Genomic DNA, 57671 nt, shown 5'->3' with positions numbered 1-57671 from the left:
ATACGGCCTCCACACAGCTGGCTGAAGGCGTTTATGAAGTCGTATTGCGCGTTACTGTAACGGCTTCTCTTGGTGAAGAAACCGGCTTCCTGTGCGAAGTGCAGCAGGGCGGTATCTTCTCCATCGACGGTATCGAAGGAACGCAGATGGCGCATTGCCTGGGTGCATACTGCCCGAACATTCTGTTCCCGTATGCCCGCGAATGCATCACCAGCTTGGTATCCCGCGGTACATTCCCGCAACTGAACCTTGCGCCGGTTAACTTTGATGCGCTGTTCATGAACTACCTGCAACAGCAGACTGGCGAAGGTGCTGAACAACATCAGGATGCCTGATGAACGCACTTAATGCTGCAATGACTGTGATCGGTGCCGGTTCTTACGGCACCGCTCTTGCCATCACGCTGGCAAGAAATGGCCATCAGGTTGTGCTGTGGGGTCATGACCCGAAACATATCGCGACCCTGCAACACGATCGTTGCAATGCCGCATTTCTTCCCGATGTGCCTTTTCCTGATTCGCTGCAATTAGAAAGCGACCTTGCGCGCGCGCTGGCTGCCAGCCGCAATATTCTGGTGGTCGTACCTAGCCATGTTTTTGGCGATGTGCTGTCGCAGATAAAGCCGCTGATGCGTGATGATGCACGTATTGTGTGGGCCACGAAAGGTCTGGAAGCGGAAACCGGACGGCTACTACAGGACGTGGCACGTGAAGTTTTAGGTTCGGCGATCCCGCTGGCGGTGATTTCCGGTCCGACATTTGCTAAAGAACTGGCTGCAGGTTTGCCGACGGCTATCTCCCTGGCTTCTACCGATCCGCAATTTTCTGAAGATCTTCAGCAGCTTCTCCACTGTGGCAAAAGCTTCCGTGTTTACAGCAACCCGGATTTCATCGGCGTGCAGCTTGGCGGCGCGGTGAAAAACGTGATTGCGATCGGCGCGGGGATGTCTGATGGCATTGGTTTCGGCGCGAATGCTCGTACGGCGCTGATCACTCGCGGTCTGACGGAAATGTCACGTCTTGGTGCAGCTCTGGGGGCCGATCCCTCCACCTTTATGGGCATGGCGGGTTTAGGCGATCTGGTGCTGACCTGTACCGACAACCAGTCGCGTAACCGCCGCTTCGGCATGATGCTTGGCCAGGGAATGGATGTGCAAAGCGCGCAGGACAAAATTGGCCAGGTGGTGGAAGGTTATCGCAATACTAAAGAAGTTCGTGCGCTGGCGCACCGGTTTGGCGTTGAAATGCCAATAACCGAGGAAATTTATCAGGTATTGTATTGCGGAAAGAATGCGCGCGAGGCAGCATTGACCCTATTGGGTCGTGCTCGCAAAGACGAACGCAGCAATCACTAAATATACTTCTCCTTGTTGCCTCTTTGTTAGCTGAGCCCGTGCACCTGTTGCTTATACAAGCAACGAGTGCACGGGCTTGCTGCTTAGATGCATCAATACTTTTGTTTATGGAAACGCAGATATTACTGGAGTAAGCAATGCCGTGTGAAGAACTGGATCTGGTCTGGAACAATATCAAAGCCGAAGCCCGGGCGCTGGCGGAGTGTGAGCCGATGCTGGCCAGTTTTTATCATGCAACGCTACTCAAGCACGAGAATCTGGGCAGCGCCCTGAGTTATATGCTGGCGAACAAACTGGCGTCGCCGATTATGCCAGCGATTGCCATTCGCGAAGTGGTGGAAGAAGCCTACGCGGCTGACCCGGAAATGATCGCCTCCGCAGCCTGCGATATTCAGGCCGTGCGTACTCGCGACCCGGCGGTGGATAAATACTCCACACCATTGCTCTATCTGAAAGGTTTTCACGCCTTACAGGCCTATCGCATTGGTCACTGGCTGTGGTCGCAGGGCCGCCAGGCGCTGGCAATTTTCCTGCAAAATCAGGTATCGGTGAGCTTCCAGGTTGATATCCACCCGGCGGCGAAAATCGGCCGCGGCATTATGCTCGATCATGCCACCGGCATTGTGGTTGGTGAAACCGCCATCATTGAAGACGACGTCTCAATTCTCCAGTCGGTCACCCTCGGCGGCACCGGAAAAACCAGCGGCGATCGTCATCCGAAGATCCGCGAAGGGGTGATGATTGGTGCCGGAGCGAAAATCCTCGGTAATATTGAAGTCGGGCGCGGCGCGAAAATCGGCGCCGGTTCGGTGGTACTACAACCCGTACCGCCGCACACCACTGCGGCTGGTGTCCCGGCGCGCATCGTGGGCAAACCCGAAAGTGATAAACCGTCGATGGATATGGATCAGCATTTTAATGGCATCAACCACGGGTTCGAGTACGGCGACGGCATCTAACTTTCTGGCTATTTTACTCGCCAGCTTGGACCAGGGCAGTGCTCAAAATCCTCACGTACTTTCTGTACGTTCCGGTTTTTCCGCGCTGTCCGACAATCCGTTAACTACGTAGCACCGCGCCGGGATAGCCCAACTGGCGCCAGGCTTCATACACCACCACGGATACAGCATTCGACAGGTTCATGCTGCGGCTGTCCGGCATCATCGGAATACGGATTTTTTGCTGTGGCGGCAGCGCATCAAGGATCGTGGCGGGCAGGCCGCGCGTTTCCGGGCCAAACATCAGATAATCCCCGTCCTGAAAACTGACCGCGCTGTGTGCGGGGGTGCCTTTAGTGGTGAGCGCAAACAGGCGTTGTGGCTGCTGAGCTTCAAAAAACGCAGCATAATCCGCGTGGCGCTTCACGGCAGCGAACTCATGGTAATCGAGCCCTGCGCGGCGCAGGCGTTTATCGTCCCAGGTAAACCCCATCGGTTCGATAATGTGCAGGCTGAAACCGGTATTGGCGCACAGGCGAATAATGTTCCCGGTATTGGGTGGGATTTCTGGTTCAAATAATACGATGTTTAACATACTGCCCCCTTAATAGCGGGGGCAGGATAGCACTCTCTAAGCCGCATCGCCACGCGTCAGCGGCGCCAGCGCAGCAGGTAGCTGTTGGAGCGTCTGCACCAGAGATTCTTTGCTGATTTCGCGAATCGATTTCGCGCCAGTCAGCGTCATTGCCACTTTCATCTCTTTCTCGATCAGATCCAGCAAGTTCGCCACACCCTTGCGGCCATGCGTTGCCAGCGCATACAGATACGCACGGCCCAGCAGCACGGAATCAGCACCGAGCGCAATCATACGCACCACATCAAGACCGTTGCGAATGCCGCTGTCAGCCAGAATGGTGATATCGCCTTTTACCGCATCGGCAATAGCCGGTAATGCGCGGGCGGAAGAGAGCACACCATCTAACTGGCGGCCACCGTGGTTGGAAACCACAATACCATCCGCGCCGAAACGCACCGCATCGCGGGCATCTTGCGGATCGAGGATCCCTTTGATCACCATCGGGCCGTCCCAGAATTCGCGGATCCACTCCAGGTCTTTCCAGGAAATAGAGGGATCAAAGTTCTTCGCCAGCCAGCCGATATAGTCTTCCAGCCCGGTTGGTTTACCGAGATAGGCGGAAATATTACCCAAATCATGCGGACGGCCATTCACCCCCACATCCCACGCCCATTGTGGATGTAATACCGATTGCACATAGCGGCGCAGGGCAGCATTGGGGCCACTCATTCCGGAATGGGCATCGCGGTAGCGCGCGCCGGGCGTCGGCATATCCACAGTGAAGACCAGCGTCGAGCAGCCTGCGGCTTTTGCCCGCTCCAGCGCGTTACGCATAAAGCCGCGATCGCGCAGCACATAAAGTTGGAACCACATCGGGCGTTTGATGGTTGGCGCCACTTCTTCAATCGGACACACCGAAACGGTGGAGAGCGTAAATGGAATGCCTTTCGCATCGGCAGCGCCTGCGGCTTGCACTTCGCCACGACGGGCATACATACCGCACAGCCCGACCGGCCCCAGCGCCACCGGCATACTGAGTTTCTCATTGAACAGTGTGGTATCGAGGCTGAGTGTGGACATATCCTTCAATACCCGCTGACGTAGCGCCACCTGTGATAAATCCTCCACGTTGCGGCGCAGGGTATATTCGGCATACGCGCCACCGTCGATATAGTGAAACAGGAATGGCGGCAAAATGCGTTTTGCCGCTGCGCGATAGTCGCTGGCTGCGGAAATAATCATGCTTTTTTCTCCCTTGAATGCGAATGCTGCTCGTCGGGCAGGCGGGTGATGCGCGCCTGGCGGGCCTGATCTTCATCAAATTGTCGAATAGTGGTATGTACAAAACCGAGGTGCGCCATCATCGCCTGACGCGCGCCATCAGCATCACCCATGAAAATGGCGTCCATCACCGCGCGGTGCTGTTCGGTCAGACGGGCAAAAACGGGCGGCACGAGATACATGCGCTGGCGGCTCTGCTTTACCGAGGATTGCAGCAGGTCGAAGAAGCCGCGCATGGTTTGTAGCAGCACTACGTTATGCGAGGCTTCCGCAATGGCGAGATGGAAACGCACATCCGCCTGTGACGCGAGATCAGGGTCATCTGACTGCGAGGCGTCAAAGCACAGAGCAATCTTCTCCTTATCCGCTTCGGTGGCGCGCATGGCGGCATGCCAGGCAGTGCTGGCTTCAATGGCGTGACGGGCTTCGAGGATATCAAAGCTGTAATCGGGGTCGTCGTTGAGCAGCGTTTTCAGTGGCTGAACAATATTCTGTTCTGACCAGGTTTCGTGCTGCCAGCGTACAAAAGTACCGCCGCCGCGACGGCTCAGCAGCACGCCTTCGCTGACCAGTTTCGCAAGGGCTTCACGCAACGAATTGCGCGAAATCCCAAGTTGTATGGCCAGTTGGCGCTCGGCGGGCAGTTTCATGCCCGCTTCCAGTTGTTGTTCAGCAATCAGCGCCCGAACGCGGTCTGCAACCTCGTCAGCCAGGCGTCGGGGTAAAACTGTCATGGGATCATCCAGGTTAATACATAAGCCTGAAGTGTGGTGATCACACCCACCAGGCAGGTGAAAATCAGGCTGTGTTTAACGGTAAACCGAAACAGGTCCGACTCTTTACCTACCAGTCCGACCGCTGCGCAGGCAATGGCGATCGACTGTGGCGAGATCATTTTGCCAGTGACGCCGCCAGTGGTGTTGGCGGCCACCATCAGCACATCCGAGACGCCGATCTGCTGAGCAGCGGTCGCCTGTAGCGCGGCAAATAGCGCATTCGATGACGTGTCGGAACCGGTGAGAAATACCCCCAGCCAGCCGAGGAACGGCGAGAAGAAGGTGAAGGCACTACCGGTATGTGCCAGCGCGAGCGCCAGTGTCGACGACAGCCCGGAATAGTTAGAGATAAAGGCGAAGGCCAGCACCATACCGATCGAGTAAATCGGCAGTGCCAGATCTTTCAGCGTACTGACGAAGGTGCTGACTGCTTCTTTTGGCTTCATGCGCAGCCAGACAATCGACAGGAGCGCCGCGAACAAAATGGCGGTGCCAGTGGCGGAGAACCAGTCGAATTTATACACCGCAGCATACGGCGTGGCGGCACTGACAACCGGCGGCATGCGAGCAACAAGTTTGTCGAGATGCGGCACGGAAATATTGAAGACCCAGTCATGCAGCGCACCGCCTGATGCAAACAACGCTTTGAACGGCGGTACGCTCCACAGCGTGACGGTCGCCGTCAGGAACAGGAACGGTGACCAGGCGCGCAGAACCTGCCCGGCACTGTAGTGCGTGCGTTTTAAATCGAGAGCGACCTGCGACGCGCCCATATCGCCAAAGCGGAAGATGCGCACCGGCTGCCAGCGTTTCAGGAACAGCGTCAGACACACCAGTGAAACCAACGACGAAATGATATCCGGCAGTTCCGGGCCGATAAAATTGGAGCTCAGATATTGGGTAACCGCAAACGAACCACCGGCCACCAGCACCGCAGGCCAGGTCTCTTTCACGCCGCGCCAGCCATCCATAATCGCCATGATCCAGAACAGCACGATAATGGTCAGGAACGGCAACTGGCGGCCTACCATCTGGCCAATCTCAAAGCTCTCCAGCCCGGTGACCTGGCCTGCGACCAGAATCGGAATACCCATCGCACCAAACGCCACGGGGGCAGTATTCACAATCAGGCATAAGCCAGCAGCATACAGTGGATTAAAGCCCAGGCCGACCAGCAACGCGGCGGTGATGGCCACCGGCGCGCCGAACCCGGCCGCCCCTTCGAGGAATGCGCCAAACGAGAAGCCAACAATCAACATTTGCAGGCGCTGGTCGTGCGTAATCGAGAGGATTGATGAGCGGATAATGTCGAACTGCCCGGTTTTCACCGAGATCTTGTAGACAAATACCGCCGCCACAATGATCCATGCAATGGGCCACAGGCCATAGAAGAAGCCGTAAACCACCGAAGCAAGGGCGTGATCCACTGGCATATGGTAAAACAGCAGCGCCACCGCAAGGGCGATGACGACCGTCCAGCTCGCGGCCACATAGCCTTTGAGCTTGAGTTTTATCAGAGCAAAAAAGAAAAACAGGATCGGTAGTGATGCGATCAGACTCGATAGCCAGAGGTTCCCGGCGGGGTCGTAATTCTGTTGCCAGAGGCTCATGCAGGTGTCTCCAGAGAACCACAACAAAGCCGGTACGCGGTAAGTCTGAGCTTAACTCTGCGTCACAAGTTTTGTAAAAGTGGTCCTGCCAATGTGATAGTGTAGGGTTGGTGATAACGAATGGTTATCCAGATGTTGCATTTGAGCAATGACTATGTGACGGGATTTAATGGATCTGTGAAGCAGGGAGAAAATCAAAGTGGAATTGGTAGGGCCAATTCAGATCGCCCTCGTGCTCAGCACGTGACGAGGGCGATACTGTTTAGAATTCGCTTTTGGCAAAGCCAGTCATCACGTCGAGAGCCATTTCGCGGCCCAGTGCCGTCATCGGATGCACTACCACCAGCCCACGAACGCTTTTTTTCAGCTTACCGAGATCGGCCTGTTCTTTTTTGCTAATGGCGCGACTGAACGGCATCTTCAGCAGTTTTTGCGCTTCTTTGCTCAGTTTCTGACTGTGCTGCTCGCGCAGGCGGGCAATTTCCGTCTCCAGCGTGGTTTTCTCTTTTTCCAGTTCGGCGTATTTTTCTGCCGCATCGACTAAAGAGAGGTCAGCCTGCTGGTGGTGAATCGCATCGAGGCGGTCGCTCAGGCGCTTGATTTCATTCTTTTCAACGTCTTTCATGGTGCTCAGTTTTGTTGGGGAAAATGCAAGGATACAACATTTGCGGCGGCGCTTACTTATGGAATGCTTTTTTTAAGCTGATGCGGGAGATCAGTTCAGTCAATGAAAGCACCATGGTGGAACGCACCACTTGCTGGTAGCGCTGTTTTTGCATGGCGAACAGATTGGCGTCGCTGGTATCAAATTGCGGGGTTGGTGGCAGGGCTACCACGCAATGCAGTTCGCCAAACGGCCCGAGAATTTCATCGTCGGTAAAGGCGTATTCCGTGCCGTCGTGATTCAGCTCTTCACGTAGTGCCATCAGGAGCTCCGCGTCTTCATACTCCGCCCGGGAAATCACGCCCAGGCCGTAAATCAACTTCAGCCGCACAGATAAATTGCCCAGCGGTCCATCTCCGTCAAGCAGCGGCTCTACAGCATATTTCACCGCGTAGTCATCTTTGCGGAATACCTGCAACACCAGAATATTGATGGCTTCATTGAGCAGTTCAACGGCAGCAATCAAAAAGCTTCGTACGGTTTTGCCCGCATTCAGACGCTCGAGTACACGGTTTTCGAAAGCCTGCGTTTGTTCCATTATTGCCTGCATATCTGACAATTTCGTTAACTGGCGCGGGATTCCCCGCGCCAAAACCGGCATCATGCCTTTGCGTTATATGCGTCGATGGCTTCGATAACTACCGGGCTGTTGGCATCCAGGCCGGAAATTTGCGCCAGCGCTGCCTGCGGGCCTTTCTCTTCGATAAGCTGGGCCAGTTCCTGCGCCTGTGGATCCTGCTCGCTGCGGTAGTGCATCGCGGCGGCGATGCCTTTCACCAGGTTAGCATGTGGCAGGTTGTACTCCAGCGTGCCGAGCAGCGGTTTAATCAGACGGTCACCGGCGCTCAGTTTACGCAGCGGTTGACGCCCAACGCGTTCCACATCGTCTTTCAGCCACGGGTTTTCAAAACGGCCGAGGATTTTCTGAATGTACGCAGCATGCTTTTCGGGATCAAAGCCATAACGCTTGATCAGTACCGCGCCACTCTCTTCCATCGCGCCCTTCACTACGGCGCGGATAGCGTCGTCGAGGATGGCATCACGAATGGTCTGATGGCCGGTCTGTTTTCCAAGGTACGCGGTTATAGCATGCCCGGTATTCAGCGTGAAGAGCTTGCGCTCAACAAATGCCATCAGGTTATCAGTTAACTCCATTCCTGGAATGGCTGGCAGGTCACCTTTGAACTGCGTTTTATCAACAATCCACTCGCTGAAGGTTTCCACGGTTACCTCCAGCGGATCGTTAGTCGCGGATTCTGCCGGCGGAACGATGCGGTCAACGGCTGAGTCAACAAAGCCGACATGCTCTTCCACCCACGCTTTATCGGCATCGGCCAGTGCGGCGATAACATGGCCTTTCAATTGGGTGGTGCCGCGTACCATGTTTTCACAGGCAATGATGTTCAGCGGCGCGTTGATGCCCTGCGCTTTGCGCTTCGCCAGACCTTTGGCAATCGCCGGAGCGATGCGCTCCAGAACAACCGGTCCCACGGCAGTGGTCACAAGGTCAACGTGTGCTATCAGGTCAATCACTTCATCACCGATGCTGCTGACAGCGTTAACGCCGGAAACGGTATCAATCTGCTGTTTTTCTCCCACAACGTGAACCTGATAACTATGACGGGCATTCAGGGCATCAAGCACCACCTGATTTACATCGGCGAATGTCAGTTCAATCCCCGCGTCGGCAAGCAGTTTGCCGATGAAACCACGTCCGATATTACCTGCGCCAAAATGTAATGCTTTCATAAAATTAACCTTCATAAATGTTTTACCCGAGAGGGCCTGGGTGAAGAACACATACCGTTCTCCTCACCCTGACCCTCTCCCCGAAGGGAGAGAACAAAAGCCCGGTAAGCATTTGCCACCGGGCTTTGTGGATTACTTGTTCAGCAACGACAGCACTTCCTCAACGCTGGACGTCTGAGCCAGACGTTCAATGACCGTCTCATCATCCAGTGCGTTGGTCAGGCTGGTGATAACCTGAATATGCTCGTTGTTACGTGCAGCGATACCGATGACCAGGCGGGCTATGTCATCTTCTTCTTCGCCGAAACGTACACCTTGCGGATATTGGCAGAACACCACACCGGTTTTGAGTACGCGGTCTTTGGCTTCCACCGTACCGTGCGGAACGGCGATCGACTCACCCAGATAAGTCGGGGTCAGTTTTTCACGATCCAGCATCGCTTGCACATACTCCGGCTCAACATAGCCGCCTTTCACCAGTTGCTCTCCGGCAAAGCGAATCGCTTCTTCTTTGGTGTTCGCGCTGCGACCAAGGAAGATGTTCTCTGCGCCCAGTTTGAACAGATTACTATTGGCCTCATCAAAGCTGTCTTTCAGGCTGGTCGTCACCTTTGATTCGTTGTCCGTGTGACGCTGCGCTGCAACCAGACGTTCAGTCAGGCTGGTGTACAGGCCGCTGTCCAGGAAGTTAGTCAGCGAAATATGCTGCGCCTGCGGTACCTGACGCATTGCACGTTCGGTCAGATCGCGGTGCGTGATCACCAGGTCGACATCCGGCGGCAGGCTATTAATTGCACTGTTGGTCACCGAGATGTTGGTTAGGCCAGCATCCTGCACTTTCTTACGCAGTACGCCTGCCCCCATGGCGCTGGAACCCATACCGGCATCACAAGCCACGATGATTTTACGGACATGGCTCAGGTCGTTGGTTACATCGCCAGCCGACAGCGGAGTTGCGCCTTTGGACTCGGCTTTCATGTCCTGTACGCGACGGGTAGCGGCTTCGATGTCTTCATCGTCTTCTTTCACTTTGCTGGTTTTCAGCAGGATAGAAGAGATAACGAAGGAGACGGCCAGTGCAGCCAGAATCGCCGTGATGTTAGCGAAGTAAGAGCCTTTCGGTGTCATCGCCAGCACTGCCAGGATGGAACCCGGAGAAGCCGGAGAAACCAGACCACCGTTCAGCACGCTCAGGGTGAACACGCCAGTCATACCACCGAGGATCACCGCCAGCAGCAGACGCGGGTTCATCAGCACATACGGGAAGTAAATTTCGTGGATACCACCCAGGAAGTGGATGATTGCCGCGCCGCCTGCCGACTGTTTCGCGCTGCCGCGACCGAAGAACATATACGCCATCAGCACGCCCATACCTGGACCCGGGTTTGCTTCGATCAGGAAGAAGATGGATTTGCCGAGCTCATGAGACTGCTGAATACCCAGCGGCGAGAAGATACCGTGGTTGATAGCGTTGTTGAGGAACAGGATTTTTGCTGGTTCAACAAAGATGGACGCCAGCGGCAGCATGTCATGAACAACCATGAAGTTAACGCCCGCAGCCAACGCTTTGGACAGCACTTCAACGGCCGGGCCGATGCCAAGGAACGCCAGAATGGCAAGGATCATACCGATGATGCCAGCGGAGAAGTTATTCACCAGCATTTCAAAACCGGATTTGATCTTGCCGTCTACAGAGGCGTCAAATTTCTTGATGCAGTAGCCGCCAAGCGGGCCGACAATCATCGCACCGAGGAACATCGGCATATCCGCACCGACGATAACCCCCATTGTGGTGATAGCACCCACCACGCCGCCACGATCGCCACCAACCAGACGACCACCGGTGAAACCGATGAGCAGCGGCAGCAAATACGTAATCATGGGGCCGACGAGTTTCGCCAGCGTCTCGTTTGGTAACCACCCTGTAGGAATAAACAATGCGGTAATGATACCCCACGCGATAAACGCGCCGATGTTGGGCATCACCATATTGCTGAGAAAACGACCAAAGCTTTGCACCTTGATCTTGATATCGGATGACATAAAACACCCCTTCTTATGTTTACTATCACACAGGCCGGAAGCCCGAGGTTTGTTGTTAACGTGGCGGCAGAGGTAGCCGGACCTGGGTTATCTGTGAGGCGAAATCTCGCACTGAATTGCGTAACTGTCCAGACGATGACCTTTAACGTGATACTAATCACACTAATGTGGGGGATACCCCGTTATTTATCGTGATTTACATCACAAAAAATCAGTGTAAAAAAAGAACAATGGATGAAAAGTGAACGCTTGTGGGGGTTAATTGTGATTACGCTCACAATTAATTGGGGCTACTTTGTTATTTATTTGTGATCTAAATCACAAGATATTTGTGCCGGGCATTTTCCTGGTGTGATCGCCAGCAAACTCTATTTTTTACCATCAGGACAACCTGTAACTTCCTTTCAGGTAGTATGGCGAGGCTTAATTTAGTATTGGAAGTTTTCACGTTGGGGTGAGCGAGAAATCTGCCGGGAGCAGATTTGAACGCTGTAAGCAGCGGCCCCGAAGGGGTAAGGCTCAGGGATGAGCCGAATAAAAAAGCCAACGCACATGCAACTTGAAGTATGACGGGTATAATTAACTTTTTGTTGGCAAAAAAGGATCCCAAAATGAAACTTATCGGCAGCTACACCAGCCCTTTTGTCCGCAAAATCTCCGTGATGCTGCTGGAAAAGGGGATCACCTTTGAATTTATCAACGAGCAGCCCTACAACGCGATCAACGGAGTGGCGCATTACAACCCGCTCGGTAAGGTTCCCACGCTGATTACCGATGAGGGTGAAGTCTGGTTCGACTCGCCGATCATCGCGCAATACATTGAGTTACTGGCTATCGCACCGGCATTATTACCAACGGAGCCTGTAGCTGCGCTGAAAATCCGCCAACTGGAAGCCCTGGCCGACGGCATTATGGATGCTGCGCTGGTCTCGGTGCGTGAACTGGCGCGCCCGGTTGAACAGCAATCGGAAAGTGAGCTGCTGCGCCAGCGGGAGAAAGTTTCGCGGGGCCTGGATACGCTGGAACGCTATCTGCAAGAGGGAACGCTCAGCGTGGATACGCTGAACCTGGCGACCATTGCGATTGCCTGCGCGGTTGGCTATCTCAACTTCCGCCACGTCTCGCCGGGCTGGTGCGTGAATCGCCCGCTGCTGGTGAAGCTGGTTGAGAACCTCTTCCAGCGTGAAAGTTTCGCCCGTACGGAGCCGCCAAAGGCCTGATAAGCATGGTGTCGGCCTGGGCAAAGTCGCTGTACAATCCCCTCACGTCAATCCCCCTGACGGGAGGGGGCAACTCATAGCCAGGCCTTTTCATGACAACTCTTTACAGCCAGATCCCATCCACCGATCGCCTGTTACGTGACGAGGCGTTCGCCACTTTATTAACGCTGTTCGGTCACAGCCGCGTAACGCAGATGCTGCATCAGCTACAGGACGAAGCGCGTGAGCAAATCCGTCAACAACAGACACTACCCGACTGGTGCGATGACTGGGCCCACGAGACGCAAACGCGGCTGGAACAGAGCAGCGCCAGCGCGCTGCGCCCGGTGTTTAACCTGAGCGGCACCGTACTGCATACCAACTTAGGCCGCGCGGTTCAGCCGCAGGCAGCGGTTGATGCCGTCGCGGCGGTGATGGGTTCTGCGGTGACGCTGGAATACGATCTCGACGGCGCCGGACGTGGTCACCGCGATCGCGCGCTGGCTGATTTACTCTGCCAGCTAACCGGCGCGGAAGACGCCTGTATCGTCAATAACAACGCTGCCGCCGTGTTGCTGATGCTGGCAGCCACGGCAGCGGGACGTGAAGTAGTGGTATCGCGCGGCGAGCTGGTGGAGATTGGGGGCGCATTCCGCATTCCGGACGTGATGCGCCAGGCGGGTTGCGAGCTACATGAAGTGGGAACCACTAACCGCACACATGTCAAAGATTACCGCCAGGCGATCAACGACAACACGGCGCTGCTGATGAAGGTGCATACCAGCAATTATCATATTGACGGTTTTACTGCTGCGGTGGACGAAGCGGAGCTGGTGACGCTTGCCGAAGCGGCCAGTTTGCCGGTGATTGTTGATTTGGGTAGCGGTTCGCTGGTGGATTTGAGCCGCTACGGCCTGCCAAAAGAGCCGATGCCGCAGACGCTTATTGCCGCAGGCGTCAGCCTGGTGAGCTTCTCCGGTGATAAGCTGCTCGGCGGCCCACAGGCGGGCATTATCGTCGGTAAAAAAGCGCTGATTGCGCAGTTGCAACAGCACCCGCTGAAACGGGCGCTACGGGCGGACAAAATGACGCTGGCGGCACTGGAAGCTACGCTGCGTCTCTATCTGCATCCGGAAATGCTACCTCAGCGCTTGCCGACGCTGCGTTATCTGAAGCGCCCGGAGCCGGAGATCCGCGAGCAGGCAGGGCGGCTGTGCGCGGCGCTGAATGCCCGATATAGCGAGTTCGACCTGCGTGTCGAAACCTGTCTGTCACAGATTGGCAGCGGCTCTTTGCCGGTCGATCGCCTGCCTGGCGCGGCCGTGACCTTTACACCGCGCGACGGCAGCGGGCGTCGGCTGGAAGCGCTGGCGGCGCAGTGGCGGGCGTTGCCACAGCCGGTGATTGGCCGCATTTACGATGGTCGTCTGTGGCTGGACTGCCGCTGTCTTGATGATGAATCCCGCTTGCTGGAGATATTGCTGAAATGATTATTGCCACTGCCGGGCATGTTGACCACGGTAAAACGACCTTGATTGAGGCGCTGACCGGCGTGAATGCCGATCGTTTGCCGGAAGAGAAAAAACGCGGCATGACTATCGATCTGGGCTACGCCTACTGGCCGCAGCCGGACGGGCGCGTACCGGGGTTTATTGATGTGCCGGGACACGAAAAATTCCTCTCGAATATGCTGGCGGGCGTCGGCGGCATCGATCATGCGCTGCTGGTGGTCGCCTGCGATGATGGCGTGATGGCGCAGACCCGCGAGCATCTGGCCATTTTGCAGCTCACCGGTAACCCGGCGCTGACCGTAGCGCTAACGAAGGCCGATCGCGTGGATGACGCGCGAATTGAACAGGTGCGCGCAGAAGTACAAGAAACGCTGAAAACCTTTGGTTATCCGCAGGCGACAATGTTTATCACCGCCGCAACAGAGATGCATGGCATCGCTGAATTACGTGCGCACCTGTTGCAGTTGCCGGAGCGCGCGCACCCGGAAAACCAACGTTTTCGCCTGGCGCTGGATCGCGCATTTACCGTCAAAGGTGCCGGGTTGGTGGTGACCGGTACGGCACTCTCTGGCGATGTGCGCGTGGGCGATACGTTGTGGTTGAGCGGGGTGAATAAACCGATGCGCGTGCGCGGTCTGCATGCGCAGAACCAGCCAGTCGATCATGCTCACGCCGGGCAGCGTATTGCGCTCAATATTGCCGGTGACGCGGAAAAAGAGGCGCTTAGTCGCGGTGACTGGTTGCTGTCACAGCAACCGCCGGAAGCAACGGAGCGGGTAATTGTCGCGCTGCAAGCGCACACGCCGCTGACCCAGTGGCAACCGGTGCATATCCACCATGCCGCCAGCCATGTTACCGGCCGCGTTTCGCTGCTGGAAAATGGTCTCGCCGAACTGGTGCTGGATACGCCGCTGTGGCTGGCCGATAACGATCGGCTGGTACTACGCGATATCTCTGCGCGCAGTACGCTGGCCGGGGCGCGGGTGGTAACACTCAACTCACCGCGCCGTGGCAAACGTAAAACTGAGTATCTGCAATGGATAACGCAACTGGCGCAGGCGGACGATGATGCGCAGGCGCTGCTGGTGCATTTATCGCGCGGTGCCGTCGATCTGACGGCGTTTGGCTGGGCGCGACAGCTCAGCGCGCGTGGGCTGGAAGCGTTGCTGGATAATCCTGGTTTTATTCGTGCCGGCGATAATCTTTTGAATGCGCCGGTGGCGGCACGCTGGCAGCGTAAGCTACTGGAGACACTGGCAATCTACCATGAGCAGCATCGCGAAGAGCCAGGCCCTGGTCGCGAGCGGCTGCGGCGCATGGCGTTGCCGATGGAAGATGAAGCGCTGGTGCTCACGCTTATCGAACGGATGCGCGAGGCAGGCGACATTCACAGCCATCATGGCTGGCTGCATCTGCCGGATCACAAAACCGGCTTCAGCGATGAGCAGGCGCATCTTTGGCAAAAGGTGGCACCGCTGTTTGGTGACGAACCGTGGTGGGTGCGAGATCTGGCGTGTGAAACAGCAAGCGATGAACAGACGATGCGCGGTGTGCTGCGACAGGCTGCTCAGCAGGGGCTCATTACGGCGATCGTCAAAGATCGTTATTACCGTAATGATCGGATCGTCACCTTCGCCAGTATGATCCGCGATCTGGATCAGGCGAGAGGTTCCACCAGCGCCGCCGATTTCCGCGATACGCTGAACGTGGGACGCAAACTGGCGATTCAGATCCTGGAATATTTTGACCGCATTGGTTTTACCCGTCGACGCGGCAATGACCATATCCTGCGCGACAAAGCCCTTTTTCTGAAGGAGTAAGCCCCAGGCAGAGCGCCAGAAATGTTCATGCAAATGACAAATCTGGCGTTTTTCCCCTCTGCGATCAAAGCGCGGCAGCGACGCTTTCGGCACTCTTGGCTTTTTTAACGCCTGCTGGAGTGGAGAATGAACTGTTTTATTATCGCCGATTCGGCAAAATGCATTGGCTGTCGCACCTGCGAAGTGGCCTGCGCGGTGTCGCATCAGGATGATCAGGACTGCTCAACCCTCTCGGCTTCCACCTTTTCTGCCCGCATTCGGGTGGTGAAAACCGGGACATTTTCCACGGCAGTGACCTGCCATCACTGTGAAGATGCGCCCTGTGCGAATGTTTGCCCGGTTGGCGCGATTTATCGCGCCGATGGTACGATCCAGGTGGAACAATCCCGCTGTATCGGCTGTAAAAGCTGCATGATCGCCTGCCCATTTGGCGCGATGCAGGTGACGCGGGTTGATGCGCGAGTACAGGCGCTGAAGTGCGATCTGTGCCAGCATCGCGAAACCGGACCCGCCTGCGTGGAAGCCTGCCCGACCAGCGCCCTCAGTTGTGTGAACCCGTCGCAACTGCGTGAGCGTCGTCTGCGAAGCCAGCTAGCATAAGTCGTTAACGTTCTACGTCAGCGCCAGCTACGCGTATGGCTATTTTAAACGCTTTTCAGGCTTCGTTTTCTTGCCAGGCTTTTTCAACCTCTTCGGCAAGAATTTTCACCCCAGCTTCGATAAGCGCGGGTTCCGGCACATAGTTCATGCGCATGCATTGATGCGTGTGCGGCCAGGGTTTATCCAGCCCCGGGAAGAAGTAATCGCCCGGCACCATTAGCACGCCGCGTTTTTTCAGGCGCTGATAAAGTAATTCGGTGCTGATGGGCAGATCCTTGAACCACAGCCAGAGGAAAATCGCTCCTTCCGGTTTATGGATCAGACACCGTTCTTCCGGCAGGTAACGGCGCAGAACGGCGATGGTCTCCTGCACCCGCTGGTAATAAAACGGTTTGATCACATCTTTGGAGAGGCGAAGCAGGTCTTTGCGCTTAATCATCTCGCACATCATTGCCGGGCCGATACCGCCTGGCGCAAGACTGATGATGCCGTTCATATTGCGAATGGCGGAGATGATTTTATCGTTGGCGATGATAATACCGCAGCGGCTGCCCGGCAGACCCAGCTTCGACAGGCTCATGCACAAGATGATATTCGGGTTCCACAGCGGACGCGCTTCGCTAAAGATGATGCCCGGAAAAGGCACGCCGTAAGCGTTATCGATCACCAGCGGAATGTTGTGCTGATTTGCCAGCACATCGAGTTTCATTAACTCTTCATCAGTGATCACGTTGCCTGTTGGGTTGGTCGGCCGCGAGACGCAAATCATCCCGGTCTCTTCGCCAATATGCAGATGTTCGAAATCGACATGGTATTTAAACTGGCCATCGGGCAGCAGTTCAATATTGGGTCGCGCCGAGACAAATAAGTCCTCTTCCAGCCCGGAATCCGCGTAGCCTATGTACTCCGGCGCCAGCGGAAATAATACTTTCCTGGTGCTTCCATCGGCACGACGGCCTGCAAAAAGATTGAATAAGTAGAAAAACGCGCTCTGACTGCCATTTGTTAGTGCAATATTCTGCGGTTCAATATCCCAACCTAACTCTTCGCGCAGCATCCCCGCCAGCGCTGCCAGCAGCTCGGTTTTGCCTTGCGGACCGTCATAATTGCACAGCGCATCAATCGCTTTGCCGTTTTCTACCATCCCGGCAAGTAGGTTATGGAAGTAATCGGTCATGGCCGGGATTTGTGCCGGGTTACCGCCGCCAAGCATGATAGCGCCAGGGGTACGTAAACCGTCATTGAGATCCTCCATCAGGCGTGTAATGCCTGCATGGCGGGTAAATTTGTCGCCGAAAAGTGAAAATGTCATCGCTACTGCTCTGTCGGGCTACTGTTCAAAGTGGCTAACCATAACGCTCCGCAGAGCAGTGTGCAAATTGCCGCGCCGTGACGATTTTAGCTTTCTATACTAACTCCATATTTATTGTTGGAATAATATGCTGATATTTGCCTTATGACTCAGCGTGGGGTCGCACCTGCCCAGACAACCATTACTTTGTCTTCTCCTTGCTCGCGAACGAACCCATATCCTTGTGGCAATGTCAGTGTGGTTTGTTTTCCCGCGCCGAGTGCCGGATGGCGCGCGCGGAACTGTCCCAGCGTTTGCCAGTGGCGCAGGCTTTGCGCCGCTTTGCCGTCAACATCCTGCCAGTTCATGTCTGAACGTGTGCCTTGCAGCGGATCGGAGCCTGTGGGGCCAAACGGACGTGCGGATTCATCACCATAGAAGATCTGCACCGCGCCTGGCGCAAGCAATAACAGCTCTGCCGATTGCTGGCCGCCTTCGCGGAACAGGCGGGTATCGTGCGAGGAGAGATAACTCAGGGTGTTAAAGCTTTGTAGCTTGTCCGCCATTTGCTGCCAGACAGTATCCATATTTGCCAGGCACGGCACAGCGCTGGCGGCCTGCTCCTGATAATCAAAATTGATCATTGCGTCGAAACCGTGGTCGTAGTAGGCGCTGTGCATGACGCCGTGGCCCCAGGATTCGCCGGTCATCCAGAATGGCGCATCATCGATTTTCTTCTGCGGGTTGGCTTTTTTCCACTCAGCCAGCGCCTCTGTCGCCTGGGTTTTGAGTTGTTGCCAGGCTGCCAGCTCAACGTGTTTGGCGGTATCAACGCGAAAACCGTCGATACCATAATCTCGCACCCACTGGCTGAGCCAGTGGGTCAGATAATCTCGTGGCGTGTAACCGGCAATCTCCCGTGCGTGCGTGTCCGGTTTATGTTGGTAGAAGACGGGCAAACCGGATGGTGTGGTCGATTCTGTTTTCAGATCTGGCAAGAATGCCAGCGACATGGTCAGATCGTCAAAACCGGGGTTGTCATAATCGCCGATATCGGTGCGGATCCAGTTTTTGCCCCACCAGTTTTGCCACGCTGTTTTATCGCTGAAGTTGATGTAATCATTGAAGCTGTGCCACGTCTGGCCAGTGGCGGGCTTCCAGTCTGTCCAGTGTTCGCCGAGGATTTTGCGCCGTTCATCCTCTTTCAGATAAAGAGCGCCAAACTGATATGTCTGCATATCTGCAAGTGTGGCGTAGCCGGTGTGGTTCATCACCACGTCAAACAACACGCGGATGCCGCGTCGGTGCGCTTCATCTACCAGCGTGCGTAAATCCTCTTCGCGGCCCATATTGGCATCCAGGCGCGTCCAGTCTTGCGTGTAGTAACCGTGATAGGCGTAATGGGGAAAATCGCCTTTCGTGCCGCCGCCTACCCAGCCGTGGATCTGCTCCAGCGGCGAGCTTATCCATAATGCGTTCACGCCCAGTTGCTGCAAATAATCGAGTTTACTGGTTAGGCCTTTCAGATCGCCGCCGTGGAAGGTGCCGATCTCCTGCATGCCATCTTTGTGCCGTCCGTAGCTATTGTCATTTGACGGGTCGCCATTCACATAACGGTCGGTTAAAACAAAATAGACGGTGGCGTTATGCCACTGGAAGGGCGCCGGGCCATTGGTTTCGGCTCTTTCTAACAGCAGCAGTCCGTCGCTTTCTGCCGCAGGTTTAAGGGTGATTTTACCGTTGCGGACGGTGGCGGTTTGCTGGCTGTAGAAATCGCGCACCTGGCTGCCTTCCGGGAACGTTGCACCGACCTCTATCGTTAGCGGCTTATCACTGCGCACCGGACACTGGCGCGCCACGTTTGCACGAGCGTCGGCGTTCTCGCTTTTCACGCTCAGTAACAGAGTGGGTGTGCCGGAACGGGTATCGAGCTGCAACTGGTAATCGCCGTCGCGGAAAATGCGCCACTGTGGCGCGCTGTCTGTGCAAGGAACCAGGGACAACATCTGGTTGAGCTTCACCTCTTCAGCAGGTTGCCAGCATTGCTGGCCCTCCTGCAATGTGAGCGGATTAGCCCCTTTTTTCAGCGTCGCCTGACTGTGCCACAGACCTGTGCCATCGTTGGTTAAGGCGGGAAAACGGCTGGTGGACCAATCGGCGAAGGCGAAGCAGGGTATAAAAAGCAGTGAAAGCGCAGCGTGTTTCATCTGATGTCCCGTTAACGGCGGTTTCTTTTAGTTTGCCACGCTGAAAACAGGGCCGACTCATCCTGTGCGCGTTATCGCCAGGGAGGAGAACAACGGGTGAGTGATAAGCCACACAGAACGTCATAGATTTGCGATAACCACCACATTTATCACTCTCTGTCCATTTTCTACACAATTTCCTGGTGACATGGTTTCGGAATTGGATTATTTCTGTACGTGCTCTTGTACGCTATTTTTGGTATGATTCGAGGTTCAGCCCTCAAATTTATGCAAAAAGAAGGTGTTGGAATGTTCATATCCGACCAGGAGACCTAATGATATCGATACCCATGCGACGACCTGGGGCGACGATACTCATGTTTTTCACCCTTATATTTTCGGGTGGAGTGCTGGCAAAGACGCACACAGAAACAGCGAGTCACAAAGCCCACGTCACTAAGGCAAACGTAAAAAAGCAGGCAAGCAGTAAAAAAGAGTATTCTCGCAATAGTGTAAATAGCAGCTCACTTCCTGATTTGCGAAAATACCCTTCCGGAACCCCAAGGAAAAAAGCGTTTCTCCGGACAGTAATGCCTTACATCACCAGTAAAAACTCAGCGATTGCCGCCGAGCGTAACTGGCTGCAAAAGAAACAGTACGACAGCCAATGGTCGCCTGCCGAACGCGCGCGCCTGAAGGATATTGCCAACCGCTACAAAGTGAGCTGGTCCGGGAATACGCGCCATATCCCCTGGAACACGTTGCTGGAGCGTGTGGATATTATTCCTGACAGCATGGTCGCTACCATGGCGGCGGCAGAAAGCGGCTGGGGTACCTCTAAGCTTGCACGTACCAACAACAATCTGTTTGGTATGAAGTGTGCCAAGGGTGCCTGTAAAAATGGCCCGGGTAAGGTGAAAGGCTATTCCCACTTTGAATCTCTGCAGGAGTCGGTTGAGGCCTACGTCACTAATCTGAATACGCACGCGGCTTATGCGTCGTTCCGTAAATCCCGCGCACAGTTACGTAAGGCCGATCAGGAAGTGACAGCTTCAAACATGATTCATAAGCTGAAGGGTTACTCGACCCGCGGTGCGAGTTACAACAACTACCTGTTTGCCATGTATCAGGACAATCAGCAGTTAATCGCTGCTCACATGTGACTGTTTTCAGTGATAAAACACCTTCCCTGTGGAAGGCGTTTTTCTTTGTACGTTATATCAGCACTTCGCTGTAGCGGTCGCGGTAGTCTTTTGGTGTGCTGTCGTACTCTTTGCGGAAGACGGAATAGAAATATTGCAGCGACGGATAGCCGCACATCTGTGAAATCTCGTTGATCGAGAGTGACGTTGAAATCAGCAGGCTACGCGCTTTTTCCAGTTTCTCTGCGTGGATCACCGCATGTATGGTTTCCCCCACTTCCTCTTTAAAGCGCTTCTCCAGATTGGAACGCGAAATACCGACAGCATCCAGTACCTGATCGACTTTGATCCCCTTACAGGCATGATTGCGGATGTAGTGCATCGCCTGAATGACAGCCGGATCGTTCAGCGACCGGTAATCAGTCGAACGTCGTTCCACCACCCGCATCGGCGGTACCAGCAGCCGCTGAAGCGGTAGGGTTTCGCTATCCAACAGACGATGCAGTAATTTCGCCGCCTGATAGCCCATCTGCCGCGTGCCCTGCGCTACGGAAGAGAGCGCGACGCGGGAGAGATAACGGGTCAGCTCTTCATTATCGATGCCAATCACACACAACTTTTCCGGTACCGGAATATGCAGATGGTCGCACACCTGCAGAACGTGGCGAGCGCGGGCGTCGGTCACGGCAATGATGCCGGTTTGCGGCGGTAGCGTTTGTAGCCAGTCGGCAAGCCGGTTCTGCGCGTGCTGCCAGTTTTCCGGCGCGGTGGTCAGTCCCTGGTAGACCACGCCACGGTATTTCTCCTGCGCGACAAGCCGGCAAAAAGCATATTCACGTTCAGCAGCCCAGCGCTTACCACTGGAAGCGGGCAGGCCGTAAAAGGCAAAACGGTGTACGCCTTTCTCTTTCAAATGCAGGAACGCGCTCTCAACCAGCGCGTGATTGTCGGTGGCGATGTAATGGACCGCAGGGTAGCTTTCCGGCGTGTGATAGGAGCCGCCAACACCGACGATTGGGACGTCAATATCGGCCAGTACCTGTTCTATTTCCGGGTCGTCATAATCGGCAATAATACCATCGCCGACCCACTCTTTAATATTCTCAATGCGCGCACGGAAATCTTCCTCGATAAAGATATCCCACTCGGATTGCGACGCCTGCAAATACTCGCCTACGCCCTCGACAACCTGGCGGTCATAGGCTTTATTAGCATTAAATAGCAACGTGATGCGATGGCGTTTTTCAAACATGTCTCTGGGATTCCTGGCTTTCCACCTATTCTGATTATCATATCCAGCCCACTGCCGGATAAAAAAGATCCGGCAGTGTGATCACGCCTGTATTCATCACTCCTTTCAGGCCCGGCGTTTGGTCGCGGAATCCATCCACACCGCCAACAGTAAAATCGCGCCTTTGACGATGTATTGCCAGAAGGTGGGCACATCCATCATGCTCATACCGTTATCCAGCGAGGCCATAATAAACGCCCCCATTACGGCACCCGCAACGCTACCAATCCCGCCTGCGAGGCTGGTGCCGCCAATGACACAGGCGGCAATGGCGTCCAGCTCGGCGATATTCCCGGCCGAAGGCGAACCCGCGCCGAGGCGTGAACTGAGGATTAACCCGGCAATTGCCACCATCAAACCGTTGATGGCAAATACCGCTAGTTTGGTACGTTCAACGTTGATACCGGAAAGCCGGGCGGCTTCCAGGTTACCGCCGATGGCGTAAATCCGGCGGCCAAACGCGGTTCGCGTGGCCATAAACATCCCGGCCAGCAGAAGAAACGCCAGCAGCAGCACTGGCGTGGGAACGCCACGATAATCATTGAGCAGCCAGATAGCACCCAGCACAATCACTGCGATAAGCGCCTGACGGCCAATCGCGCTGGTGGAGGCTGGTGTCGTGAGGCCGAGCGACTGGCGGCGCAACCGCCCGCGCCATTGCCAGAGCACAAACACCACCATGCCCAGAACGCCGACGCCGAAACCAACACCGTCTGGCAGGTAGCTTTGGCCGATTTGCGACATCGCCACACTGGTGGGAGAAACCGTGGTGCCGTTGGTGATGCCGATTAACACGCCGCGAAACGCCAGCATACCGGCCAGGGTGACGATGAATGACGGCACTTTGCGATAGGCCACCCACCAGCCATTCCATGCGCCCAGCAGCAGGCCGAGCACCAGCGTTACTGCCACGGTGAGTGGCAGTGGCCAACCGAGCCAGACATCAAAAATTGCCGCTGCGCCGCCGAGCAGGCCCATCATTGAGCCAACGGAGAGGTCAATTTCTGCGGAAATAATGACGAACACCATACCGACCGCCAGAATACCGGTGATGGCGGTCTGGCGTAGCAGGTTAGAGATATTGCGTGCGCTCAGGTAAGCGCCATCGGTCATACCGGTAAAAAACAGCATGATCACTACGATGGCAGCAATCATGACAAAGACCTGTAAGTTGAGGGATTTCAGACCGGAAAATACGCCCGGTGAGACCGTGGATAGCTTCATTTCAGACGGGTTGCTTTTCGACATGATGTTCGCTCCTCAGTGCCGCTTCCATGACCTGCTCCTGGGTCAGATTACGATTGATAAGATCGGCTTTCAGCTTGCCTTCATGCATCACCAGCACCCGGTCGCTTAAACCCAGCACTTCGGGCAGTTCGGATGAGATAACGATGACGGCAATCCCTTGCTGCACCAGTTGGTTAATGAGTTTGTAGATTTCATATTTCGCGCCGATATCAATACCGCGCGTCGGTTCGTCGAGGATTAAAATGCGCGGGTTGAGCAGCAGGCAGCGGGCCAGAATCGCTTTTTGCTGATTGCCGCCACTTAGGCGGCCAATGGCAAGTGCTGGCGATGAGGTTTTTACTTTTAACCGTTGTAGAGACTGTAAAATGCAGGCCTGCTCTGCCGCATCGTCCAGGCTGCTGAGTGTGCCGGTAAACTGATCCAGCGCCGCAAGAGTAATATTTTTTCCCACTGCCATAACCGGCACGATGCCATCTTTTTTGCGATCTTCCGGCACCATCGCAATGCCGTGCGCAATGGCCTGCTGGCAGTTGTGGATCTCCACCTGCTTGCCATCAAGGTAAATCGCACCCTCCCAGCGTCCGGGCCACACGCCAAACAGACACTGCACGGCTTCGGTTCTGCCTGCGCCGACTAACCCGGCGATACCGAGGATTTCGCCACGTTTCAGGCTGAAAGAGACGTCATTGACGCGTTTAATATGGCGATTAACCGGGTGCCAGGCAGTCAGGTGTTCAACGCGCAGGATCTCCGAGCCGGTAGTATGTGGCTCGTTGGGATAAAGCGCCGTAAGCTCGCGACCAACCATCATGGTGATGATGTCATCTTCGCTCATGCCCATTGCATCGCGGGTGCCGATATGTTTGCCATCGCGAATGACGCAAATCACGTCAGATATCGCTTTGACTTCATTGAGTTTATGGGAGATATAGATACAGGCGATATCATGGTTGCGCAGGTCGCGGATGATATCCAGCAGCACCGAGGTTTCCTGTTCGGTGAGCGAGGCTGTCGGTTCATCCAGAATAAGCAGCCGCACCTGCTTATTCAGCGCTTTGGCAATTTCCACCAGTTGTTGCTGTCCCAGTCCTAAATCGCCTACCCGGGTGTCCGGTGAAATGGCCAGCTTCACCTGGTTAAGGAGTTTTTCGCAACGCAGCGTCATCAGGTCGTAATCCATCACGCCATTACGGGTGATTTCCGCGCCGAGGAAGATATTTTCCAGCACCGTCAGGTGTTTCACCAATGCCAGTTCCTGGTGAATGATAGCGATACCTTTACGTTCGGTGTCGCGGATATGGCTGGCCTGCAAGGTTTCGCCGGCAAACACTATCTCCCCGTCGTAACTGCCAGCCGGGTAGATCCCGCACAGGACTTTCATCAGTGTTGATTTACCGGAACCATTCTCGCCGCACAGTGATAACACTTCGCCAGCATTCAATCGCAGGCTGACGTTATCAATGGCTTTCACAGCACCAAAGGCTTTGGTGATGTTTTTCATTTCGAGTAAATAAGGCATAGCTGCTCCACGTCATTTGCTGGTCTGACAACGCCTGAAAGAGGAGGCGGAGGGCGCGCCCGCAATGGAGAGGCGCGCCGAACGTGCTAGAGCTGGTTTTTCTGATGGAAACCATCTTTGATGACGGTGGCGTCGATATTGTCTTTCGTCACCTCGATAGGCGTCAGCAAGCGGGACGGGACATCCTTCAGACCGTTGTTGAGCGTGGTATCTGCTTTCGGCTGCTGGCCGTTGCCCAGCTCGACGGCAATTTCCGCCGCCGTGTTGGCAAGCTGTGTAATCGGCTTGTAGACGGTCATTGTCTGGCTGCCGTTAATCAGCCGTTTTACCCCGGCGAGATCCGCATCCTGGCCGGAGATGGCGACTTTCCCTGCCAGCCCCTGGGCGCTAAGCGCCTGGATTGCACCGCCTGCGGTGGCATCATTTGAGGCGACGACAGCATCGATTTTGTTATTGTTAGCGGTGAGCGCGTTTTCCATTATTTTCAGCGCATTTTCCGGCAGCCAGCCATCGACCCACTGATCGCCGACAATTTTGATTTTTCCGCTATCGATATACGGTTTTAAAACTTTCATCTGCCCGGCACGGAACAGCTTAGCGTTATTATCTACCGGTGAGCCGCCCATTAAAAAGTAATTCCCTTGCGGCACTTTATTGACCAGGCTTTGCGCCTGTAATTCCCCGACTTTTTCATTGTCGAAGGAAATATAGAAGTCGATATCTGCATTATTAATCATGCGATCGTAAGCCAGAACTTTAATACCTTCCTGTTTGGCTTCTTTTATTACGTTACTTAATACCTGACCGTTGTAGGGAATAATAACCAGGACATCAACGCCACGATTTATCATATTTTCAATTTGCGACATTTGTGTTTCTTCATTGCCATTGGCGGATTGAACAAACACATTAGCGCCGAGTGATTCGGCTTTTTTAACAAAAATATCGCGATCTTTTTGCCAACGTTCAAGGCGCAGATCGTCAATCGCCATGCCAATCTTCACTTCTTTGGCGTGGCCAACGGCGCTGGCAAGGAGCAGGGAGGCGCAGAGTGTAAGGCAAAGGTTCTTTATCTTCATAATAGTAATACCTTTCGTAGGGTGATGAGCGAGATAAAAGAAACATGCACTGCTTTGGACGAGCAAATTTTTAACACGGAACGTTAAGTTGGCAATTACTGATTTTTATCCACGCATTACGTTTTTTGGTTTATTTCCTGATTTATGACCGCGATCTTATTTTAAAAAAAGAAAAATAGATTTTGCATAAAAAAGAGGAAGGCTACACGCAACAATAGTCGACGTTATTTTGCGAGCCAGCGCACGTTTGCGTATTCTCTTAATGGCGGTGTGAAATAACGTAATTGAGCAAGCCGGAGAGAGAATCCAGTATTACTTCAGAATTGTTCACTCGCCAATGGAGCTCATTATGCAAGCTTATTTCGATCAGCTGGATCGGGTTCGTTATGAAGGCCCAAAAACCACGAATCCTTTAGCGTTTCGTCATTACAATCCGGATGAGCTAGTGCTCGGTAAGCGCATGGAAGATCACCTGCGTTTTGCCGCCTGCTACTGGCACACTTTCTGCTGGAATGGCGCGGATATGTTCGGTGTGGGCTCCTTCGATCGCCCGTGGCAGCACCCTGGCGAGGCCATGGAGCAGGCGAAACGCAAAGCTGATGTCGCCTTTGAGTTTTTCCATAAGCTGAACGTCCCCTTTTACTGCTTCCATGACGTCGATGTCTCTCCCGAAGGCGCATCGCTGAAAGAGTACCTCAACAACTTTGCGCAGATGGTGGATGTGCTGGCTGAAAAACAGCAACAGAGCGGCGTGAAGCTGCTGTGGGGCACGGCGAACTGCTTTACCAACCCGCGCTATGGCGCAGGTGCGGCGACCAATCCCGATCCGGAAGTCTTCAGTTGGGCCGCCACGCAGGTGGTAACGGCGATGAACGCCACCCATAAGCTCGGCGGCGAAAACTATGTGCTGTGGGGCGGTCGTGAAGGGTATGAAACCCTGCTGAACACCGATTTGCGTCAGGAGCGTGAACAAATCGGCCGCTTTATGCATATGGTGGTTGAGCACAAACACAAAATTGGTTTTCACGGCACACTGCTTATCGAACCGAAACCACAGGAGCCGACCAAGCATCAATACGATTATGACGCAGCCACTGTGTATGGCTTCCTGAAGCAGTTTGGTCTGGAGAAAGAGATCAAACTCAATATCGAAGCCAACCACGCCACGCTGGCGGGTCACTCTTTCCATCACGAAATCGCTACGGCCATCGCGCTGGGGCTGTTTGGCTCGGTGGATGCGAACCGAGGCGACGCGCAGCTCGGCTGGGATACCGATCAGTTCCCGAACAGCGTGGAAGAGAATGCGTTAGTGATGTATGAAATTCTCAAGGCTGGCGGTTTTACCACTGGTGGGCTGAACTTTGACGCCAAAGTGCGTCGCCAGAGCACCGATAAATATGACCTTTTCTACGGACATATCGGCGCCATGGATACCATGGCGCTGGCGCTGAAAGTGGCCGCTCGCATGGTGGAAGATGGCGAGCTGGATAAACGTGTTGCGAAGCGCTATGCCGGCTGGAATGGTGAGCTGGGCCAGCAAATTTTGCAGGGACAGCTTAGCCTGGCTGAACTGGCGAAGTACGCTGAGCAGCAGAACCTGGCACCGCGCCATCAGAGCGGTCATCAGGAACAACTGGAAAATCTGGTCAATCATTACCTCTTCGACAAGTAACCGGTGCAGCGCCGCGGGTAACGCGGCGCACATCAACAGGAGTGGTCACTATGTATATCGGGATCGATCTCGGCACCTCAGGCGTGAAAGCTATTCTGCTCGGTGAGCAGGGGGATGTGCTGACCTCTCATACGGAAAAACTCAGCGTATCGCGCCCGCAGCCATTATGGTCCGAGCAGGATCCTGAACAGTGGTGGCAGGCGACGGATCGTGCAATTCAGGCGCTGGCCGCCGCGCATTCGTTACAGCAGGTGAAGGCTATCGGACTTGCCGGGCAGATGCACGGCGCCACGCTGTTGGATAACGAAAACCGCGTGCTACGTCCGGCTATTTTGTGGAATGACGGTCGCTGTGGCGAAGAGTGCAAGCTGCTGGAAGCGCAGGTGAAAAATTCCCGCGCTATAACCGGCAATCTGATGATGCCCGGTTTTACCGCGCCGAAGCTGCTGTGGGTTCAGCGCCACGAGCCGGACATCTTCGCCAGAGTCGCGAAGGTATTGCTACCCAAAGATTATCTGCGTCTGAAAATGTCCGGCGTTTTTGCCAGCGATATGTCGGATGCTGCGGGCACGATGTGGCTGGATGTCGCGAAGCGCGACTGGAGCGATGAGATGCTGGCGGCCTGCTCGCTCACCCGCGCACATATGCCTGCGCTGTTTGAAGGCAGCGAAATAACCGGCGAACTGCTGCCGGAGGTTGCCCGGCGCTGGTCAATGCCCGTTGTTCCTGTGGTGGCGGGCGGCGGTGATAATGCGGCAGGCGCCGTGGGCGTGGGCATGGCCGATGCCGGTCAGGCGATGCTCTCGTTGGGGACATCTGGCGTTTATTTCGCGGTCAGCGAAGGGTTTCTGAGCAAGCCGGAGAGTGCAGTACACAGCTTTTGCCACGCACTGCCGGGGCGCTGGCATCTGATGTCGGTGATGCTTAGCGCCGCCTCCTGCCTGGACTGGGCAGCACGGCTGACAGGGCTGGAATCGGTGCCCGCCCTGATCCACGCGGCGGAGCAGGCGGACGACAAAGCGGGTGATCTCTGGTTTCTGCCCTATCTTTCCGGCGAACGCACACCACACAATAACCCGCAGGCGAAGGGGGTTTTCTTTGGCCTGACGCATCAGCACGGGCAGGGTGAGCTGGCGCGTGCGGTGCTGGAAGGCGTGGGCTATGCGCTGGCGGATGGCATGGATGTGGTGCATGCCTGCGGCGTGACGCCAAAGAGTATTACGCTTATTGGCGGCGGTGCGCGTAGCGCCTGGTGGCGGCAAATGCTGGCGGATATTAGCGGCCTGCAACTCGATTACCGTACCGGCGGTGATGTTGGTCCGGCGCTAGGCGCGGCGCGGTTGGCGCAGGTCGCAATGAACCCGGATGTCCCGCTGGCAACGCTGTTACCGCAGCTTCCCATTGAACAACAACACCTGCCGAACGCCGAACATCATGAGATGTACGCTTCGCGTCGCGAGACGTTCCGGCGCATCTATCAGCAGTTGTTACCGCTGATGTCCTGACCGTTCCGGCTCACTTTCTTCAGTGGGCCGGAATCATCCTGAGGTTGTCCTTTTTGGGTATTAGCAGGCATAACACTCCTTGCCAGAATAGCGTTATCCCCACTGAGCAAGGAGTCCTGAAATGTCACGTACCGCCCTTATCAATATCGACACACAACAATCTTTCTTTCATCGTGAATACTGGCAGGAGAAGGATTTTCCTGCCTTCCAACAGGCCATTTCCGCTCTGATTTCTGGCTGTGAAGCGCGCGGCGTTCCGGTTGTCGATATCTTTCACGTTGCTGACAGCGGCCCTTTCTCGCTGGAAAGTGGCTTTGTCTCGCCGATGCCTTTTCTGACACATCAACCGGCCGTTACCTTCTACAAGCATGTGCACAATGCTTTTACCGATACCGGGCTTGATCGCTGGTTGCGCGTGCGTGATATCAACCATTTGATTATCTGCGGTATCCGCACTGAACAGTGCTGCGAAACCACAGCGCGTGTGGCGGCGGATTTGGGGTATCGTGTGACGTTTGCCAGCGAAGCTACGCTGACCTTTCCGATGACGCATAAAGGGATTACGCTGGATTGTGATGCGTTGCGCCATCGCACTGAAACGGTGCTGGAAGGCCGCTTCGCCACGATTAAAACCGTCCACGAGATTCTGGAACGCGAATGACAACAGATGTCTGGTTTGTGATGTTGCCAGGAGTGCTGGCGCTGGATATGACCGGCCCGGCGGAAACATTTGTGCTGGCGCAGGATGCTTTTCGCCTGCATTACATCGGGCCGGACGCCGAAGTACCTACGTCGATTGGCCTGAATATGGGCAACATCTCGCCGCTGCCGGAAACACTGCCGGCAGGCAGTTTGCTGGTGTTGCCCGGTGTCAGCGATTCGGCGAATTTTTTCAACACGCCGCAAGCCAGTCTCGTACTTCACTGGCTGATGCGCCTGCAACCGCAGATCCACAATCAGAGCATTACCCTGATGTGCGTCTGCTCGGGCGCGGTGCTGGCGGCGAAAGCCGGATTGTTGAGTGGCGTGCAGTGCACCACGCATCATGACGTGATTGCGCGTTTAAAAGCGGCAGCGCCGACCGCGCAGGTGAAAGAGAACCGTATCTTTATTGAAGATCGCGGCATCTGGACCAGCGCGGGTATCACTTCCGGCATCGATCTGGCCTTACATCTGATCAACCGCCTGCGGGGCCCGGAAACGGCGCTGGCGGTGGCGCGTGAAATGGTGGTCTGGTTCCGCCGTTCCGGCGACGACCCGCAGATTTCGCCGTGGCTGCGTTACCGCAATCATCTTCACCCGGCAGTGCATCGGGCCCAGGATGCGCTCACCGCCGAGCCGCAAAAAGCATGGCAACTGGCGGATATCGCTGAATGCGCGCACGTCAGCCCGCGCCATTTGACGCGCCTGTTCCAGCAACATCTGGGCATCAGTGTGCGCGACTACCTTGAACAGTTACGCCTGGTGATTGCTGAACAGAGTTTGTTGCAGGGGCACGGTGCGGAGCAGGCGGCGCTGGCTGCCGGATTCTCTTCGCCGCGTCAGTTGCACCGGGCGCGGGCGCGAATGGCTAGCTAACGAAACGCCGTCGGTCGAGGCGCTGAACCAGCATTGACAGCGCCAGGCTTGCCAGCAGCGTGGCGACAAAAATCCACACGATATCGAGTAGCGGCCAGTTGCGCAGCTCCACGCCGCGAGTGCGTAGTGCATGGATGATTAGCGCATGGAAACCGTAAATCCCCAGCGAGTGACGTGAAATCAGTGCCAGGCCCGGCAGCGTGCGATCGTTTAGTGTATTTTTAACCAGTGTGAACAGTGCAATGGCGCAAAGGAACACTAGTGGGCCGCAATAGAGATACCAGGTGTCGGCAAAGTTGCCGCGCCACCTCAGTTCGTGCAGTGTACCGCGCGAAATACCCCAGATTGCCAGCAAAAAGATCGCCGCGCTGAAAAGCGTCAACTGCCGTCTTTGCGTCTCCATCATGCCAATCGCCCGTCCCAGCATGCCGTAAAGGATGTAGTAAAACGTGTCGCCATTGATGTAGAGGTTGATGGGTAACCATTCAAAATGGCCGATCTTCTGCGACACTGTATTCGGGTTGGCTACAATACCTGTGACCACAACCAACGCCAGCAGCATTTTGCCGCTGAGCGCTTTCACCTGAATCAACGGCGAAACCAGGTAGATAACGATAATCGCGAAGAAAAACCACAGATGGTAGAACACCGGTTTTTGCAGCAGGTTACGCAGAGATAACTCGCTGTTAATCGAGGTAAACAGCACGATATAGAGCAGGGCGATAACGCTGTAAAACACCAGACACAGTGCGATGCGCAGGAAATGGCGCGGCTGCGCGCTGCGTTCGCCAAAAAAGAGATAACCCGAAATCATAAAGAACAGCGGCACGCTAACGCGGGAGGCGGAATTCAGCAGATTTGCGATATTCCAGTCGAAAGTGGTAATGCTGGCCGGGTTGGTGATGTACCAGGTGGTGGTATGAATCATCACCACCATCAAACAGGCTATCCCTCGCAGATTATCTATCCAGTAAATTTTAGACTGCATCAGTTCCTCTGTTTTAATGTTAAATATCCTCTGACCTGCCATTTATCCACCTAACGCTCTGGATAATTCTGAGTTTTCCTGCATCCGCTTGTGCAGTTTTCCACAGTTTTGCAAAACTATTGTTGTTACTCTTTAAAAATAACAGCCAGCGAACGGGGCAGTGATAAAAATGATGAAATCTCTTGTACCGATGTTGCTACTGTTAGTGGCAGGATGCAGCGCCACTCCGGGCTCGCCCGTACAGCGCGCGCAAAACGCCAGACCGGACCCCGTTCACTCCCTTGATATGGAGCAGTTATGCCGGCAAAGCGCCGCGCATCGCTACAATACCGCAGCGCAAAAAATTTCCGTTACCGGTTTTGAACAATTTCGCGGCAGTTACGAAATGCGCGGTATGACACCCCGTAGTGAGGCGTTTGTCTGCGCTTTTGACGCAGAAGGCCATTTTCTACATCTTTCGATGCGCTAAGCGTCCAGAACACGGCCAGCGGCCGTATGATTTTCCCAATTTTCCTTAAACACCTCCGTTTCATACTGTATATCTTGCAGTCAGCGGGTATACTTGTCGCTTCCTTTAAATCCACACGTATCCAGCACGAAAGAATATGCAAAAGTTTGATACCAGGACCTTTCAGGGTCTGATCCTGACCTTACAGGATTATTGGGCCCGTCAGGGCTGCACCATCGTTCAACCTCTGGACATGGAAGTTGGCGCCGGTACCTCCCACCCGATGACCAGTCTGCGCGCGCTGGGGCCAGAACCGATGGCGACTGCCTATGTCCAGCCATCCCGCCGCCCGACCGATGGCCGTTATGGCGAAAACCCGAACCGCTTACAGCACTATTATCAGTTCCAGGTGGTGATTAAACCTTCCCCGGATAACATTCAGGAGCTGTACCTCGGGTCACTGAAAGAGCTGGGTATGGATCCGACGATTCACGATATTCGTTTCGTGGAAGATAACTGGGAGAACCCGACGCTGGGCGCCTGGGGCCTGGGCTGGGAAGTGTGGCTGAACGGTATGGAAGTGACGCAGTTCACTTACTTCCAGCAGGTGGGTGGTCTGGAGTGCAAACCGGTTACGGGTGAGATCACTTATGGTCTGGAACGTCTGGCCATGTACATTCAGGGCGTAGACAGCGTTTACGACCTGGTCTGGAGCGACGGCCCGCTGGGTAAAACCACTTACGGCGACGTCTTCCATCAGAACGAAGTGGAGCAATCCACTTACAACTTTGAATACGCAGATGTCGACTTCCTGTTCAGTTGCTTCGAACAGTATGAAAAAGAAGCGCAGAAGCTGCTGGCGCTGGAAAACCCGTTGCCGCTGCCTGCGTACGAACGCATTCTGAAAGCCGCCCATAGCTTCAACCTGTTGGATGCGCGTAAAGCCATCTCCGTAACGGAACGTCAGCGCTATATCCTGCGTATTCGCACGCTGACTAAAGCAGTCGCTGAAGCGTATTATGCTTCCCGTGAAGCCCTTGGTTTCCCGATGTGCAACAGAAATAAATAAGAGGCGGCCATGTCTGAGAGAACATTCCTGGTGGAAATCGGCACCGAAGAGCTGCCACCAAAAGCACTGCGCAGCCTGGCCGAGTCCTTCGCTGCCAACTTTACCGCTGAACTTGATGCTGCGGGCCTTGCCCATGGCGACATACAGTGGTTTGCCGCGCCGCGCCGTCTGGCGCTGAAAGTGGCAAAACTTGCCGCATCGCAAGCGGATCGTGAAGTTGAAAAACGCGGCCCGGCAATTGCGCAGGCATTTGATGCCGAAGGCAAACCAAGCAAAGCCGCTGAAGGCTGGGCGCGTGGTTGCGGTATTACTGTCGATCAGGCCGAGCGTCTGACTACCGACAAAGGCGAGTGGCTGCTCTATCGCGCCCATGTAAAAGGCGAAAGTGTCGAAACGCTGCTGCCGAATATGGTTGCCACTTCGCTTGCTAAGCTGCCGATCCCGAAACTGATGCGCTGGGGCGCATCGGAAGTGACGTTTGTGCGTCCGGTGCACACCGTTACGCTGCTGCTGGGCGACAGCGTTGTTCCGGCGACAATTCTGGGCATTCATTCCGATCGCGTGATCCGTGGCCATCGCTTTATGGGCGAGCCGGAATTCACCGTCGATAATGCCGATCAGTATCCACAAATTCTGCTTGAGCGCGGTAAAGTGATCGCCGATTACGATGCGCGTAAAGCCAAAATCAAAGCGGATGCCATCGATGCGGCGCGCAAAATTGGCGGTAATGCCGATCTGAGCGACAGCCTGCTGGAAGAAGTCACCTCGCTGGTGGAATGGCCGGTGGTTCTGACGGCGAAATTCGAAGAGAAATTCCTCGCTGTCCCGGCGGAAGCGCTGGTCTACACCATGAAAGGCGACCAGAAGTACTTCCCGGTTTACGGTAACGACGGCAAACTGCTGCCGAACTTTATCTTCGTTGCCAACATCGAATCGAAAGATCCGCAGCAGATTATCTCCGGTAACGAGAAAGTGGTGCGCCCGCGTCTGGCGGATGCTGAGTTCTTCTTCAATACTGACCGCAAAAAACGCCTTGAGGATCATCTGCCGCGCCTGCAAACCGTGCTGTTCCAGCAGCAACTGGGTACGCTACGCGACAAGACCGACCGCATTCAGGCGCTGGCAGGCTGGATCGCCGGGCAGATTGGCGCTGATGTCAATCATGCTACCCGCGCTGGTTTGCTCTCCAAGTGTGACCTGATGACCAACATGGTGTTTGAATTTACCGACACCCAGGGTGTGATGGGAATGCACTATGCGCGTTACGACGGTGAAGCGGAAGATGTTGCCGTTGCGCTGAACGAGCAGTATCAGCCGCGTTTCGCCGGTGATGAACTGCCGTCGAACCCAATTGCCTGCGCGCTGGCGATTGCTGACAAGATGGACACACTAGCGGGTATCTTTGGTATCGGCCAGCATCCAAAAGGCGATAAAGACCCGTTCGCGCTGCGCCGCGCCGCGCTGGGTGTGTTGCGTATTATCGTTGAGAAGAACCTGGCGCTGGATCTGCAAACGCTGACTGAAGAAGCGGTGCGTCTGTACGGCGACAAGCTGACCAACGCTAACGTGGTTGATGATGTGATCGACTTTATGCTGGGTCGCTTCCGCGCCTGGTATCAGGATGAAGGTTTCAGTGTTGACACCATTCAGGCCGTACTGGCGCGCCGCCCGACCAAACCGGCGGACTTCGATGCGCGTATGAAGGCGGTTTCGCACTTCCGTACTCTGGACGAAGCGGCGGCGCTGGCGGCGGCCAACAAGCGTGTCTCCAACATTCTGGCGAAGTCTGATGAAACGCTGAACAATATCGTTCACGCCTCGGTGTTGAAAGAAGCGGCCGAAATCAAACTAGCCGGTAATCTGGTGGTGCTGCGCGATAAGCTGGAGCCATTCTTTGCACAAGGTCGCTATCAGGAAGCGCTGATCGAACTGGCGCAACTGCGTGAGCCGGTTGATGAGTTCTTCGAGACGGTAATGGTAAACGCCGACGACAAAGATGTGCGTATCAATCGACTGACGCTGCTGTCGAAACTGCGTGAATTGTTCCTGCAGGTGGCGGATATCTCTCTGCTGCAATAAGTCAGCCGCAACGAAAAAACCCGCTCCGGCGGGTTTTTCTATGGCCCTACACCATCAGTATTAACTGGTCGCGGTTCTCTGGTGGGGTATGTTACGCGTACCGTATTGCGGCCAGCGCGTTTGGCTACATACAGCAGGTCATCAGCGCTCTGAATAAGCTGGCCGTATTCTGTGTGCTGTTGCTGGTTGGTGCTGGCAACACCAATGCTTACGCTGACGATGCGTTCGGGTGAGTTGGCATGGGGTAAACCCAGCCGTTGAACACTGACGCGCAACCGTTCGGCGATTTCCACCGCCTCGGCGGAGTGCGTTTCCGGTAGCAGCGCACAGAACTCTTCGCCACCATAGCGAAACAGAATGTCGGTTGGGCGATCCAGTGCATTACGCATAGCGGTCGCGATCTGTTGCAGGCATTCATCTCCGCGCTGGTGGCCGTAGCAATCGTTATAGCGTTTGAAGTGATCGACATCGATAAGCAGCAGCGACAGAGATTTGTTGTTGCGCTTGCTGGCGCGCCATTCGCGGTCAATGCAGAGATCGAAGTAACGCCGGTTGCCTACACCGGTAAGACCATCCGATAGCGATTGTGATAACAATTCATGCGCCTGGTCGCGCAGCAGGGATTCACGGCGGACTGCGGCTGTAACGTCCACAATCTGGATCAGGCAAAACCGTTCAGTATCACCCAGCGGAACAATGGTTACGGCCTGGCTCAGCCGGGTGGCAGACCGTGCCGGTTCGGCATAAAGCGGAAATGGGGAGCGGTGCAGCGACTGCGACAGCAGGGCAGATAAATTGTGGTCAATTGCCTGATGGATTGCATCGCCCACGCGGTGATGCTGCAAGTCAGGAAAGACAGTAAAAAAATCCGCCCCCAACGTTTCGCTGGCGGTAAGACCGGTATGGGCTTCCAGCCAGGTGTTCCACAACGTAATGCGGTATTGCGCATCAACGATGATCACGCCGAGGCTGAGCGCAGAGAATGCATCCAGTAACAACTTATCTTTCATGATTACATTCCGTCGGGAACACAACCGGACTCAAGGCGGCTGATATAGAGCCGGATTTGCTCACGTAAGTCTTGCAGCGCCGACATATCCAGGATAAACGCGAGATACCCCTGAATTTGCTGGCGTTCCAGCGCAAAATCGATGCGCAGCATCATCACTATCGGATCGTTTTCATCTTTGTACGGATTGAGGATCTGATTACTGGTGCCGACGCGAACCTCGGGCAGCGATCCCTGTAGCTCTTTCTGGAACATATTCGCCAGCGTACCAACACAGGCATTGAGCACGATATTACCGATTTCGCTCATCGCTTCGCGTTCCATCTCTCCCAGTTCGTGGGCAGGGATCAGATCGCCAACCATCATGCGTACGATTTCAAAACTGGTGGCTTCCGGAAACATCAGAATCGCTTCTGTGGCATACGCGCCCTTATAATGCTGGCTGATACTAAACAGCGAGATGCCTACTCCCAGTTCTTCGGCGGCTTCCGAGCGGGTGGTAAAGCGGATGGACGGTACCGACATGTGTACTTCTTCATTGACGATATTACTCATCGCTGCGGCCGCATGGCCGACGCCAATGTTGAAGATCTCCAGCAGGCTGTCGGCTTCGATATCGCTGATATCCGACAGCGCGTTCATAGACTTGTCTCCAGGCTATTCAGCAATGCATGGAGCTGCGGTTCTTTCAGCGGTTTCGGCAGGAAGCCAAGGCCAAGTTCTTCGGCGGCGGTTTGCACGGAATTCTGCACATTGGCAGTGAGCAGAACAATATGGGTTTGCGGGTGGCTTTTACGGATGCGCGAGGCTGTCTCCAGCCCACCAATGCCCGGCATATTAACATCCAGCAAGATCAGATACGGCGCCGTTATCGCGACCAGAGCGATCGCCTCTTCGCCCGTGCTGGCCTCGTCAATTTTCCAGTCGTTATGCAGATTTGTGACAAACTGCCGTGAAATCATGCGCGACAGGCGACTGTCGTCAACAATCAGAATATATCTGGACATCATTCATTCTCTTTTAATGGTTTGTTGCCGTAACACCAGAACAAAGCTTCTCTATGGAACTGCCTTCCCTGTTTATTGCTTGCCTTACCGCGGAGTTGCGTTTTGCGCTACGCCTTTTAGTCGTTTCCTGTGTGAAATGGCTACCTGGATTACACGCCCGGCCTGCAGCTTTTAGTTAAGTCATCATATTCATCGGCAATTGCGCGCAAAAAATTAGCGCTGAATAACAACCTTGCGTGAAATTTAGTCCTGAAGCGCAGAGAGAAGGCCTGCTGTTGGGGGATTTAGTAGCGGATACGGGGATTATCAGTGAAAGTGAATGAATTTTCGCCATGGCTCCTGTGCGCTTTGGGAACCTTCGGTTAAAGCAGAAATAACAAACCCCCGGTTCAGCGGGGGTTCTGGGGGTAAAACGTTCAATCTATAAGTTGCTTGCTGAGCGTCGGGTTGGCATGAATCAGACGCATCAGTTTCATTTCGGTAGCGGTGGGTGTTATTCGTTGTGATTCCCACTCATGCACCATCGATACTGAGACTCCCATTACACGAGCGAAGTCATCAATTTTAAGCCCGGTTCCGCGTCGCAATTGTTCAAAGTCACTAAAAGAATTCGTCTTTTTGCTCAGAGTTACCGGCTGCGTTACTTCATTTTTCAAAACAATCTGTTCCAGACTGCTCAGCAGTTCAAACATAGGATCTTTATATTCCATTGAGAACTCCTCGTAAAATTCACACAGCGGGATCGTGATACAGCTTATTAAGAATAGTCGTGAAAATTTCTGGTGTGTGGTTTTGGCTGTAATTAATTGTACGGTAAATGACTTTTCATGTACTTCTGATGCAACTTAAGTGGATTTTCTGCCGCTTAATGCTTTGATTAATATACATCTCCCGACGCTCAGTATTTTTATGTAAAACCTTTTTTTTAATCTGGATTAAGGCTTATCTGCACACCTTGCGGGAAATTTTCATGCCAGGTCGAATTCATCGTATTAAGAATGTAAGGAAAGGGTATCTTGCGAGGCGGACCTGGACTATCCTTGTAAGCCGTCAGGCACGCGTGTGCCGGTGTGCGCTTTTATGGGTGAAAGGAGTAAGAAAATGGCGACAGGAAAGTCCTGCTCTCGCTGGTTTGCGCCTCTTGCGGCGTTATTAATGGTAGTTAGCCTGAGTGGGTGTTTCGATAAAGAAGGCGATCAGCGCAAGGCGTTTATCGACTTCCTGCAAAATACGGCGATGCGTAGCAGCGAACGTCTGCCCGCTTTGACGGCAGATCAGAAAAAACAGTTCGGCCCGTTTGTCTCTGATTATGCTGTGATCTATGGCTATTCCCAGCAGGTGAACCAGGCGATGGACTCCGGTCTGCGTCCGGTAGTGGATAGCGTTAACGCTATTCGCGTACCGCAGGACTATATGACCCAGCGTGAACCGCTTCGTCAGGCCAATGGCTCGCTCGGCGTACTCAGCCAGCAGTTACAGAATGCGAAAATGCAGGCGGATGCTTCCCATGCGGCGTTAAAGCAGGCGGACGATCTCAAGCCGGTATTTGACCAGATCTATACCAAAGTGGTCACCAATCCGGCCAACGCGCTGCAACCGCTGATCCCGGCGGCGCAGGTCTTCACGCAGCAACTGGTGCAGGTTGGTGACTTTATTGCCCAGCAGAATACGCAGGTGAGCTTTGTTGCCAATGGCATCCAGTTCCCGACGTCTCAGCAGGCCAGCCAGTATAACGCGCTGATTGCTCCGCTGGCGGCGCAGCATCAGGCGTTCAATCAGGCCTGGACCGCGACCGTTAGCGCCACGCAGCAGTAAGCGAGCGTAGGCAAAAAGAGGCGAAGAGGCGATTAATCGCCTCTTTTTTTATGTCCGCAGCAGGGCAAACCGTCAGCTCACCACCTGCGGATTGACACAGTTTTTCTCCACCTTGCCATTGAGGGCGTCAATCAGGTTATCCACTGCGCAGGCCGCCATGTTGTAGCGTGTCTCGTGCGTTGCGGAGCCGATGTGCGGCAGCGCCACGACGTTGGGCAGCGACAGCAGCGGCGAATCAACGGGCAACGGCTCTTTCTCGAAGACGTCCAGCCCGGCCGCATGGATCTCGCCGTTTTGCAGGGCTTCCACCAGCGCATTTTCATCTACCACCGGGCCGCGTCCGGCGTTAATAAAGATCGCCGATTTTTTCATCATTGCAAACTGCGCTTTACCAATCAGATGATGCGTCTCTTCCGTCAGTGGCAGCACCAGGCACACAAAATCGGACTCTTTCAATAGGCTATCGAGATCGCAATAACGCGCCTCGAAGCGCGCTTCCGCTTCAGCATGATGGCGACGCGCGTTATAGAGAATCGGCATACCGAAACCGAAGTGCGCGCGTTGCGCCAGCGCCAGCCCGATACGGCCCATCCCGATGATGCCCATTGTCTTGTGATGCACATCGGTGCCAAACCAGTCAGCGCCAATACCGGATGTCCATTCACCCGATTTTATCCGCCCGGCGACCTCCACCACGCGGCGGGCGCTGCTCAGCACCAGCGCCATAATGGTATCGGCGACCGTTTCTGTCAGCACGGTCGGGGTATGCATCAATAAAATCTTACGTGCGTTCAGCGCGTCCACATCAAAATTGTCATAGCCTACCGAGACCGTTGACGTCGCGCGCAACTGCGGCATTTTCTCCAGCAGCGCGGCATCGACTTTCTCGCTGGAACCCAGCAGCCCTTGCGCAGTAGCGAAAGCCTCAGCGTGCTGTTGCACCGTTTCCGGTTTCAGGTTGGCAACCTGGGTCACGGTGAAATGCTCAGCCAGACGTTGTTGCAGATCATCAGGTAAGGCTTTGTACAGGATGATAGACGGCTTCATGCGGTTCTCCCTTGTGATGGTGCGCCTGCCGGAATGTGCTTATTGTTAGCAGGCTTAACAATTAAAGTAAGCCACACAGAGGCGAAAAGCGCTACCCCCATGAAAATGTACGAGGCTGACGGGCTGCCGGTTGCGCCGTTCAGGTAACCTACCACCCACGAGCCGCAGAATGAGCCGAGCGCGCCCATGCTGTTGATCAGCGCCATTGCGCCACCGGCGACGTTGCGCGGCAGCATTTCCGGGATGATGGCGAAGAACGGCCCGTACGGGGCATACATTGCTGCACCGGCAATCACCAGCAGGGTATAAGAGATCCAGAAATGGTTGGCACCCACCGCCCATGAACCGATAAAGGCGAATGCGCCAATCAGCAGCAGCGGCCAGACAAACAGTTTACGGTTTTGCAGCTTATCGGAGGCCCAGGAGGCCAGTATCATTGCCAGCGTTGCTGCAAGGTACGGAACGGCAGAGAGCCAGCCCACTTCAACCATGCCCAGGTTTTCGCCGCCGCTGCGAATGATTGACGGCAGCCACAGTACAAAACCGTATACACCAATGCTCCAGGCAAAATATTGCAGGCACAGCAGAACGACATTACGTGAGCGGAAGGCTTCACTGTAATTACGCACGGCTTTGATGCCCTGCTGCTCTTTCTCCAGCTGGGCCTGCAACGCCGCTTTCTCATCGCCTGAGAGCCACGCTACCTGCGCCGGTTTGTCTTTCACCAGCACCCACCAGCAAAATGCCCAAATCACAGCCGGAATGCCTTCAATAATGAACATCTCGCGCCAGCCGAAGGATTGGATCAGATAGCCGGAAACCACCGACATCCACAATACGGTAACCGGATTACCGAGGATCAGGAAGGTGTTGGCGCGCGAGCGTTCCGACTTGGTAAACCAGTTGCTAATGTAGATAAGCATCGCGGGCATTACCGCAGCTTCCACCACGCCGAGCATAAAGCGGATGGCGGCCAGCATCGGGATATTACTGACGATACCGGTTAACGACGCACAACCGCCCCACAAAATCAGGCAGATAAAAATCAGTTTGCGGACGCTACGGCGCTCTGCATAAATCGCGCCGGGGATCTGGAAAAAGAAGTAGCCGAGAAAGAAGAGGGCGCCGAGCAGTGAAGAGATGCCCTTGGTGATACCCAGGTCGTCGTTGATACCGGCAGCGGAGGCGAAACTGAAGTTCGCACGGTCGAGATACGCCAGACTGTAGGTGATAAATACAATCGGCATGATGTACAGCCAGCGTTTGGCCGAATTTGTCGCGTTACTCATAAGATTGCCTCTATGGTTGAGGTTACTTACCGCCTGTATGTAGGGCACAGTGCGGCGGATGTTTTTGGTTGAATAACTTAAGGCCTTACAACTTTAGGCTTGACAACTTTAGGCTTTACAACTACAACGCGCCTAGCTGCGCGCGGGTCGGCAATCCTTCGCTGTCGCCCGGCACCTGAATGGCCATCGCGCCGATGGCGTTACCCCGGCGTACCGCCTCAGGCAGTGTTTTACCTTCCAGCAGAGCGCTCAGTACGCCCACGGCGAAACCATCCCCGGCGCCGACCGTATCGACAACATTTTCCACTTTCACCGGCGCCACTGCACCTTGCTCGCCGCTGGCGGTTTTAAACCATGCGCCATCTGCGCCAGTTTTGATCACTACTGCCTTAACGCCGCGTTGCAGGTAGAAATCGGCGATCCCTTCCGGCGTGCGCTGGCCGGTCAGAATGACGCCCTCCTTTAGCCCCGGCAGAACCCAGTCGGACTGAAAGGCGAGGCGGTTAAGTTTCTCTACCATTTCGGCTTCGCTGTTCCACAATACCGGGCGCAGATTAGGATCGAACGAAATGGTTTTGTTTTGAGCTTTCATCCGCGCGACGGCATGTTCCAGTAGAGAATATGAAGTTGCCGACAGCGCAGCCGCCACACCGCTAACGTGCAAATGGCGCGCCTGGCTAAAGATATCGGCATTAAAATCCTCCGGTGACAGGTGGCTGGCCGCTGAGCCTTTACGGAAATACTCCACGATGGGATCGGTTCCATCTTCAGCTTTCGATTTAAGCTGAAACCCGGTAGCGAAGCGCCCATCGAGCGTCACACAGCGGGTATCAATTCCCTCCTGGCGTAACGTATTGAGAATGAAACGCCCGAAGCTGTCATCGCCGACGCGGCTAACCCAACTGACTTTCAACCCCAGCCGCGACAGGCCCGTCGCTACATTCAGTTCTGCGCCTGCCGCGCGTTTAATAAAGTGTCCGGCATCGGCAAGGTCGCCGGTTTCGGTAGCGACAAACATGGCCATCGCTTCGCCAATGGTGATGACATCCAGCGCGTTATGCATGGCGTGACTCCTTACGTAACAGTTCAACGTAATGACGGGTAATGGCAATCAGGTCGTCGCCCTGCAAGGGGAATTCAATACCGCGCGGCGCATCGGCGGGCAGGTTATCCAGCAGCACCAGCCAGCGGGCATCGGCCTCATCCGGCGGTACAGCGTGAAAAGTATGCCCGCGAGCGACAACAGCTTTGACGTGGATATAGCTGACCGCAGGCGCCAGATGGCGTGCGGCTTCTTCGGGTGAATCACCGACCCACAGCCAGTTGCCGGTATCGAATGTCAGTGTCACCGGCAGCCCGAGGGTATGGCTGGCGGTTTTAAAGTGCAGCATCGGCTCAAGTTTGCCGCAGTCCGTCTGGTCATTTTCTACCACCAGCGGCACCGGGCTGGTCAGCAGCCAGTCGCGCAGCGTTGCCAGTACCGCCTGATCGGTAAAATGGCCCAGCGAAACTTTCAGCCAGCGGGCTTTCAGAGAGTGGGCTTCTTGCAGCAAAGCAGGTAAAAGAGGATTGAGCGCGCCATCCGCCAGGCACAGTGGCTCCGGCGCGGAGTAACAGGCTTGCAGATTGTGCATTTCAATAGCGAACGCCAGCGAGGATAAACGGCCGATCTCCTCGTTGCTCAGCAACTCGCGGCGGATTTCTACGCCGTCAGCCCCGGCGGCGGCAATAACGGGCAGCAGGGCCATCTGCCCGCCCATTGCGTGGATCGTGTCATGACCGTATGCGGCGGTAACAACGATAATTTTTCTCGGCATACTCCGGCTCCCCGGCAAAGACAGTAAATAAGTTCTGTCTTTAACGCTAGATGGAACCGGTTCCAAAGAAAAGCGCAGTATGCTGAATTTATGATCGCTATCACGCAGTATCGTTAACGAGACGTGGAGCCGCGGACGATCAGTTCGCCGGAAAATACCTGCTCGCGCACCGTGTCGCTCTGGCCTTCAATGCGTCGTACCACCTGTTCTACAGCGGCATAACCGATTTGCCAGGTTGGCTGTTTGAGAGTGGTAATGCCAATGCCCGCCAACTCGGCCCATTCCAGCTCGTCAAAACCGAGCAGGCCAATGTCGCTGCCCCAGTTCAGGCCGATGCGTTTGAGTGCACGCGCTACCTGTAATGTCAGCGCGCCGTTGGCGGAGATCACCGCTTTGCGCATCCCACGATGGCGGGCATGGAACTGGCGCAGGGCATTGTCTATTAGAGCAGCTTCATGCAGCGGCACTTCGGCGTTTTCCGCCATCACGCCCGGATAGCGGGCGAGGGTAGCGCGAAAGGCACTAAGCCGCTCGCGGCGCGTGTTTACTGTTCCCAACGGTTCGCTGAGAAATAGCAACGCTTCAAAACCCTGCTCGATCAGATGCTCTGTGGCCGTGGTGGCGGCCTGGATATTATCCAGCCCGACCACATCGCAGGCGAAATCAGGGATTTTTCGGTCAATCAGTACCATTGGCAGTGCGGATTGTTGCAGCCGGTTTAACCCCTCTTCACGCATACCGACCGCATTCACTACGATGCCTTCCACCTGATAACTGCGTAGCAGGTCAAGATAATGCAGCTCCTGATCCAGCTCGTTATTGGTATTACAGACCAGCGGCGTAAACCCTTTTTCCCGGCAGGCAGCTTCGATGCCGCTTAACACATGCACTGAATAGGGGTTAGTGATATCAGCGATGATCAGGCCGATAAGGCGGGTTCGGCCGCGTTTAAGACCGCGCGCCATCAAGCTTGGGCGATAATCCAGATCGGCAATGGCCTGCTCAATACGCGCCAACAAGGCAGCCGACAGCAGATGCCTTTCACCGTTAAGGTAACGTGAAATGCTGGTTTTCCCCGTTTTCGCTGCTTTTGCCACATCGCTGATGGTTGGGCGTGCTGTTTTCGCCATTGCTACTTCCCTCACCGTAAATGATTGCCCACACCTTAGCGCGAAATCGCGGGCAATCAAGCACTAACACACGCATATCGCCTGGAGTGAGCGCGTAATGACGTTTAATTCTTTGCGATTACACTGCTGCTGTGGATGATAGAGCAAACAGAACATCAGAACGGCATTGTGCCGACATCACCTGCAAGCTATTCAGGAGCGCGCTTTGGCAAACTCTGCTATCAAAACTGTTCTTACGGCGGCCCACTGGGGGCCGATGCTGGTCGATACCGACGGTGAAAACGTGCTCGCTTCCCGCGGCGCGCTACCGACTCGCCACCCTAACTCACTGCAAACCGTGGTACAGGATCAGGTGCACAGCCCGACGCGCGTGCGCTTCCCGATGGTGCGCAAAGGCTTTCTCGCTTCGCCGTCAAATCCGCAGGGTGTCCGCGGGCAGGACGAATTTGTGCGCGTGAGCTGGGACGATGCGCTGGCGCTGATCCACGCCCAGCACAAGCGGATTCGCGACAGCTACGGCCCGTCGTCTATTTTTGCTGGCTCCTACGGCTGGCGATCTAACGGTGTGCTGCATAAAGCGGCGACGCTACTGCAACGTTATATGAGCCTGGCGGGCGGTTACACGGGCCATTTGGGTGACTATTCCACCGGCGCGGCGCAGGCAATCATGCCGCACGTCGTCGGCAGCAACGAAGTCTATCAACAGCAGACTAGTTGGCCGTTGATTCTGGAGCATAGTGAGGTGGTGGTGCTGTGGAGTGCGAACCCGCTCAACACCCTGAAAATTGCCTGGAATGCGACCGACGAACAGGGTATTCCTTACTTTGATGCGCTGCGTAAAAGCGGCAAACGGGTGATCTGTATCGATCCGATGCGATCGGAGACCGTCGATTTCTTTGGTGACAGCATGGAGTGGATTGCTCCGCATATGGGAACCGACGTCGCCCTGATGCTGGGCATCGCCCATACGCTGGTGGAAAACGGATGGCAGGATGACGACTTCCTGGCTCGCTGCACAGAAGGTTACACCACGTTTGCCGCCTACCTGACTGGCGAGCAGGACGGCACGGCGAAAACGGCTGAATGGGCAGATTGGCACGCCCGGCGGCGGTTTTGGACTCTCTTACCATTTTGCCAACGGCGGTAACCCGACGCGGCGCGCTGCTGTACTGGCGTCGATGCAGGGCACGGTGCAGGACGGCGTTGACGCGGTGGATAAAATCCCGGTCGCCCGCATTGTGGAAGCACTGGAAAACCCCGGTGCGCCGTATCAGCACAATGGTATGGACAGGCACTTCCCACAGATCCGTTTTGTCTGGTGGGCAGGTGGCGCGAACTTTACCCACCATCAGGATACCAATCGCCTGATCCGCGCCTGGCAGAAGCCAGAGCTGGTGGTGATTTCGGAGTGTTTCTGGACGGCGGCAGCAAAGCATGCGGATATTGTTCTGCCTGCCACCACCTCGTTTGAACGTAACGATCTGACGATGACCGGCGATTACAGCAATCAGCATTTGGTGCCGATGAAGCGCGTGGTCGCTCCGCAGTATGAAGCGCGCGATGACTGGGAGGTGTTTGCCGAGCTAAGTGAACGCTGGGAAACGGGGGGCCGCGAGCGTTTTACCGAGGGCAAAAGCGAGCTTCAGTGGCTGGAAACTTTTTACAACATTGCCGCTGAACGTGGTGCCAGCCAGCAGGTGACGTTACCGCCGTTTACCGAATTCTGGGAAGCAAATCAGCTAATTGAGATGCCGGAAAGTGAGCAGAACGCCCGTTTTGTGCGCTTTGCCGATTTCCGTCGTGACCCTGCAAACTTCCCGCTGAAAACACCGAGCGGCAAAATCGAAATCTTCTCGGAGCGCATTCGCAGCTTTGGCTATGCTGATTGTCCGCCGCATCCGATGTGGCTGGAGCCGGACGAATGGCACGGTAATGCCGAACCGGATCAATTACAGGTGCTATCGGCCCATCCGGCGCATCGATTGCACAGCCAGCTTAACTTTACCCGCTTACGTGAACAGTACGCCGTTGCAGGCCACGAACCCATTACCTTGCATCCCGCCGATGCGCAGGCACGCGGAATCGTCGCGGGCGATGTCGTACGCGTCTGGAATGCGCGTGGGCAGGTCCTGGCAGGGGCGGTAGTGACCGAGGGTATCAAGCCTGGCGTGATCTGTATTCACGAAGGCGCCTGGCCGGATCTGGAGCCTGCGGCGGGCGGCATCTGTAAAAACGGCGCCGTGAATGTGCTGACCAAAGATCTGCCCAGCTCGCGGCTGGGCAATGGTTGTGCAGGAAACACGGCGCTGGCATGGGTCGAGAAATATACCGGCCCGGCGCTTACGCTGACGGCCTTTGATCCACCTGCCAGTTCATGATCCACGTCGGGTGGCGGGTCTCTTCCTGCCAGGCGCTCTCTTCAATACGAAAGCCCTGTGCATGGTAGAACTTCACCGCCCGTTCGTTTTTCTGATAAACCTCCAGGCTTAGCCAATGAAAGCGCTGTTTGACGTGATTCATCAGCGCTTTGCCAATTCCCTGGCCGATGGCGGTAGGGCGCACGAACAGTGCCCCGATAAATTGTTCATCCATCACGCTGATAAACCCTTCCAGTTCGCCATTCGCTTCCCAGACCCAGGTTTTCGCCGACGGGAGATAGGCATTACGCACCAGCGCTTCGCTCTCCTGCCAGTAACGCGTGTCGATAAACGGATGAGCAAAACAGGTACTTTCCATCCACAGCGTCAGCAGCGGCGAGAGATCCCGGCTATGCCACGCGCGGATCATGTTTGCCTCCGGGGTGGCAAAAGCAGCCGGTAATATGGTCATTGACCAGACCGCAGGCCTGCATAAACGAGTAGCAAATGGTGGTGCCGACGAATTTAAAGCCGCGCTTTTTCAGCGCTTTTGATAAAGCATCTGACGCTGCTGTTGAGGTTGGAATTTCGCCGAGCGTCGCCGCTTGGGTGATTTGTGGCGAGTTATCGACAAACCCCCAGACAAATTCTGAAAATGACTCGCCGTTTTGCGCCATTGCCAGATATGCGCGGGCGTTGCCAATAATGGCTTCTATCTTGCCGCGATGGCGAATGATGCCGGCATTTTGCAGCAGGATTTCCACATCTTCTTCGCTCATTGCCGCCACGCGTTCTGGCTCGAATTGATGAAAAGCCGCGCGATAATTTTCCCGTTTTTTCAATACGGTAATCCACGACAATCCGGCTTGTTGCCCTTCCAGACAGATCATTTCAAACAGCTTTTTACCGTCCCTTTGTGCGACGCCCCACTCGGTATCATGGTACGTGAGATACAGAGGATCCTGAGTAACCCAACCACAACGCTGCATATTCTTACTCCATCTATGCCTGGTAAAATAAACGTCCGCCTGCCTTGACGCGTACACCAGAAAGACAATATTTAGTAAGGGCGTTAGCCCATACACTATGATAACGAATACGCCGGATTCGGCTCTTTTCTGGAGTCGCAACTTGATGAAAATAAAAAACAGTGGCCTTTCGCTGGCGCTGCTTCCTGCGTGTCTGCTTTTTGCTCAGCCGGCGGCGGCATGGCAGCAAGAATATACTTTTAACGACCCGCAAAGTACCGCGACCGAACGCTATACCTGGGATAGTGAACGGCAACCACGTTATAACGATATTCTGGAGGAGCGCATCCGCTCTGCGCAAAATTCGGCGGGTATAGCGCTGAATTTGCCGGATGACACACCGTTAGATCCGATCACCACCATGAGTATTGGCTGGAATATTCCGCTGATCAGCAGCGTTACCACCGGCCCGGTGGCGGCCTGGCATTACGATGGCTCAACCACGTCAATGTATAACGAATTTGGCGACAGTGCGACCACCATGCAGTACAGCGATCCCTTGTGGCACGCCAGTACCAGCTCGCTTGGATGGCGCGTAGACAGCCGTTTTGGTGGCTTTCGCCCGTGGGCGCAAATCAGTTTCAATCAGCAGCTCGGTGATAATGTCTGGAAAAGCCAGTCCGGGATTAATCGCTTAACGGCGACGAATCAGTATGGTAACTGGATGGATGTGACCTTAGGTGCCGATATGCTGTTGAACCCGCACCTGGCCGCTTATGCGTCGTTATCGCAGTCGGAAAACGTTACGCTGGGGCAACATTATTTATACAACATGGGCGTTAGTGCTCGTTTTTGAAGCATGCTTAAAACAAACTTTTTACACTTAAGAAACAATGGCTGGCGCGTTTCTTATTGATAGTGTGTACTAACTTATATTGATTTATTGATGGCCTGAATTTTCACTGTGTCATTCATTCCCGCTTAGATGCATTTCATTCCTCCCCGGCTGCATTTCATGCCTTTTTTCACCTGGCATGAAATGCGCTTCGTTATGGTTGTCGGCAGTGAAACTCCTCTTTTATTTCTGCAGGACAACTGCCATGAAAACTTCGACTGCTAATCACACACGCTGGCTGACGCTGATCGGTACCATTATTACGCAATTCGCGTTAGGGTCTGTTTATACCTGGAGCCTGTTCAACAGCTCGCTGGCGGAAAAACTGAACGAGCCCGTCAGTCAGATTGCGTTCTCTTTCGGTTTGTTGAGCCTTGGCCTTGCGCTCTCATCCTCTATTGCCGGGAAATTGCAGGAACGCTTTGGCGTGAAACGCGTCACTATAGCTTCCGGTATTCTGCTGGGTCTGGGGTTCTTCCTGACCGCGCACTCCAACAACCTGTTGATGTTGTGGATGAGCGCAGGCGTGCTGGTGGGCCTGGCCGATGGTGCGGGTTATCTGTTAACGCTCTCGAACTGCGTGAAATGGTTCCCGGAACGTAAAGGCCTGATTTCTGCCTTCTCTATTGGTTCTTACGGCCTCGGCAGCCTCGGTTTTAAATTCATCGACAGCCAGTTGCTGGCAAGTGTTGGTCTGGAAAAAACCTTTGTTATCTGGGGCCTGATTGCGCTGGTGATGATTGTCTTCGGTGCAACTCTGATGACTGATGCGCCGCAGCAGAAAGTCGCTACCGTGAATGGCGTTGTTGAAAACGACTTCACCCTGGCGCAGTCCATGCGTAAACCGCAATACTGGATGCTGGCCGTTATGTTCCTCACAGCCTGCATGAGCGGCCTGTATATGATTGGTGTTGCGAAAGATATCGCCCAGGGCATGGTTCATCTGGATATCGCAACAGCGGCGAATGCGGTTACCATTATCTCTATTGCTAACCTCAGCGGCCGCCTGGTTCTCGGCATTCTCTCTGACAAAATCTCCCGTATCCGTGTGATTACTATCGGTCAGGTGATTTCGCTGGTCGGTATGGCGGCTCTGCTGTTTGCACCGCTGAATGCGACCACGTTCTTCGCAGCCATTGCTTGTGTCGCTTTTAACTTCGGCGGTACGATCACTGTGTTCCCGTCGCTGGTTAGCGAATTCTTCGGCCTCAACAACCTGGCGAAAAACTATGGCGTGATTTACCTGGGCTTCGGTATCGGCAGTATCTGTGGTTCGCTGATTGCGTCGGTGTTTGGCGGTTTCTATGTCACCTTCTGCGTTATCTTCGCACTGCTGATTCTTTCGCTGGCGCTCTCCACCACCATTCGCCAGCCGCAGCGTAGCGTGTATAAACAAGCGCACGCCTGATCTAACCGACAAATAATATGAAAAGCCGTCGTTTTGACGGTTTTTCTGTCTCTGCCACCAACCTTCTCCAGAGCGTCTATCCTTATTGGTCAGGTTCTTCCCTACTGAAGGAGTCTATAGATGTCTTTAGAAAAAGTAGTTTATCGCGCGAAAGCAAAAGCAACCGGTGGCCGTGATGGCCGTGCTACTTCCTCTGACGGTGTTCTGGATGTAAAACTTGGCGTACCCAAAGAGATGGGGGGTGCTGGCGGTGAAGTTACTAACCCGGAGCAGCTTTTTGCCGCAGGTTATTCAGCCTGTTTCCTTGGAGCGCTGAAACATGTTGCCTCGGTAGAGAAAAAGAAAGTACCGCAGGATGCTTACATTGAAGGGCAAGTTGGCATTGGCCCACTACCGACCGGTTTTGGTATTGAAGCACAACTGGATATTCACCTGCCGGGCATGGATCATCAGGAAGCTGAAGCGCTGGTGCAAAAAGCCCATATTGTGTGTCCTTACTCCAATGCAACGCGTGGCAACATTGACGTAAAACTTAATGTTATTACCTCGTGATAGCGCCTTTTAGTGCTAATTTTCTAACACCAGCCATGTATTTATAAAATATATGGCTGGTTAAGCTTTCCGCATGACACTTTCCCGCCCCGTCATGGTCTACTTACCACGCTTCAGAAGTTTCCACTGTTAACTTCCGCTGCCAATTAATAGCCTGCCTGCGTCAGGTTTTTTTCCTTTTAGCTATTTAGTTGTCGAGTTGCTTGCATGAGTTATATCAAAACAATGACGCAGCAGAAGCTGAGCTTCCTGCTCGCGTTATATATCGGTCTGTTTATGAATAGCGCGGTTTTTTTCCGTCGGTTTGATGGATATGCGCAATCCTTCACTGCGTTGAAAGGTATCTCCGCAGTTGTCGAACTCGTTGGGACGGTGCTGGTCACTTTCTTTTTATTACGTCTGTTGTCGCTGACGGGACGCCGTATCTGGCGCGTGCTGGCTTCGTTGGTAGTGTTGTGCTCCGCGGCTGCCAGCTATTACATGACGTTTCTCAACGTGGTGATTGGCTATGGCATCATTGCTTCGGTGATGACCACGGACATTGATCTCTCCAAAGAAGTTGTGGGCTGGCAGCTTATTGCCTGGATGGCGGCAGTGAGCACGCTGCCGTTGCTGTTGATTTGGGGCAACCGTTGCCGCTTTACGCTGCTGAACGAACTGCGTACGCCGGGGATGCGCATTCGCAGCCTGGGTCTGGTGCTGTTGGCGGGGGTGCTGGTCTGGGGACCAATCCGCCTGCTGGATATGCAGCAGGAACGGTTTGAGCGGACATCAAAGGTTGATATGCCGAGCTACGGTGGGGTAGTGGCGAATTCCTATCTTCCGTCAAACTGGCTCTCTGCGCTGGGGCTGTATGCCTGGGCACAAGTGGATGAATCCTCCGGCAATAAATCGTTGATCAACCCGGCGACGAAGTTTACCTATGTCGCGCCGAAAGATATTGATGATACCTGGGTGGTATTCATTATTGGTGAGACCACACGTTGGGATCATATGGGGCTGCTGGGTTACTCCCGCGATACCACGCCGAAGCTGGCGAAGGAGAAGAACCTCGTGGCGTTTCGTGGTTACTCATGCGACACCGCGACCAGGCTCTCTCTGCGCTGTATGTTTGTTCGTGAAGGCGGTGCGGAAGATAACCCGCAGCGCACACTGAAAGAGCAAAATGTCTTTGCCGTGCTTAAACAACTGGGTTTCGCCAGTGATTTGTACGCCATGCAGAGTGAGATGTGGTTCTACAGCAATACCATGGCCGACAACATCGCTTATCGCGAGCAGATTGGCGCTGAGCCGCGTAACCGTGGCAGAAGCGTGGACGATATGCTGCTTGTCAATGAAATGCAGAATTCGCTGGACAATAAATCCGCAAGTAAGCATTTGATTATTATGCATACCAAAGGCTCACACTTTAACTATACCCAGCGTTATCCGCGCAGCTTTGCGCAGTGGACGCCGGAGTGCGTCGGCGTCGATGACAAGTGCAGCAAAGCAGAGATGATCAACTCCTTCGATAACTCCGTCATCTATGTGGATCACTTTATTGATAGCGTGATTGATAAGATGCGTGACCGGAAAGCGATCATTTTCTATGCTGCTGACCACGGAGAGTCGATCAATGAAAAGGAACATTTGCACGGTACGCCGCGCAAAATGGCACCCCCGGAGCAGTTCCGCGTGCCGATGATGGTGTGGATGTCCGACAAGTATCTTGAAGATCCGCAAAAGGCGCAGATGTTTGCCCGGCTTAAGCAGCAGGCAGCGTTTAAAACGCCGCGTCGTCACGTTGAACTGTACGACACTATTATGGGTTGCCTTGGTTATACCTCGCCAAATGGCGGGATTAACGAGAACAATAACTGGTGCCATTTACCGACTCAGGCGGCGAAGTAAGCGCTCTGCTGGCTTTATCGCCAGTCAGTATGCTTTTTTACATTAGGGGATTGACGGGGTAGCTTCACGGCAGTAAGATGCGCCCCGCATTCGGTGATTGGCGCAGCCTGGTAGCGCACTTCGTTCGGGACGAAGGGGTCGGAGGTTCGAATCCTCTATCACCGACCAAATTCAAAAAAGCCCAACCGCAAGGTTGGGTTTTTTGCTTTCAGCCCTCAAAAAGAGGATGAGAACCTCCGGGGGAAGAGGTTCGACTCGAGCAACGCGAGAGAACGTTGCTTCAGCAACGGCCCGCAGGGCGAGCCACATAGTGGCGAGTAATCCTCTGGCACCGACCAAATTCAAAAAAGCCCAACCGTAAGGTTTAATGCCAGTCACTTAAGCATTTTATGAATAAAAATTCATATTAATGCTCAGAGGGATAACGAAGAAATCAGGTTTACCGTCCCGTTTCCTTTCATCTGAGACCTGAATTTCAGGTCTCGATTCCTTAAGTGAGCAGCATTACGGCATAGCCGGAGGATATTTATTTCGTTAATGATTACAGCATTGAATTAAAACGCTCTACCATCTTATGTGCAATCCGCTCAGAGCCTGCGTCATTCGGATGTAAGTTATCAAGTGTGAACTGTGACAGGTTATACAGATTAACCCCGCTTTCGTTGAACAGATCACAGACCGGTACGGAAAACACGGAACACACCTCTTTGATGGCCTGAACGTACTGCTCCAGTTTAACTCCGGCACCATTCGCCGCCGGATACACCACCGTTTGCCCTGCGACATTTCCACGTTTCAGCGGAGTGCTGAAAACCACTGGCACTTCAGGTTTGAGGGTGAAAATCGCATTCAGCACATAAAATACATCGTAGTAGAATGATTTTCCTGATGCTTCATCATAGTCCGCTCGGCAATCGGCAAGCGTACCCAGAGGACGATTACCGCCGTAATCATTTGTCCCCCCGAATACCGAAATCAGGTCTGCACTGGCAATGGTCTCAGCGGTAAGCTGGCCCGACATCGTTCTGATCCCCTGTCCCGGTACGCCGTAGTTTGCCAGCGTCGTCAGTCCGGTTTCTTGCAGGACAAACGGAATATAGAAACCGCTGTAGGTAATGGAGTCCCCGAGCCAGAGGACTTTTTTCCCCTGACCAGGCAACGCATTGCTGCTGCCACCAAACGGGATATACCCTGTCTGTTCTGCATCCCCTTCCGTTACCATCAGTGCTTCCAGGCGATTAACTGGCGTGACCTGAAATTGCACAAACCATGCACCTTCCGGCACCGAAACTGGCGTACGTGCCGAACTGCTGTAGTCTTTTGAACCGGAAATAAACTGACCGCTGGCATTGTAGAAGCACAGGGAGTTAGTACCGAAGGAAGAGACAAAGTGGCCGCCAGGTGTCACCGGGATAAGACCGGTGATGGCATACGTGGCATTCTGGCCCACAGCACCATTCTGATATGAAACGGTATAACCCACCTGAGCGCGGCTCTTGTCAAAGATATTGCGCCCTGCCGGCAATGCCGCATTGAGGGTGCTGCGGGAAATCTGCAACGATGTCTGCGTGATGTCCTGTTTGTTAGGGGCACCAAAAGGGACATAATCCGCTGGCATATCGCTGCCGTGCAACAACATCAGTGTATCAGCACTGTTCAGCGGGGTTGCATGCATCCGGATGTATGCCGCATCCGCAGGCGTGGTGAACGGTGTGTTGGTGTGAATGCTGAGAACATCCACTTTTTTCAGGGTTACATCGTAACAGCAGACCACGTTACTGGCCCTGTTGCAGATGTAGGTTGCCAGCGGTACCACAGGAATAAAATCAGTCACATAATAACTGGTGTTGGCAGTCACAGAGCCGTTGGTTGACAGGGCATAACCCATCAGCACTTCGTTTCGGTTGACCAGGTTAGCGCCCGGAAAGTTTTTGTTGAATAACTCCACAGTCTGCTGGTGAGACTTCAGATCCTGGCGGTACCAGTCACGCCAGCCATAGCCCATATAGACCGATGGTGCGCTGGTGCCTTTGGTCAGTACCTGCGTATCAGCCCCCGTTGATAGCGTCTGGGAAAAGCGAACAAAAAACGTTCCCTCTGGTGTGGTGAATGGCGTGTTGGCGTCCACCGCACCGGCATAGCTGATGAACTTTTTGTCAAAGCCATAAAACGCCAGATGGGCAACCTGTTTTGTAAAGACATATTGCGCGTTATCCTGCACCGGCAGCATGTCACTGGCGAAGTAAGCTGCATTGGCAGACAACGCTCCTACCGTATTGACGTATTTCCCTTCGGTGATCCTGCTGGCATCAAACAGGTTAAATACCTGAGGGCCCCGGCCACAGATTTCATACAGAGAATGGATTTCGTTTTTTACGTACTGCCCGCCAATGGTTTCAGCAACTTCGACAGCTTTTCCGGAGATCTTACGGTAATACAGAAATGCATTACTGGCCTCGCTGCCCTGAGGGACACGGAAATATTCATTCTCATTCGTTTCTTTCAGACCAGCGTCAACAGATTCATAGGTAAAATAAGAAGAATCATAACTCGCTACAACCATATCGGTTTTTTTCATAACATCATCAGACATATAAAGCTCCTTTTCAGGGATAAGTTCACCCCTGCGCAATGTATAAACATTGCGCCTGAGGCATTACATTAATATCAGTCAGGTATTATTCAGGTTTAAATCCGGGTTTGCCATTGGCTGCCCGCCATTCTTTTATTGTGTTAATAATTCCTTGTGTGGAATTATCTGCGCCAGGGGCTGGGTGATAGATGACATCCCATCCATCGGGATATTCAGTGATTCGTGCAAATTCATAAATAGCTTCGCTATGTGCAGACTCTGATGGGTAGTCCACAGTTATAATTTTCGTGATGAAATTAAAAAACTCACTTTCTGTGTAATTTTCAAATTTTTTACCAGCCATCTTATTCTCCTTTATGAATTTCTATATGTCGTTTAGGTGTTACTATATTGAGATTATCCACATTATAAACATCGCCGCCATTTGATATCTCGGTTTTGTGGTGAAGTTCCATTTTAATACGCTTACCTGCCGCATCTTTGAATAGAGCCAAGGGAGCATGACCTTTTTTCAGAACTTCAATATCATATGAATTGAACTGCTTACTTAAATCAGGATCTGCACCTACAGCTTTCCATAACGCCCTACGGAATGAGTCAAAACTACTGTACGTTTTCCCACGCAACTTATCAGCTACCTGTTTGGGAATCGGCGCACCTTCACCTTCGCTAGCGCCTCCGAGCCAGTTGTCTCCAACAGATTTGCCTTTTCCGCCAACTGTCCCAGGCATATTTCTGGGACTTCGGAACATCACATAAATTGGCCTGAGTCCCGAATCTGGCGGAAAGATCAGGATAATATCATTAAAATCATTGTCCAGAGGCCAGGGCGTTGGCAGGACATCATTTGTCGGTACTGTCCCATCACCATCATAATCTCCCGTACTGACCACCAGCTCTGGTAAAGCAACGGGTCCCGTCAGCGCTGTTGGTCCATTTACACCAGGGGCATCAGCAGGACTAATCAGAATGGTTTGACGGGGGACGCCCGGGATATCGGGAAGAGCATAACTGTAATACCCTGTTTGCTCATCTTTTACAGCTTTCGCGACGTTGACACTACCTGTAACCGGAGATCTGACAAGATTGAGGCTGAGTTTATTTTCCTCATCCATATCAAGTGACCCACGAACCGGCATTGCAACAGGTGTTCCCGTTTCATATGCTTTTTCCAGCTCTGATACATCCGGCAATCCCATGGTATCGCCGGGGATCATGGCGCTGACGTCTCGGCCTGGAACCAAATCGCTCCCTACGCCAACTGAAGGGGTATAGAACAACGCAGTGACTACAGCCGTGACTGGCCCGACAATGGACGCTGTAGCAATCCTGTAGAGCCATGCGAAAGCTGCCATTAACCGCGAATGTATCACCGCTGCAGGTGTACCTGTATATGAAATCCCCCCCAGCCCGGCCAGAGCAAAACTGACCGGGGATGCCTCGATACCGGAAGTAACAGCAATCCCCCGGACAGCCTGAATATCCTGAGAAAAAAGCCGGGCCTGCGCGGCAAGTCGTTGTTGCTTTTGCTGTTCCAGTTCAGCATTTTCGCGTGCTTGCTCCGCAGCAGCAGCAGCCTCTTCAGCGGCTGCTTTATCCTCGCTACTGGCGGCTTCAGCAGCTTTTTTGGCGGCTTCTTCGGCTTGTACAGCATCCAGTAAATCCTGTGATGCTTTTGCAAATTTTGCCGCTTCCGAGTCACCGTAAGGGACAAATATTTTAAGATAATAATTATTTTTATCATCGCCGGAAATAAGACGATAACCCCAGTACCCCTGCCGACCATGACTGACACTCATACCAACAGTATTAATGTCGGGGTTATATGGGTCTACTGGATTTGCGCCACTACCAGAATTATTCCCACCACCTCCATTATAACCTGAGCCATCATCTACACACGATGAATGCCAATTTCCGTCAGATCCACGGTCCATTCCACACGTAATATCTATTCTTACTTCCGAACCACCACTATCACCATCATAGCTAAATCCTGGCATAGTTTATATTCTCCTTTATAGCGTTGAGTAAAATTTATCGATATTTAATATAAGTAGTCCCTCCTGTTTCCACAGGTGATGTGTAATTAATAATTGATACTGTTTTATATGCAGCACCTGTATTGGTTATTCTGGTCAACTACTTTATCGATAAATAATCATGTCTCAATCAAAAATGTGTGTTCTGTGCCAGAAACAACAAGGTGAAATCATTAGAATATGTTACTTTAGTATTTAATTAACGCTCGTGATGTATTGATATGACTGGTGTTTAAAGAGGTTGGTTGATGCTTTTATTATTATGGCAATTTAATAAATATTAAATTTGTAAGTTGTAACCCGGATTTATAATGTACATACCCTAAAGTTTTTATAACAAAACGCTATTTCTGGAATATTGTTATTTTGGGAAAAAATTAAAGCGTAAATTCTCCCAATAAATTGCTTTACACTCAGAGATAGTAGGTTGAAGGCGCGCATACAGGGGGCAGTTTGGATATTGGAAATCCGTGTACGTTAAGAGCATTATTTAACCAGTGGTGTGCCACAAATTTACCCCGCATGAATTCGCGGCACCCGCAGATCTGTTCTCTCCCGAACTGATTGATGAATGTCTGGCAGATACCGGTGTCGTCACGCTCCGTAAGCGCCGCCTTTCCATGGAAATGATGGTC

Annotated in this window: 49 protein-coding genes, 1 tRNA gene, 1 other RNA gene and 2 pseudogenes (2 of these 53 cut by a window edge); 24 read left to right on the top strand and 29 right to left on the bottom strand. The window is 53.9% G+C overall.

Going from position 1 to position 57671, the window contains the following annotated elements; genetic code table 11:
* The 3 genes from secB to cysE form a co-directional block, all read left to right on the top strand.
* Nucleotides 1-335, top strand: the 3' portion of a protein-coding gene (secB, locus tag GA0061070_RS01810) for a protein-export chaperone SecB (RefSeq protein ID WP_007369518.1). It extends 133 nt beyond the left edge of the window; only the last 335 of its 468 coding nucleotides appear in the window; its start codon lies beyond the left edge, outside the window; its stop codon occupies nucleotides 333-335.
* Entirely contained in the window at nucleotides 335-1354 is a 1020-nt protein-coding gene (gene gpsA / locus GA0061070_RS01805) for an NAD(P)H-dependent glycerol-3-phosphate dehydrogenase (RefSeq protein WP_007369519.1), read from the top strand. The genes secB and gpsA overlap by 1 nt, the downstream gene beginning before the upstream one ends.
* Before the next feature lie 137 nt (nucleotides 1355-1491).
* Nucleotides 1492-2313 (top strand): serine O-acetyltransferase, encoded by an 822-nt coding sequence (gene cysE / locus GA0061070_RS01800; protein ID WP_090133153.1) that lies wholly within the window; start codon nucleotides 1492-1494, stop codon nucleotides 2311-2313.
* A 100-nt stretch (nucleotides 2314-2413) separates the two neighbouring features.
* On the opposite strand, the gene trmL is transcribed toward cysE, so the two are convergent.
* The 8 genes from trmL to GA0061070_RS01760 all read right to left on the bottom strand — a co-directional run bounded on the left by trmL (nucleotide 2414) and on the right by GA0061070_RS01760 (nucleotide 10992).
* A complete protein-coding gene (trmL, locus tag GA0061070_RS01795; RefSeq protein WP_090133151.1) occupies nucleotides 2414-2887 on the bottom strand; it encodes a tRNA (uridine(34)/cytosine(34)/5-carboxymethylaminomethyluridine(34)-2'-O)-methyltransferase TrmL in 474 nt (157 codons plus the stop codon).
* A 36-nt stretch (nucleotides 2888-2923) separates the two neighbouring features.
* Nucleotides 2924-4111 carry an FMN-dependent L-lactate dehydrogenase LldD gene (lldD, locus tag GA0061070_RS01790; protein WP_090133150.1) on the bottom strand — a complete coding sequence of 396 codons (1188 nt, stop codon included), beginning with the start codon at nucleotides 4109-4111 and terminating at the stop codon, nucleotides 2924-2926.
* On the bottom strand, nucleotides 4108-4884 hold the full coding sequence (lldR, locus tag GA0061070_RS01785) for a transcriptional regulator LldR (protein WP_090133148.1): 777 nt from the start codon (nucleotides 4882-4884) through the stop codon (nucleotides 4108-4110). Before lldR ends, lldD begins: the two co-directional genes overlap by 4 nt.
* Nucleotides 4881-6536 carry an L-lactate permease gene (lldP, locus tag GA0061070_RS01780; protein ID WP_090133146.1) on the bottom strand — a complete coding sequence of 552 codons (1656 nt, stop codon included), beginning with the start codon at nucleotides 6534-6536 and terminating at the stop codon, nucleotides 4881-4883. Before lldP ends, lldR begins: the two co-directional genes overlap by 4 nt.
* Before the next feature lie 262 nt (nucleotides 6537-6798).
* Nucleotides 6799-7161: a YibL family ribosome-associated protein gene (locus GA0061070_RS01775; RefSeq protein WP_090133144.1), complete on the bottom strand. Its 363-nt coding sequence runs from the start codon at nucleotides 7159-7161 to the stop codon at nucleotides 6799-6801.
* Nucleotides 7162-7213: 52 nt separating this feature from the next.
* Nucleotides 7214-7801, bottom strand: a complete 588-nt coding sequence (mtlR, locus tag GA0061070_RS01770) for a mannitol operon repressor MtlR (RefSeq protein WP_090133142.1) — start codon at nucleotides 7799-7801, stop codon at nucleotides 7214-7216.
* Entirely contained in the window at nucleotides 7801-8949 is a 1149-nt protein-coding gene (gene mtlD, locus GA0061070_RS01765) for a mannitol-1-phosphate 5-dehydrogenase (RefSeq protein WP_090133226.1), read from the bottom strand. The genes mtlR and mtlD overlap by 1 nt, the downstream gene beginning before the upstream one ends.
* Before the next feature lie 132 nt (nucleotides 8950-9081).
* Nucleotides 9082-10992 carry a PTS mannitol transporter subunit IICBA gene (locus GA0061070_RS01760; protein ID WP_090133140.1) on the bottom strand — a complete coding sequence of 637 codons (1911 nt, stop codon included), beginning with the start codon at nucleotides 10990-10992 and terminating at the stop codon, nucleotides 9082-9084.
* 611 nt (nucleotides 10993-11603) lie between these two features.
* Here GA0061070_RS01760 and GA0061070_RS01750 point away from each other — a divergent pair.
* The 4 genes from GA0061070_RS01750 to GA0061070_RS01735 all read left to right on the top strand — a co-directional run bounded on the left by GA0061070_RS01750 (nucleotide 11604) and on the right by GA0061070_RS01735 (nucleotide 16122).
* Complete coding sequence (locus GA0061070_RS01750) at nucleotides 11604-12212, top strand: glutathione S-transferase (RefSeq protein ID WP_090133138.1); 609 nt, start codon at nucleotides 11604-11606, stop codon at nucleotides 12210-12212.
* A gap of 92 nt (nucleotides 12213-12304) precedes the next feature.
* A complete protein-coding gene (gene selA / locus GA0061070_RS01745; protein ID WP_090133136.1) occupies nucleotides 12305-13681 on the top strand; it encodes an L-seryl-tRNA(Sec) selenium transferase in 1377 nt (458 codons plus the stop codon).
* Complete coding sequence (gene selB, locus GA0061070_RS01740; RefSeq protein WP_090133134.1) at nucleotides 13678-15522, top strand: selenocysteine-specific translation elongation factor; 1845 nt, start codon at nucleotides 13678-13680, stop codon at nucleotides 15520-15522. The genes selA and selB overlap by 4 nt, the downstream gene beginning before the upstream one ends.
* A 126-nt stretch (nucleotides 15523-15648) precedes the next feature.
* Complete coding sequence (locus GA0061070_RS01735; protein WP_090133132.1) at nucleotides 15649-16122, top strand: 4Fe-4S dicluster domain-containing protein; 474 nt, start codon at nucleotides 15649-15651, stop codon at nucleotides 16120-16122.
* A 55-nt stretch (nucleotides 16123-16177) separates the two neighbouring features.
* Here GA0061070_RS01735 and avtA read toward each other — a convergent pair whose 3' ends face one another.
* Nucleotides 16178-17434 (bottom strand): valine--pyruvate transaminase, encoded by a 1257-nt coding sequence (gene avtA, locus GA0061070_RS01730; protein ID WP_090133130.1) that lies wholly within the window; start codon nucleotides 17432-17434, stop codon nucleotides 16178-16180.
* A 149-nt stretch (nucleotides 17435-17583) separates the two neighbouring features.
* The gene (locus GA0061070_RS01725) at nucleotides 17584-19620 is read right to left on the bottom strand and encodes an alpha-amylase (protein WP_090133128.1); all 2037 of its coding nucleotides are present in this window, start codon (nucleotides 19618-19620) and stop codon (nucleotides 17584-17586) included.
* A 314-nt stretch (nucleotides 19621-19934) separates the two neighbouring features.
* On the opposite strand from GA0061070_RS01725, the gene GA0061070_RS01720 reads away from it, so the two are divergent.
* Nucleotides 19935-20762 carry a protein bax gene (locus tag GA0061070_RS01720; protein ID WP_090133126.1) on the top strand — a complete coding sequence of 276 codons (828 nt, stop codon included), beginning with the start codon at nucleotides 19935-19937 and terminating at the stop codon, nucleotides 20760-20762.
* A 52-nt stretch (nucleotides 20763-20814) separates the two neighbouring features.
* Here GA0061070_RS01720 and xylR read toward each other — a convergent pair whose 3' ends face one another.
* The 4 genes from xylR to xylF all read right to left on the bottom strand — a co-directional run bounded on the left by xylR (nucleotide 20815) and on the right by xylF (nucleotide 25878).
* The gene (gene xylR / locus GA0061070_RS01715; protein ID WP_090133124.1) at nucleotides 20815-21993 is read right to left on the bottom strand and encodes a D-xylose utilization transcriptional activator XylR; all 1179 of its coding nucleotides are present in this window, start codon (nucleotides 21991-21993) and stop codon (nucleotides 20815-20817) included.
* A 105-nt stretch (nucleotides 21994-22098) separates the two neighbouring features.
* The gene (gene xylH, locus GA0061070_RS01710) at nucleotides 22099-23280 is read right to left on the bottom strand and encodes a xylose ABC transporter permease XylH (RefSeq protein ID WP_090133122.1); all 1182 of its coding nucleotides are present in this window, start codon (nucleotides 23278-23280) and stop codon (nucleotides 22099-22101) included.
* Nucleotides 23258-24799 (bottom strand): xylose ABC transporter ATP-binding protein, encoded by a 1542-nt coding sequence (locus GA0061070_RS01705; protein ID WP_090133120.1) that lies wholly within the window; start codon nucleotides 24797-24799, stop codon nucleotides 23258-23260. The genes xylH and GA0061070_RS01705 overlap by 23 nt, the downstream gene beginning before the upstream one ends.
* A gap of 86 nt (nucleotides 24800-24885) precedes the next feature.
* A complete protein-coding gene (gene xylF / locus GA0061070_RS01700) occupies nucleotides 24886-25878 on the bottom strand; it encodes a D-xylose ABC transporter substrate-binding protein (RefSeq protein WP_090133118.1) in 993 nt (330 codons plus the stop codon).
* 349 nt (nucleotides 25879-26227) lie between these two features.
* Here xylF and xylA point away from each other — a divergent pair, with 349 nt between their 5' ends.
* The 4 genes from xylA (at nucleotide 26228) to GA0061070_RS01680 (ending at nucleotide 30633) form a co-directional block, all read left to right on the top strand.
* Complete coding sequence (gene xylA / locus GA0061070_RS01695; RefSeq protein WP_090133115.1) at nucleotides 26228-27550, top strand: xylose isomerase; 1323 nt, start codon at nucleotides 26228-26230, stop codon at nucleotides 27548-27550.
* 50 nt (nucleotides 27551-27600) lie between these two features.
* Entirely contained in the window at nucleotides 27601-29055 is a 1455-nt protein-coding gene (gene xylB, locus GA0061070_RS01690) for a xylulokinase (protein ID WP_090133113.1), read from the top strand.
* A 121-nt stretch (nucleotides 29056-29176) separates the two neighbouring features.
* Nucleotides 29177-29716 carry an isochorismatase family protein gene (locus tag GA0061070_RS01685; RefSeq protein WP_090133111.1) on the top strand — a complete coding sequence of 180 codons (540 nt, stop codon included), beginning with the start codon at nucleotides 29177-29179 and terminating at the stop codon, nucleotides 29714-29716.
* Complete coding sequence (locus GA0061070_RS01680) at nucleotides 29713-30633, top strand: GlxA family transcriptional regulator (RefSeq protein WP_090133109.1); 921 nt, start codon at nucleotides 29713-29715, stop codon at nucleotides 30631-30633. The genes GA0061070_RS01685 and GA0061070_RS01680 overlap by 4 nt, the downstream gene beginning before the upstream one ends.
* Here GA0061070_RS01680 and GA0061070_RS01675 read toward each other — a convergent pair.
* Nucleotides 30626-31621 (bottom strand): acyltransferase, encoded by a 996-nt coding sequence (locus GA0061070_RS01675; RefSeq protein WP_090133224.1) that lies wholly within the window; start codon nucleotides 31619-31621, stop codon nucleotides 30626-30628. The two genes, GA0061070_RS01680 and GA0061070_RS01675, sit on opposite strands and share 8 nt — an antisense overlap.
* Before the next feature lie 169 nt (nucleotides 31622-31790).
* On the opposite strand from GA0061070_RS01675, the gene GA0061070_RS01670 reads away from it, so the two are divergent.
* From GA0061070_RS01670 to glyS, 3 genes are all read left to right on the top strand, one after another.
* Nucleotides 31791-32090 (top strand): YsaB family lipoprotein, encoded by a 300-nt coding sequence (locus tag GA0061070_RS01670; protein WP_090133107.1) that lies wholly within the window; start codon nucleotides 31791-31793, stop codon nucleotides 32088-32090.
* 136 nt (nucleotides 32091-32226) lie between these two features.
* The gene (gene glyQ / locus GA0061070_RS01665) at nucleotides 32227-33138 is read left to right on the top strand and encodes a glycine--tRNA ligase subunit alpha (RefSeq protein WP_035886762.1); all 912 of its coding nucleotides are present in this window, start codon (nucleotides 32227-32229) and stop codon (nucleotides 33136-33138) included.
* A gap of 9 nt (nucleotides 33139-33147) precedes the next feature.
* Nucleotides 33148-35217 (top strand): glycine--tRNA ligase subunit beta, encoded by a 2070-nt coding sequence (gene glyS / locus GA0061070_RS01660; RefSeq protein WP_090133105.1) that lies wholly within the window; start codon nucleotides 33148-33150, stop codon nucleotides 35215-35217.
* A 38-nt stretch (nucleotides 35218-35255) separates the two neighbouring features.
* Here the strand turns inward: glyS and GA0061070_RS01655 are convergent, their stop codons facing one another.
* The 4 genes from GA0061070_RS01655 to GA0061070_RS01640 form a co-directional block, all read right to left on the bottom strand.
* Nucleotides 35256-36227 carry a GGDEF domain-containing protein gene (locus GA0061070_RS01655; RefSeq protein ID WP_090133103.1) on the bottom strand — a complete coding sequence of 324 codons (972 nt, stop codon included), beginning with the start codon at nucleotides 36225-36227 and terminating at the stop codon, nucleotides 35256-35258.
* A gap of 2 nt (nucleotides 36228-36229) precedes the next feature.
* Nucleotides 36230-36868, bottom strand: coding sequence for a chemotaxis protein CheC (locus GA0061070_RS01650; RefSeq protein WP_090133101.1), 639 nt, complete (start codon nucleotides 36866-36868; stop codon nucleotides 36230-36232).
* Nucleotides 36865-37236 (bottom strand): response regulator, encoded by a 372-nt coding sequence (locus GA0061070_RS01645; protein ID WP_090133099.1) that lies wholly within the window; start codon nucleotides 37234-37236, stop codon nucleotides 36865-36867. Before GA0061070_RS01645 ends, GA0061070_RS01650 begins: the two co-directional genes overlap by 4 nt.
* A 413-nt stretch (nucleotides 37237-37649) precedes the next feature.
* Nucleotides 37650-37943, bottom strand: coding sequence for an HTH-type transcriptional regulator (locus GA0061070_RS01640; protein ID WP_090133097.1), 294 nt, complete (start codon nucleotides 37941-37943; stop codon nucleotides 37650-37652).
* Between the two features lie 391 nt (nucleotides 37944-38334).
* Between GA0061070_RS01640 and GA0061070_RS01635 the strand changes: the two genes are divergently transcribed.
* A complete protein-coding gene (locus GA0061070_RS01635; protein ID WP_090133096.1) occupies nucleotides 38335-39048 on the top strand; it encodes a DUF3053 domain-containing protein in 714 nt (237 codons plus the stop codon).
* A 72-nt stretch (nucleotides 39049-39120) separates the two neighbouring features.
* Here the strand turns inward: GA0061070_RS01635 and ghrB are convergent, their stop codons facing one another.
* The 5 genes from ghrB to GA0061070_RS01610 form a co-directional block, all read right to left on the bottom strand.
* Nucleotides 39121-40095, bottom strand: a complete 975-nt coding sequence (ghrB, locus tag GA0061070_RS01630; RefSeq protein ID WP_090133094.1) for a glyoxylate/hydroxypyruvate reductase GhrB — start codon at nucleotides 40093-40095, stop codon at nucleotides 39121-39123.
* A complete protein-coding gene (locus GA0061070_RS01625; protein ID WP_090133092.1) occupies nucleotides 40092-41384 on the bottom strand; it encodes an MFS transporter in 1293 nt (430 codons plus the stop codon). Before GA0061070_RS01625 ends, ghrB begins: the two co-directional genes overlap by 4 nt.
* Before the next feature lie 121 nt (nucleotides 41385-41505).
* Nucleotides 41506-42447, bottom strand: a complete 942-nt coding sequence (locus tag GA0061070_RS01620; protein ID WP_090133090.1) for a sugar kinase — start codon at nucleotides 42445-42447, stop codon at nucleotides 41506-41508.
* Complete coding sequence (locus GA0061070_RS01615) at nucleotides 42440-43201, bottom strand: sugar phosphate isomerase/epimerase family protein (protein WP_090133089.1); 762 nt, start codon at nucleotides 43199-43201, stop codon at nucleotides 42440-42442. Before GA0061070_RS01615 ends, GA0061070_RS01620 begins: the two co-directional genes overlap by 8 nt.
* 113 nt (nucleotides 43202-43314) lie before the next feature.
* Complete coding sequence (locus GA0061070_RS01610) at nucleotides 43315-44331, bottom strand: LacI family DNA-binding transcriptional regulator (RefSeq protein WP_090133088.1); 1017 nt, start codon at nucleotides 44329-44331, stop codon at nucleotides 43315-43317.
* A 256-nt stretch (nucleotides 44332-44587) separates the two neighbouring features.
* Here GA0061070_RS01610 and GA0061070_RS01605 point away from each other — a divergent pair.
* Nucleotides 44588-46709, top strand: a pseudogene (locus GA0061070_RS01605) (molybdopterin-dependent oxidoreductase).
* On the opposite strand, the gene GA0061070_RS01600 reads toward GA0061070_RS01605, so the two are convergent.
* Nucleotides 46672-47118, bottom strand: a complete 447-nt coding sequence (locus GA0061070_RS01600) for an N-acetyltransferase (protein ID WP_090133086.1) — start codon at nucleotides 47116-47118, stop codon at nucleotides 46672-46674. The pseudogene GA0061070_RS01605 and the gene GA0061070_RS01600 sit on opposite strands and share 38 nt — an antisense overlap.
* Nucleotides 47099-47677 carry a DNA-3-methyladenine glycosylase I gene (gene tag / locus GA0061070_RS01595; RefSeq protein WP_090133083.1) on the bottom strand — a complete coding sequence of 193 codons (579 nt, stop codon included), beginning with the start codon at nucleotides 47675-47677 and terminating at the stop codon, nucleotides 47099-47101. The genes GA0061070_RS01600 and tag overlap by 20 nt, the downstream gene beginning before the upstream one ends.
* A 145-nt stretch (nucleotides 47678-47822) precedes the next feature.
* Here tag and GA0061070_RS01590 point away from each other — a divergent pair, with 145 nt between their 5' ends.
* The 6 genes from GA0061070_RS01590 (at nucleotide 47823) to GA0061070_RS01565 (ending at nucleotide 52739) form a co-directional block, all read left to right on the top strand.
* Complete coding sequence (locus tag GA0061070_RS01590; protein WP_090133082.1) at nucleotides 47823-48512, top strand: autotransporter domain-containing protein; 690 nt, start codon at nucleotides 47823-47825, stop codon at nucleotides 48510-48512.
* A 244-nt stretch (nucleotides 48513-48756) separates the two neighbouring features.
* Nucleotides 48757-49959 carry an L-lactate MFS transporter gene (locus GA0061070_RS01585; RefSeq protein WP_090133080.1) on the top strand — a complete coding sequence of 401 codons (1203 nt, stop codon included), beginning with the start codon at nucleotides 48757-48759 and terminating at the stop codon, nucleotides 49957-49959.
* Between the two features lie 120 nt (nucleotides 49960-50079).
* Nucleotides 50080-50511, top strand: coding sequence for an organic hydroperoxide resistance protein (locus tag GA0061070_RS01580; protein WP_007369567.1), 432 nt, complete (start codon nucleotides 50080-50082; stop codon nucleotides 50509-50511).
* Nucleotides 50512-50718: 207 nt separating this feature from the next.
* Nucleotides 50719-52401: a kdo(2)-lipid A phosphoethanolamine 7''-transferase gene (gene eptB / locus GA0061070_RS01575; protein WP_090133078.1), complete on the top strand. Its 1683-nt coding sequence runs from the start codon at nucleotides 50719-50721 to the stop codon at nucleotides 52399-52401.
* A gap of 91 nt (nucleotides 52402-52492) precedes the next feature.
* Nucleotides 52493-52569: transfer RNA gene (locus GA0061070_RS01570), tRNA-Pro, on the top strand.
* Nucleotides 52570-52606: 37 nt separating this feature from the next.
* A non-coding RNA gene (locus tag GA0061070_RS01565) (RtT sRNA) lies at nucleotides 52607-52739 on the top strand.
* Nucleotides 52740-52942: 203 nt separating this feature from the next.
* On the opposite strand, the gene GA0061070_RS01560 is transcribed toward GA0061070_RS01565, so the two are convergent.
* The 3 genes from GA0061070_RS01560 to GA0061070_RS01550 form a co-directional block, all read right to left on the bottom strand.
* On the bottom strand, nucleotides 52943-54994 hold the full coding sequence (locus tag GA0061070_RS01560) for an SGNH/GDSL hydrolase family protein (RefSeq protein ID WP_090133076.1): 2052 nt from the start codon (nucleotides 54992-54994) through the stop codon (nucleotides 52943-52945).
* An 85-nt stretch (nucleotides 54995-55079) separates the two neighbouring features.
* Nucleotides 55080-55337 (bottom strand): bacteriocin immunity protein, encoded by a 258-nt coding sequence (locus tag GA0061070_RS01555; protein ID WP_090133073.1) that lies wholly within the window; start codon nucleotides 55335-55337, stop codon nucleotides 55080-55082.
* Between the two features lies 1 nt (nucleotide 55338).
* Nucleotides 55339-56997, bottom strand: a complete 1659-nt coding sequence (locus GA0061070_RS01550; protein WP_090133071.1) for an S-type pyocin domain-containing protein — start codon at nucleotides 56995-56997, stop codon at nucleotides 55339-55341.
* A gap of 536 nt (nucleotides 56998-57533) precedes the next feature.
* Here GA0061070_RS01550 and GA0061070_RS01545 point away from each other — a divergent pair.
* Nucleotides 57534-57671, top strand: a pseudogene (locus GA0061070_RS01545) (IS4 family transposase); it runs 1158 nt beyond the window's last position.

It is taken from the genome of Kosakonia oryziphila (assembly GCF_900094795.1).
Lineage (GTDB): Bacteria > Pseudomonadota > Gammaproteobacteria > Enterobacterales > Enterobacteriaceae > Kosakonia > Kosakonia oryziphila.
Note: the sequence above shows the minus strand (reverse complement) of the source record. Positions and strands in the feature narration are given on the sequence as shown.

Coding starts and splice junctions, on each gene's coding strand:
- gpsA (WP_007369519.1), top strand. CDS start 335: ATGAACGCACTTAATGCTGCAATGACTGTGATCGGTGCCGGTTCTTAC.
- cysE (WP_090133153.1), top strand. CDS start 1,492: ATGCCGTGTGAAGAACTGGATCTGGTCTGGAACAATATCAAAGCCGAA.
- trmL (WP_090133151.1), bottom strand. CDS start 2,887: ATGTTAAACATCGTATTATTTGAACCAGAAATCCCACCCAATACCGGG.
- lldD (WP_090133150.1), bottom strand. CDS start 4,111: ATGATTATTTCCGCAGCCAGCGACTATCGCGCAGCGGCAAAACGCATT.
- lldR (WP_090133148.1), bottom strand. CDS start 4,884: ATGACAGTTTTACCCCGACGCCTGGCTGACGAGGTTGCAGACCGCGTT.
- lldP (WP_090133146.1), bottom strand. CDS start 6,536: ATGAGCCTCTGGCAACAGAATTACGACCCCGCCGGGAACCTCTGGCTA.
- GA0061070_RS01775 (WP_090133144.1), bottom strand. CDS start 7,161: ATGAAAGACGTTGAAAAGAATGAAATCAAGCGCCTGAGCGACCGCCTC.
- mtlR (WP_090133142.1), bottom strand. CDS start 7,801: ATGCCGGTTTTGGCGCGGGGAATCCCGCGCCAGTTAACGAAATTGTCA.
- mtlD (WP_090133226.1), bottom strand. CDS start 8,949: ATGAAAGCATTACATTTTGGCGCAGGTAATATCGGACGTGGTTTCATC.
- GA0061070_RS01760 (WP_090133140.1), bottom strand. CDS start 10,992: ATGTCATCCGATATCAAGATCAAGGTGCAAAGCTTTGGTCGTTTTCTC.
- GA0061070_RS01750 (WP_090133138.1), top strand. CDS start 11,604: ATGAAACTTATCGGCAGCTACACCAGCCCTTTTGTCCGCAAAATCTCC.
- selA (WP_090133136.1), top strand. CDS start 12,305: ATGACAACTCTTTACAGCCAGATCCCATCCACCGATCGCCTGTTACGT.
- selB (WP_090133134.1), top strand. CDS start 13,678: ATGATTATTGCCACTGCCGGGCATGTTGACCACGGTAAAACGACCTTG.
- GA0061070_RS01735 (WP_090133132.1), top strand. CDS start 15,649: ATGAACTGTTTTATTATCGCCGATTCGGCAAAATGCATTGGCTGTCGC.
- avtA (WP_090133130.1), bottom strand. CDS start 17,434: ATGACATTTTCACTTTTCGGCGACAAATTTACCCGCCATGCAGGCATT.
- GA0061070_RS01725 (WP_090133128.1), bottom strand. CDS start 19,620: ATGAAACACGCTGCGCTTTCACTGCTTTTTATACCCTGCTTCGCCTTC.
- GA0061070_RS01720 (WP_090133126.1), top strand. CDS start 19,935: ATGATATCGATACCCATGCGACGACCTGGGGCGACGATACTCATGTTT.
- xylR (WP_090133124.1), bottom strand. CDS start 21,993: ATGTTTGAAAAACGCCATCGCATCACGTTGCTATTTAATGCTAATAAA.
- xylH (WP_090133122.1), bottom strand. CDS start 23,280: ATGTCGAAAAGCAACCCGTCTGAAATGAAGCTATCCACGGTCTCACCG.
- GA0061070_RS01705 (WP_090133120.1), bottom strand. CDS start 24,799: ATGCCTTATTTACTCGAAATGAAAAACATCACCAAAGCCTTTGGTGCT.
- xylF (WP_090133118.1), bottom strand. CDS start 25,878: ATGAAGATAAAGAACCTTTGCCTTACACTCTGCGCCTCCCTGCTCCTT.
- xylA (WP_090133115.1), top strand. CDS start 26,228: ATGCAAGCTTATTTCGATCAGCTGGATCGGGTTCGTTATGAAGGCCCA.
- xylB (WP_090133113.1), top strand. CDS start 27,601: ATGTATATCGGGATCGATCTCGGCACCTCAGGCGTGAAAGCTATTCTG.
- GA0061070_RS01685 (WP_090133111.1), top strand. CDS start 29,177: ATGTCACGTACCGCCCTTATCAATATCGACACACAACAATCTTTCTTT.
- GA0061070_RS01680 (WP_090133109.1), top strand. CDS start 29,713: ATGACAACAGATGTCTGGTTTGTGATGTTGCCAGGAGTGCTGGCGCTG.
- GA0061070_RS01675 (WP_090133224.1), bottom strand. CDS start 31,621: ATGCAGTCTAAAATTTACTGGATAGATAATCTGCGAGGGATAGCCTGT.
- GA0061070_RS01670 (WP_090133107.1), top strand. CDS start 31,791: ATGATGAAATCTCTTGTACCGATGTTGCTACTGTTAGTGGCAGGATGC.
- glyQ (WP_035886762.1), top strand. CDS start 32,227: ATGCAAAAGTTTGATACCAGGACCTTTCAGGGTCTGATCCTGACCTTA.
- glyS (WP_090133105.1), top strand. CDS start 33,148: ATGTCTGAGAGAACATTCCTGGTGGAAATCGGCACCGAAGAGCTGCCA.
- GA0061070_RS01655 (WP_090133103.1), bottom strand. CDS start 36,227: ATGAAAGATAAGTTGTTACTGGATGCATTCTCTGCGCTCAGCCTCGGC.
- GA0061070_RS01650 (WP_090133101.1), bottom strand. CDS start 36,868: ATGAACGCGCTGTCGGATATCAGCGATATCGAAGCCGACAGCCTGCTG.
- GA0061070_RS01645 (WP_090133099.1), bottom strand. CDS start 37,236: ATGATGTCCAGATATATTCTGATTGTTGACGACAGTCGCCTGTCGCGC.
- GA0061070_RS01640 (WP_090133097.1), bottom strand. CDS start 37,943: ATGGAATATAAAGATCCTATGTTTGAACTGCTGAGCAGTCTGGAACAG.
- GA0061070_RS01635 (WP_090133096.1), top strand. CDS start 38,335: ATGGCGACAGGAAAGTCCTGCTCTCGCTGGTTTGCGCCTCTTGCGGCG.
- ghrB (WP_090133094.1), bottom strand. CDS start 40,095: ATGAAGCCGTCTATCATCCTGTACAAAGCCTTACCTGATGATCTGCAA.
- GA0061070_RS01625 (WP_090133092.1), bottom strand. CDS start 41,384: ATGAGTAACGCGACAAATTCGGCCAAACGCTGGCTGTACATCATGCCG.
- GA0061070_RS01620 (WP_090133090.1), bottom strand. CDS start 42,447: ATGCATAACGCGCTGGATGTCATCACCATTGGCGAAGCGATGGCCATG.
- GA0061070_RS01615 (WP_090133089.1), bottom strand. CDS start 43,201: ATGCCGAGAAAAATTATCGTTGTTACCGCCGCATACGGTCATGACACG.
- GA0061070_RS01610 (WP_090133088.1), bottom strand. CDS start 44,331: ATGGCGAAAACAGCACGCCCAACCATCAGCGATGTGGCAAAAGCAGCG.
- GA0061070_RS01600 (WP_090133086.1), bottom strand. CDS start 47,118: ATGATCCGCGCGTGGCATAGCCGGGATCTCTCGCCGCTGCTGACGCTG.
- tag (WP_090133083.1), bottom strand. CDS start 47,677: ATGCAGCGTTGTGGTTGGGTTACTCAGGATCCTCTGTATCTCACGTAC.
- GA0061070_RS01590 (WP_090133082.1), top strand. CDS start 47,823: ATGAAAATAAAAAACAGTGGCCTTTCGCTGGCGCTGCTTCCTGCGTGT.
- GA0061070_RS01585 (WP_090133080.1), top strand. CDS start 48,757: ATGAAAACTTCGACTGCTAATCACACACGCTGGCTGACGCTGATCGGT.
- GA0061070_RS01580 (WP_007369567.1), top strand. CDS start 50,080: ATGTCTTTAGAAAAAGTAGTTTATCGCGCGAAAGCAAAAGCAACCGGT.
- eptB (WP_090133078.1), top strand. CDS start 50,719: ATGAGTTATATCAAAACAATGACGCAGCAGAAGCTGAGCTTCCTGCTC.
- GA0061070_RS01560 (WP_090133076.1), bottom strand. CDS start 54,994: ATGTCTGATGATGTTATGAAAAAAACCGATATGGTTGTAGCGAGTTAT.
- GA0061070_RS01555 (WP_090133073.1), bottom strand. CDS start 55,337: ATGGCTGGTAAAAAATTTGAAAATTACACAGAAAGTGAGTTTTTTAAT.
- GA0061070_RS01550 (WP_090133071.1), bottom strand. CDS start 56,997: ATGCCAGGATTTAGCTATGATGGTGATAGTGGTGGTTCGGAAGTAAGA.